At 74.4% G+C, this 57,671-nt stretch carries 46 protein-coding genes (1 of these 46 running past the window's edge); 14 read left to right on the top strand and 32 right to left on the bottom strand.

The window, feature by feature from the left end; genetic code table 11:
* From HOY81_RS13595 to HOY81_RS13585, 3 genes are all read left to right on the top strand, one after another.
* On the top strand, positions 1-461 hold the 3' portion of the coding sequence (locus tag HOY81_RS13595; protein WP_237320594.1) for a hypothetical protein. 406 nt of this gene lie to the left of the window's left edge; 461 of the gene's 867 nt are visible here — the last part of the coding sequence; its start codon lies off the left edge, out of view; it ends in the stop codon at positions 459-461.
* Positions 458-826: an Asp23/Gls24 family envelope stress response protein gene (locus HOY81_RS13590; protein WP_237320593.1), complete on the top strand. Its 369-nt coding sequence runs from the start codon at positions 458-460 to the stop codon at positions 824-826. Before HOY81_RS13595 ends, HOY81_RS13590 begins: the two co-directional genes overlap by 4 nt.
* A 215-nt stretch (positions 827-1,041) precedes the next feature.
* Positions 1,042-3,405 (top strand): cation-translocating P-type ATPase, encoded by a 2,364-nt coding sequence (locus HOY81_RS13585; RefSeq protein ID WP_237320592.1) that lies wholly within the window; start codon positions 1,042-1,044, stop codon positions 3,403-3,405.
* 172 nt (positions 3,406-3,577) lie between these two features.
* Here HOY81_RS13585 and HOY81_RS13580 read toward each other — a convergent pair whose 3' ends face one another.
* The 3 genes from HOY81_RS13580 to HOY81_RS13570 form a co-directional block, all read right to left on the bottom strand.
* Entirely contained in the window at positions 3,578-3,814 is a 237-nt protein-coding gene (locus tag HOY81_RS13580) for an EF-hand domain-containing protein (RefSeq protein ID WP_308341010.1), read from the bottom strand.
* 222 nt (positions 3,815-4,036) lie between these two features.
* A complete protein-coding gene (locus tag HOY81_RS13575; protein ID WP_237320591.1) occupies positions 4,037-6,103 on the bottom strand; it encodes a PhoX family phosphatase in 2,067 nt (688 codons plus the stop codon).
* Positions 6,104-6,264: 161 nt separating this feature from the next.
* Positions 6,265-6,633, bottom strand: a complete 369-nt coding sequence (locus HOY81_RS13570) for a hypothetical protein (RefSeq protein WP_237320590.1) — start codon at positions 6,631-6,633, stop codon at positions 6,265-6,267.
* A gap of 1,307 nt (positions 6,634-7,940) precedes the next feature.
* Between HOY81_RS13570 and metG the strand changes: the two genes are divergently transcribed.
* Positions 7,941-9,548, top strand: coding sequence for a methionine--tRNA ligase (gene metG / locus HOY81_RS13565; RefSeq protein ID WP_237320589.1), 1,608 nt, complete (start codon positions 7,941-7,943; stop codon positions 9,546-9,548).
* A gap of 250 nt (positions 9,549-9,798) precedes the next feature.
* Here the strand turns inward: metG and aspS are convergent, their stop codons facing one another.
* The 3 genes from aspS to HOY81_RS13550 all read right to left on the bottom strand — a co-directional run bounded on the left by aspS (position 9,799) and on the right by HOY81_RS13550 (position 13,558).
* Positions 9,799-11,601, bottom strand: coding sequence for an aspartate--tRNA ligase (gene aspS, locus HOY81_RS13560; protein WP_237320602.1), 1,803 nt, complete (start codon positions 11,599-11,601; stop codon positions 9,799-9,801).
* A gap of 302 nt (positions 11,602-11,903) precedes the next feature.
* Positions 11,904-12,863: a pirin family protein gene (locus tag HOY81_RS13555; protein ID WP_237320588.1), complete on the bottom strand. Its 960-nt coding sequence runs from the start codon at positions 12,861-12,863 to the stop codon at positions 11,904-11,906.
* A gap of 131 nt (positions 12,864-12,994) precedes the next feature.
* Positions 12,995-13,558 (bottom strand): SseB family protein, encoded by a 564-nt coding sequence (locus HOY81_RS13550; protein ID WP_237320587.1) that lies wholly within the window; start codon positions 13,556-13,558, stop codon positions 12,995-12,997.
* A 116-nt stretch (positions 13,559-13,674) separates the two neighbouring features.
* Between HOY81_RS13550 and HOY81_RS13545 the strand changes: the two genes are divergently transcribed.
* From HOY81_RS13545 to HOY81_RS13525, 5 genes are all read left to right on the top strand, one after another.
* A complete protein-coding gene (locus HOY81_RS13545; protein ID WP_237320586.1) occupies positions 13,675-15,501 on the top strand; it encodes an acyl-CoA dehydrogenase in 1,827 nt (608 codons plus the stop codon).
* Between the two features lie 165 nt (positions 15,502-15,666).
* Complete coding sequence (locus HOY81_RS13540) at positions 15,667-17,721, top strand: response regulator transcription factor (RefSeq protein ID WP_237320585.1); 2,055 nt, start codon at positions 15,667-15,669, stop codon at positions 17,719-17,721.
* A 277-nt stretch (positions 17,722-17,998) separates the two neighbouring features.
* The gene (locus HOY81_RS13535; protein ID WP_237320584.1) at positions 17,999-19,384 is read left to right on the top strand and encodes an FAD-binding oxidoreductase; all 1,386 of its coding nucleotides are present in this window, start codon (positions 17,999-18,001) and stop codon (positions 19,382-19,384) included.
* A gap of 37 nt (positions 19,385-19,421) precedes the next feature.
* Positions 19,422-20,717: a M18 family aminopeptidase gene (locus HOY81_RS13530; RefSeq protein ID WP_237320583.1), complete on the top strand. Its 1,296-nt coding sequence runs from the start codon at positions 19,422-19,424 to the stop codon at positions 20,715-20,717.
* A gap of 285 nt (positions 20,718-21,002) precedes the next feature.
* On the top strand, positions 21,003-21,230 hold the full coding sequence (locus tag HOY81_RS13525) for a hypothetical protein (RefSeq protein WP_237320582.1): 228 nt from the start codon (positions 21,003-21,005) through the stop codon (positions 21,228-21,230).
* Between the two features lie 77 nt (positions 21,231-21,307).
* Here the strand turns inward: HOY81_RS13525 and HOY81_RS13520 are convergent, their stop codons facing one another.
* Together HOY81_RS13520 and HOY81_RS13515 are read right to left on the bottom strand one after the other, a co-directional pair.
* Positions 21,308-23,203 (bottom strand): NHL domain-containing thioredoxin family protein, encoded by a 1,896-nt coding sequence (locus HOY81_RS13520; RefSeq protein WP_237320581.1) that lies wholly within the window; start codon positions 23,201-23,203, stop codon positions 21,308-21,310.
* A 62-nt stretch (positions 23,204-23,265) separates the two neighbouring features.
* The gene (locus HOY81_RS13515; RefSeq protein ID WP_237320580.1) at positions 23,266-23,511 is read right to left on the bottom strand and encodes a GntR family transcriptional regulator; all 246 of its coding nucleotides are present in this window, start codon (positions 23,509-23,511) and stop codon (positions 23,266-23,268) included.
* Positions 23,512-23,855: 344 nt separating this feature from the next.
* Here HOY81_RS13515 and HOY81_RS13510 point away from each other — a divergent pair, with 344 nt between their 5' ends.
* Entirely contained in the window at positions 23,856-24,236 is a 381-nt protein-coding gene (locus tag HOY81_RS13510; protein WP_237320579.1) for a hypothetical protein, read from the top strand.
* Positions 24,237-24,632: 396 nt separating this feature from the next.
* Here HOY81_RS13510 and HOY81_RS13505 read toward each other — a convergent pair whose 3' ends face one another.
* From HOY81_RS13505 to HOY81_RS13485, 5 genes are all read right to left on the bottom strand, one after another.
* The gene (locus HOY81_RS13505) at positions 24,633-24,878 is read right to left on the bottom strand and encodes a hypothetical protein (RefSeq protein WP_237320578.1); all 246 of its coding nucleotides are present in this window, start codon (positions 24,876-24,878) and stop codon (positions 24,633-24,635) included.
* An 18-nt stretch (positions 24,879-24,896) separates the two neighbouring features.
* On the bottom strand, positions 24,897-25,181 hold the full coding sequence (locus HOY81_RS13500) for a hypothetical protein (protein WP_237320577.1): 285 nt from the start codon (positions 25,179-25,181) through the stop codon (positions 24,897-24,899).
* Positions 25,182-25,452: 271 nt separating this feature from the next.
* Positions 25,453-25,869 (bottom strand): hypothetical protein, encoded by a 417-nt coding sequence (locus tag HOY81_RS13495; RefSeq protein ID WP_237320576.1) that lies wholly within the window; start codon positions 25,867-25,869, stop codon positions 25,453-25,455.
* A gap of 255 nt (positions 25,870-26,124) precedes the next feature.
* A complete protein-coding gene (locus HOY81_RS13490; RefSeq protein WP_237320575.1) occupies positions 26,125-26,697 on the bottom strand; it encodes a hypothetical protein in 573 nt (190 codons plus the stop codon).
* 128 nt (positions 26,698-26,825) lie between these two features.
* Positions 26,826-27,659 carry an alpha/beta fold hydrolase gene (locus tag HOY81_RS13485; protein ID WP_237320574.1) on the bottom strand — a complete coding sequence of 278 codons (834 nt, stop codon included), beginning with the start codon at positions 27,657-27,659 and terminating at the stop codon, positions 26,826-26,828.
* A 199-nt stretch (positions 27,660-27,858) separates the two neighbouring features.
* Between HOY81_RS13485 and HOY81_RS13480 the strand changes: the two genes are divergently transcribed.
* On the top strand, positions 27,859-28,353 hold the full coding sequence (locus HOY81_RS13480; RefSeq protein WP_237320573.1) for a hypothetical protein: 495 nt from the start codon (positions 27,859-27,861) through the stop codon (positions 28,351-28,353).
* Positions 28,354-28,388: 35 nt separating this feature from the next.
* On the opposite strand, the gene HOY81_RS13475 is transcribed toward HOY81_RS13480, so the two are convergent.
* Entirely contained in the window at positions 28,389-29,246 is an 858-nt protein-coding gene (locus HOY81_RS13475; protein ID WP_237320572.1) for a RimK family alpha-L-glutamate ligase, read from the bottom strand.
* Positions 29,247-29,450: 204 nt separating this feature from the next.
* On the opposite strand from HOY81_RS13475, the gene HOY81_RS13470 reads away from it, so the two are divergent.
* The gene (locus HOY81_RS13470; protein ID WP_237320571.1) at positions 29,451-29,933 is read left to right on the top strand and encodes an LURP-one-related/scramblase family protein; all 483 of its coding nucleotides are present in this window, start codon (positions 29,451-29,453) and stop codon (positions 29,931-29,933) included.
* A 25-nt stretch (positions 29,934-29,958) separates the two neighbouring features.
* Here HOY81_RS13470 and HOY81_RS13465 read toward each other — a convergent pair whose 3' ends face one another.
* Positions 29,959-32,559, bottom strand: coding sequence for a PQQ-binding-like beta-propeller repeat protein (locus tag HOY81_RS13465; protein ID WP_237320570.1), 2,601 nt, complete (start codon positions 32,557-32,559; stop codon positions 29,959-29,961).
* 164 nt (positions 32,560-32,723) lie between these two features.
* A complete protein-coding gene (locus tag HOY81_RS13460) occupies positions 32,724-33,503 on the bottom strand; it encodes a carbon-nitrogen family hydrolase (RefSeq protein WP_237320601.1) in 780 nt (259 codons plus the stop codon).
* A 146-nt stretch (positions 33,504-33,649) separates the two neighbouring features.
* Between HOY81_RS13460 and HOY81_RS13455 the strand changes: the two genes are divergently transcribed.
* Positions 33,650-34,480, top strand: a complete 831-nt coding sequence (locus HOY81_RS13455) for a maleylpyruvate isomerase family mycothiol-dependent enzyme (protein WP_237320569.1) — start codon at positions 33,650-33,652, stop codon at positions 34,478-34,480.
* A gap of 136 nt (positions 34,481-34,616) precedes the next feature.
* On the opposite strand, the gene HOY81_RS13450 is transcribed toward HOY81_RS13455, so the two are convergent.
* The 11 genes from HOY81_RS13450 to HOY81_RS13400 all read right to left on the bottom strand — a co-directional run bounded on the left by HOY81_RS13450 (position 34,617) and on the right by HOY81_RS13400 (position 49,278).
* On the bottom strand, positions 34,617-35,879 hold the full coding sequence (locus tag HOY81_RS13450) for a CU044_5270 family protein (protein WP_237320568.1): 1,263 nt from the start codon (positions 35,877-35,879) through the stop codon (positions 34,617-34,619).
* Positions 35,876-36,418: an RNA polymerase sigma factor gene (locus HOY81_RS13445; RefSeq protein WP_237320567.1), complete on the bottom strand. Its 543-nt coding sequence runs from the start codon at positions 36,416-36,418 to the stop codon at positions 35,876-35,878. The genes HOY81_RS13450 and HOY81_RS13445 overlap by 4 nt, the downstream gene beginning before the upstream one ends.
* Before the next feature lie 123 nt (positions 36,419-36,541).
* On the bottom strand, positions 36,542-37,783 hold the full coding sequence (locus HOY81_RS13440; RefSeq protein ID WP_237320600.1) for a nitrate/nitrite transporter: 1,242 nt from the start codon (positions 37,781-37,783) through the stop codon (positions 36,542-36,544).
* A gap of 149 nt (positions 37,784-37,932) precedes the next feature.
* Positions 37,933-38,604 (bottom strand): GntR family transcriptional regulator, encoded by a 672-nt coding sequence (locus tag HOY81_RS13435; RefSeq protein WP_237320566.1) that lies wholly within the window; start codon positions 38,602-38,604, stop codon positions 37,933-37,935.
* Positions 38,605-38,794: 190 nt separating this feature from the next.
* The gene (locus tag HOY81_RS27680; protein ID WP_237320565.1) at positions 38,795-40,315 is read right to left on the bottom strand and encodes a M1 family metallopeptidase; all 1,521 of its coding nucleotides are present in this window, start codon (positions 40,313-40,315) and stop codon (positions 38,795-38,797) included.
* A 1,072-nt stretch (positions 40,316-41,387) separates the two neighbouring features.
* The gene (locus HOY81_RS13425) at positions 41,388-41,657 is read right to left on the bottom strand and encodes a DUF1876 domain-containing protein (RefSeq protein ID WP_237320564.1); all 270 of its coding nucleotides are present in this window, start codon (positions 41,655-41,657) and stop codon (positions 41,388-41,390) included.
* Between the two features lie 297 nt (positions 41,658-41,954).
* Positions 41,955-43,523 (bottom strand): dihydrolipoamide acetyltransferase family protein, encoded by a 1,569-nt coding sequence (locus HOY81_RS13420; RefSeq protein WP_237320563.1) that lies wholly within the window; start codon positions 43,521-43,523, stop codon positions 41,955-41,957.
* A 21-nt stretch (positions 43,524-43,544) separates the two neighbouring features.
* Positions 43,545-44,534: an alpha-ketoacid dehydrogenase subunit beta gene (locus HOY81_RS13415; protein WP_237320562.1), complete on the bottom strand. Its 990-nt coding sequence runs from the start codon at positions 44,532-44,534 to the stop codon at positions 43,545-43,547.
* Between the two features lies 1 nt (position 44,535).
* Entirely contained in the window at positions 44,536-45,708 is a 1,173-nt protein-coding gene (gene pdhA, locus HOY81_RS13410) for a pyruvate dehydrogenase (acetyl-transferring) E1 component subunit alpha (protein ID WP_237320561.1), read from the bottom strand.
* Positions 45,709-46,133: 425 nt separating this feature from the next.
* Complete coding sequence (locus HOY81_RS13405; RefSeq protein ID WP_237320560.1) at positions 46,134-47,471, bottom strand: phosphotransferase; 1,338 nt, start codon at positions 47,469-47,471, stop codon at positions 46,134-46,136.
* Between the two features lie 148 nt (positions 47,472-47,619).
* Positions 47,620-49,278 (bottom strand): protein kinase, encoded by a 1,659-nt coding sequence (locus HOY81_RS13400; protein WP_237320559.1) that lies wholly within the window; start codon positions 49,276-49,278, stop codon positions 47,620-47,622.
* 601 nt (positions 49,279-49,879) lie between these two features.
* On the opposite strand from HOY81_RS13400, the gene HOY81_RS13395 reads away from it, so the two are divergent.
* Entirely contained in the window at positions 49,880-51,562 is a 1,683-nt protein-coding gene (locus HOY81_RS13395) for a protein kinase (protein WP_237320558.1), read from the top strand.
* A 110-nt stretch (positions 51,563-51,672) separates the two neighbouring features.
* Here the strand turns inward: HOY81_RS13395 and HOY81_RS13390 are convergent, their stop codons facing one another.
* From HOY81_RS13390 to HOY81_RS13370, 5 genes are all read right to left on the bottom strand, one after another.
* Positions 51,673-52,242, bottom strand: coding sequence for a bacterial proteasome activator family protein (locus HOY81_RS13390; protein ID WP_237320557.1), 570 nt, complete (start codon positions 52,240-52,242; stop codon positions 51,673-51,675).
* Between the two features lie 157 nt (positions 52,243-52,399).
* Complete coding sequence (locus HOY81_RS13385; protein ID WP_237320556.1) at positions 52,400-53,317, bottom strand: hypothetical protein; 918 nt, start codon at positions 53,315-53,317, stop codon at positions 52,400-52,402.
* A gap of 198 nt (positions 53,318-53,515) precedes the next feature.
* A complete protein-coding gene (locus HOY81_RS13380; protein ID WP_237320555.1) occupies positions 53,516-54,493 on the bottom strand; it encodes an NAD(P)H-quinone oxidoreductase in 978 nt (325 codons plus the stop codon).
* 10 nt (positions 54,494-54,503) lie between these two features.
* Positions 54,504-55,571: a TrkA family potassium uptake protein gene (locus HOY81_RS13375; protein ID WP_237320554.1), complete on the bottom strand. Its 1,068-nt coding sequence runs from the start codon at positions 55,569-55,571 to the stop codon at positions 54,504-54,506.
* On the bottom strand, positions 55,568-57,460 hold the full coding sequence (locus tag HOY81_RS13370) for a molybdopterin molybdotransferase MoeA (protein WP_237320553.1): 1,893 nt from the start codon (positions 57,458-57,460) through the stop codon (positions 55,568-55,570). The genes HOY81_RS13375 and HOY81_RS13370 overlap by 4 nt, the downstream gene beginning before the upstream one ends.
* Between the last annotated feature and the right edge of the window lie 211 nt (positions 57,461-57,671).

The raw sequence follows: 57,671 nt of genomic DNA, 5'->3' as shown, positions 1-57,671 counted from the left end.
CGGAGACCCTCCCCGGGGTGCGGGCGGGAAGCTGCCGCGTCCGGCCGCTGGAGGCGCCCGTGCCGGGCAGCCACGGGACGGCGGCCGCGCGGGGGCCGCTGCGGGTCCGGGTGGAGGTGGCCACGGACCTGCGCCGCAGCGTTCCGGACGTGGCCGAGGAGGTGCGGGGCCGGGTGCTGGCGGCGGCACAGGAGACCGTGGGGCTGGACGTGCGGGCCGTGGACGTGGCCGTCGTCGACGTGCTCGACACCCCCGCCGACGCGGGCACGGGCGGCTCCGGCAGCGCGGGCGGCTCCGGCAGCGCGGGCGGCTCCGGCAGCGCGGGCGGCTCCGGCAGTCCCGGCAGCGCGGGCGGCCGCCGCGGCACGGGGCCCCGGGACGACTCCGGCACCGGCGGCACCACGAACGGCCCCGGCGGCCCGAGCGCCCCGGGCCGGCAGGGTGAGGGGGCCGGACGATGACGGGGCAGGAGACGCGGGCGCTGCGGGACCGGCTGGCCGAGGCGGCGGCGGAGGCCGCCGCCGGCGCCACCGGCGTGGCCTTCCTCCGCGCGGGTCTGGCGGACGTGGTCCGGGGCACCGGGCTCCCCGCCCGGCGCCGCCCCGCGGGGGACGCGGGATCCGCACCGCGCTCCGCGGGTGTACGGGTGCGCCCGGGGCTCGGCGGCGGCTGGCAGGTGGAGGTGCAGCTCGCGGTGCGCCGCGGCCACCGGGCGCTGGACGTGACCCGGGCGGTGCGCGAGGCGGTCACCGCGGCCGTGCGCCGGGAGGCGGGCCCGGACACCGGCCCCGTGGCGGTCACCCTCACCGTCACCGACCTCGCCTGACCCCGGCCACCCGCGCCGGCGCCCGCCACGCGCCCCGCCCGTGGCGCGCCACCCCTGAACGTGCCACCCGCACCTGCCGGGAAGCCCCGGCACTCCTTGCCTGTATACCCCCGGCGGGTATACAGTCGCCCCTGCGACCGTGCGGTATACCCCCCAGTGGTATAAAGGGCGGGACGGTGGGAAGGTCGCCCCACCGGCCCCGGCAAGGAGCAGTGATGACCACCACGACGACGGCCGACGGCAGCCGTGTCGAGCTCAGCATCGGCGGCATGACCTGCGCCTCCTGCGCCGCCCGTGTCGAGAAGAAGCTCAACCGCATGGACGGCGTCACGGCGAGCGTCAACTACGCGACCGAGAAGGCCCGGGTCTCCTTCGAGGGACAGGTGACCGTCGAGGACCTGATCGCGACCGTCGAGGCGACCGGCTACACCGCCACGCCGCCCCCGCCGCCCGCCCCCCGCGCCGACGGGAACGGCCACCCTGCGGAACGGGCCGCCGGCGCGACCGCCGGTGCGACCGCCGGCCCCGGACCCGAGGTCGGCGCGCACCCGCCCGGCGCCCGCGAGGCCGCCGGCCGTACCACCCCCGAGCGGGACGAGCTGACGCCGCTGCGGCAGCGGCTGACCACCGCCGTCGTGCTCTCCGTCCCGGTGATCGCGCTGGCCATGGTCCCTGCGCTCCAGTTCACCTACTGGCAGTGGCTCTCGCTCACCCTCGCCGCGCCCGTCGTGGTCTACGCCGGCTGGCCCTTCCACCGGGCCGCCTGGACCAATCTCCGGCACGGCGCCGCCACCATGGACACCCTGATCTCCCTCGGCACCTCCGCGGCCTTCCTCTGGTCCTGCTGGGCGCTCTTCTTCGGCACCGCCGGCATGCCCGGGATGACCCACGGCTTCGAGCTGACCGTGGAGCGCACCGACGGGGCCGGGAACATCTACCTGGAGGCGGCCGCGGGCGTCACCGCGTTCCTGCTGGCCGGCCGCTGGTTCGAGGCCCGCTCCAAGCGCCGGGCCGGCGCCGCCCTGCGGGCGCTGCTGGACCTGGGCGCCAAGGAGGCGACCGTGCGCCGCGACGGGCGGGAGGTGCGCGTCCCCGTGGACGCGCTGGCCGTCGGCGACGTCTTCGTGGTCCGGCCCGGCGAGACGATCCCCACCGACGGCCGCGTCCTGGAGGGCTCCTCGGCCGTGGACGCCTCGATGCTCACCGGCGAGTCCGTCCCGCTCGAGGTCGCGGCCGGCGACACCGTCACCGGCGCCACCCTCAACGCGGGCGGCCGGCTGGTCGTGGAGGCCACCCGGGTCGGTGCCGACACCCGGCTGGCCCGGATGGCGCGGCTGGTGGAGGAGGCGCAGCACGGCAAGGCAGCGGCGCAGCGCCTCGCCGACCGCGTCTCCGCGGTGTTCGTGCCGCTGGTGCTGCTGCTCGCGCTGGGCACCGCGGCCGGCTGGCTGGCCGCGGGCGGCGGCGCCACCGCCGCCTTCACGGCGGCCGTCGCCGTGCTGATCATCGCCTGCCCGTGCGCGCTGGGCCTGGCCACACCGACCGCGCTGATGGTCGGCACCGGGCGCGGCGCCCAGCTCGGCATCCTCATCAAGGGCCCCGAGGTGCTGGAGAACACCCGGCGGGCCAAGACGGTCGTGCTGGACAAGACCGGCACCGTCACCACCGGCACCATGACCCTGGTCGCCGTGCACCCCGCCCCGGGCGAGGACGAGTCCGAGGTGCTGCGGCTGGCCGGCGCCGTGGAGCACGCCTCCGAGCACCCGGTCGCCCGGGCGATCGCGGCCGGCGCGGCGGAGCGTACGGGGGCGGAGCCGGCCGCGCCCGCCGAGTTCGCCAACGTGCCCGGGCTGGGTGTACGGGGCGTCGTCGAGGGCCGCACGGTGCTGGCCGGCCGGGAGCGGCTGCTGACCGAGCGGGACGTCGAGATCCCGGCCGCACTCGCCGCCGCCCGGGCGGAGGCGGAGGCGGAGGGCCGCACCGCCGTGCTGGTGGCCTGGGACGGCCGGGCGCGGGGGGTCCTGGTGGTCTCCGACGCGGTCAAGCCGGCGAGCGCCGAGGCCGTACGCCGGCTGCGCGCGCTCGGCCTGCGGCCGGTGCTGCTGACCGGTGACAACCGGGCGGTGGCCGCGTCGGTGGCCGCCGAGGTGGGCATCGACCCGGCGGACGTGATCGCCGAGGTGCTGCCGGAGGAGAAGGTGGCCGTGGTCGAGCGGCTCCAGGCGGAGGGCCGCACCGTCGCCATGGTCGGCGACGGCGTCAACGACGCCGCCGCGCTGGCCCGCGCGGACCTGGGGCTGGCCATGGGCACCGGCACCGACGCGGCCATCGAGGCGGGGGACCTGACCCTGGTCCGCGGCGACCTGCGGGTGGCGGCCGACGCCATCCGGCTCTCCCGCCGGACGCTCGCCACCATCAAGACCAACCTCTTCTGGGCCTTCGCCTACAACGTCGCCGCGCTGCCGCTGGCCGCCGCCGGCCTGCTGAACCCGATGATCGCGGGAGCCGCGATGGCGTTCTCCTCGGTCTTCGTGGTCGGCAACAGCCTGCGGCTGCGCCGCTTCCGCGCCGCGGCCTGACGCGGCCGCGGCGGGCGGCACGCCCGCCGGCGAACGGGCCGGGCTCCCTGCGCGGAGCCCGGCCCGTCCCGCCCGTCACCCTCGCCCGCCAGCGGACCACGGGCCACGGGCCGCGATCCGCGATCCGCGATCCGCCACGGCAGCGGACCAGGGACAGCGACGTCCGGGCTGCTCAGCGAGCGGCCCGGTGTGCCTCCAGGAACTCCTCGAAGGAGAGCTTCCCGTCCGCGTTGCGGTCCTTGGTGTTCAGCACGGCCTGGGCCATCGACTCCGTGTAGTGCACGTCGCCGAGCTCCGCCATGGCCTTGTGGAACTCCGCGGCCGTGACGAAGCCGTCCCCGTCCCGGTCGAACATCGCGAACGCCTTGCGCGCCGCCTCGGTCTCGTCCCTCTCGGCTGCTTCGGCCACGGAACTGCCCCCTCTGTCGCATGATCTGACGGTCGTACACGCTCAGCCTAGCCAGCCGCCGGACCGCCCCCACCGGCCGCTCCGGTCATCCGTCGGCCGGCGCTGTCCGGGGTCCGGTGCCGGCAGGCAGGGTCCGGGGCTCCGGCACCGCGCGCCGCCGTCCGGCGGCGCCCCCTCCGCCGGACCGGCGCGGCGGCACCCGCCGCCACCCCGGTCGGCTGCTCAGCAGCCGATGTCGCCGCCGTCCTTCGCCCGCACCGCGACCACGGCCGGCCGCACCGCGCGTCCCGGACCGTCGGGCCAGGTGGACGCGGGGTGGTCCGCGCTGGCGCCGTCCACCTCACCGGGGTGCTGGACGGACACCAGCACCCGGTTCTCGCCCACGACCGGCCCGCAGACCTCGGCGCCCTTCGGCACCGTCAGGAACTGCCGCACCTCGCCCTCGTTCCGGCCGCGCACGGCGACGCCGAACAGCCCGTCGTTGCTGCCCAGCGCGTTGCCGTCGGTGGCCAGCCAGAGGTTCCCGTACGGGTCGAAGGCGATGTTGTCCGGGCAGGAGATCGGGCTGACCTTCTCCTTCGGGAAGCCCGCGAAGTACGTCGAAGGGTCCTCCGGGTCGCCGCACACCAGGAACAGCCGCCAGGCGAAGCGGGTGGCGGCCGCGTCGTGACGGAACTCGGTCAGCTCCAGCACCTGGCCGTGCTTGTTGGCGTTCCGCGGGTTCGCCTCGTCGGCCGCCGGGTGGCCCTCCCGGCCGCGGTTCTTGTTGTTGGTCAGCGCCACGTACACCTTGCCGGTGCGCGGGCTGGGCTCCACGTCCTCCGGCCGGTCCATCGTGGTGGCGCCCACCCTGTCGGCGGCCAGGCGCGTGAAGACGTACACCTCCTCGGCGGTCATGCCGTCGACGAAGCTGCGGTCGCCCTCGGCCAGCCTGATCCACTCGCCCCTGCCGTCGAACGCGCCGTCCTCCGGCAGTGCGCCGTCACCGTCGATCTCCTCCGCCGGGCTGTCGCCGGTGAACTTCGCGACGTAGAGGGTGCCCTCGTCCAGCAGCCGCAGGTTGTGCTCGCGCGCCCAGCGGCTGTCCCCGCGCCGCATCCGCTCCGTGGAGACGAACTTGTAGAAGTAGTCGAAGCGCTCGTCGTCGCCCATGTAGAGCACCGCGCGCCCGTCCCGGGTCAGCCGCGCCGTGGCGGCCTCGTGTTTGAACCGGCCGAGCGCGGTCCGCTTCCGGGGCGTGGAGTCCGGGTCGAGCGGGTCGATCTCGACGACCCAGCCGAAGCGGTTCGCCTCGTTGGGCTCCCGGGTCAGGTCGAAGCGGTCGTCGAACCGCTCCCACCTCCGTCCCGAGGCCCCGCCGGACATGCCGTAACGGGCCAGGCGCTCCCGCGTGGCCGGGTCGGTGACGCGGTCGGCGTGGGCGAAGTACTGGTTGAAGTTCTCCTCGCCGGAGAGCACCGTGCCCCAGGGGGTGACGCCGCCGCCGCAGTTGTTCAGGGTGCCGAGCACCCGGGTGCCCTCGGGGTCCGCGGTGGTACGCAGCAGTTCGCTGCCGGCCGCGGGGCCGGTGATCTCGAACGGGGTGGTGGCGGTGACGCGCCGGTTCAGCGGGTGCCGCGGCACCGCGGCCAGCCGACCGCCCCGGTGCTCCTCGGTGACCAGCACCGACATGCCGTGCGCGGCCCAGGCGATCTCCACCTGCTCCCGGGTCGGGTTCTCCGGGTCGTACCCGGGGAACATCATCTCCTCGCTGGTGTACTCGTGGTTCGCCACGAGCACCTGCCGGTTCCGCTCCCGCGGCAGGTCGAGCACGGCCAGGTAGTCGTTGTTGTAACCGAACTGCCGGGCCTGCGCCGCCGCGGTCTGGTTCTCCGGGTCGAAGGCGGGCGCGCCCGCGAGCACCGGGTCGCCCCAGCGGATCAGCACGTCCTGCTCGTACCCCGCGGGCACCACCACGGCGTCCTCGGTGTTCGGGGCGACGGGCGCGAAGCGCAGACCGCGCGCCGGGCGGCCGTGCCGGTGGCCGCGGCCGGCGGGCACCGCGGGCGCCGCGGCGGCCGGCGGGGCCTGGCCGACGACGGTGACGCCGGTCGCGGCGGCGACGGTCGCCACAGCACCGGCGGCCAGCATCGAACGGCGCGACAGCGCACCGGAGATGACGTCGCCGACATACTCGTTGCCGCTCCGGTTCGGGACCTCGTGGAAGCAGGCGTCCCCGCAGCGGTAGCGGCAGGTGAGGGCGGACCGTCCGCCCGGGTGTGAGCCGACGAACGGCAGCAGCTTGGGCATGTTCCCTCCGAATGTGCGTTCTCTCCGGAGCGGGACGCTAAGCGCGCACCCCCGCCGCGGGGCGTCGGACAGATGACGTGGCGGTGAACCCCGCCCCAAGCCCTGCGGGAGGCGGGGAGGGCGCCACGGGGTGCCCGGGTGCGGGGGCCCCGGCACGACCGTCACCGCGGGTACTCCGGGCAGCGTTCCCCCGGCCGGGGGCACACCAGCAGCGCGCGGACGAGGAATCCCCCGGCCGCCGTGTAGTACGCGACATACGCGTCCTCCTCGCGCTCCAGCGCACCCCGCGCCGCCCGCAGGTGTGCCTCCGCGGGCACCCCGGTCGGCAGCGGCGGCGTCTCCGCCAGCTCCCGGGCCAGCCACTCCAGAGCGGCACCGGGCTCCGTGAACGTCCCCGCCCGCAGCCGTGCGGGCTTGCGGAACCACATGTCGACCTGGATCGGCGGCACTGCCGCCTCCGGGTCCCGCGCCTCCCGGTCCGGCGGCCATGCCGGACCGGTCCACGCGAACGCATGCCAGTGCACGGCCATGCTGCACGCGTTCCTCGGCGGACGGTTCGCGTGCGGGCCCGGGGGACGGGTTCACCCCGCTGGGGTAGGGCGCCCTCGCGGGGCGGAAGCCGAGCAGGTGTGGCCAGTGCGGGCTGCCCTGGGTTGGGGTCACTGATTGGCTGGCTACGGGGGGGGGGAGGGGTGGTGGGTGGCGGGTTCGTTCTGGTTGCTGGTGGCGGGTGGCGTGGTGGGCCGGGGTTCACCCGCCTGTGACGGGGCCGGTCGGCGGGGCGGTCGGTAGCCGGTGACGGGGTTGCCCTGGCGGGCTGCTGCCGCGCTGTGCCTGAGCTTTCGTCTTCTCGCTCCGCTCGTGCCACGCCGGTGGCACTGCGCGGTCTGTCTGCGGGCCGTTCCGGAGCGGGGGTGCGCCTGCCCACACCCTGTGGACGGAGTCGTCGCCCGGCGGGTGCCCCATGCTCACCCTGCGGTCTCGCGGCGGCCGGGCGTCCGGCGCACAGTCTGTGCAGGCCGTCCGCGGTCTCGCGGATCCCGGGCCCGGCGCGCGGCCTGCGGGTCGTCCGTCGGTGCGCGGCCTGCGGGTCGTCCGCCCACCGTCCGGCGGCGGTCGGCGGCCTGCGCCCGGCCTGCCACGGCCTGGCGGGGCGGGCCGGGGCCAGGAAGGCGACTCGCAGCCAAGAGGTAAGGGCCGCCAATGGGCACCACCCCTGACAATTTCCAGACGATCATGTACTGGTCCACGCTTTTGACAAAAATCGGCCCAGATTTGTCCAAAGCGCGGACCAGTACATGATCACGACGCGGGATGGGGCTCCGGCGGCCCCACATCGGCCGCGCGGGCACGCGGATGCGCCCCGCCCGGCAGCCGCCCGGACCCCCGCCGGGCTCGACCCGCCCCACCGAGCCTCCAGCGCGGCCCGGCCACGCGCACCCCCACTCCGGAACGGCCCGCAGACAGACCGAGCAGTGCCACGCACGTGACACGAGCGGAGCGAGAAGACGAAAGCTCAGGCACAGCGCGGCAGCAGCCCGCCAGGGCACCCCCGTCACCGGCTACCGACCGCCCCGCCGCCCGGCCCCGTCACAGGCGGGTGAACCCCAGCCCACCACGCCACCCGTGCCCGCAACGTGAACGCGCCCCGGCGAGGCACCCCTCCCCCCGTAGCCAGCCAATCAGTGACCGGACCACGGGACGGCCCGCACCCGGCGGTCAGGCCGCCACCACCCCGGCCGCGAAGCCGTCACAGCGCCCCGCACACCCGACCGCATCCCCTCACCGTCCGTAATCGGGGCGAGACCGGGCCGCCCCGGCCGTTAGGATTTCGGGCATGGCGGCCACTGGAACAGAGCAGCAGGGAGCGAAGGCGTACTACGTCTCGACCCCCATCTACTACGTGAACGACGCTCCGCACCTGGGCCACGCCTATACGACCGTCGCAGGCGACGTGCTCACGCGCTGGCACCGTCAGCGTGGCGAGAAGGTGTGGTACCTCACCGGCACGGACGAGCACGGTCAGAAGATCATGCGCACCGCCGAGGCCAACGGTGTCGGCCCGCAGGAGTGGTGCGACCGGCTGGTGGAGGAGGCGTGGAAGCCCCTCTGGAAGCACCTGGAGATCGCGAACGACGACTTCATCCGCACCACCGAGACGCGGCACACCGCCCGCGTCCAGGAGTTCGTGCAGGACCTGTACGACAAGGGCGAGATCTACCAGGGCGGCTACGAGGGCCCGTACTGCGTCGGCTGCGAGGAGTACAAGACGTACGGCGAGCTCCTCGAGGGCGAGGGCGAGTACGCCGGGCAGAAGCTGTGCCCGATCCACAAGAAGCCGGTGGAGATGCTCCAGGAGGAGAACTACTTCTTCCGGCTCTCCGACTACGGCCCGAAGCTGATGGAGCACTACGAGCGGAACCCGGGCTTCATCCAGCCCGAGTCGGCGCGGAACGAGGTCGTGAACTTCGTCCGGCAGGGTCTGGAGGACCTGTCGATCTCCCGGTCGACGTTCGACTGGGGCGTCAAGGTCCCCTGGGACGACAAGCACGTGATCTACGTGTGGATCGACGCCCTGCTGAACTACGCCACGGCCGTGGGCTACGGCTCCGACCAGGAGAAGTTCGACGCGACCTTCCCGGCCAACGTCCACCTGGTGGGCAAGGACATCCTCCGCTTCCACGCGGTGATCTGGCCGGCGATGCTGATGGCGAACGGCCTGCCCCTGCCGCACAAGATCGCCGCGAACGGCTGGCTGATGGTCGGCGGCGAGAAGATGTCCAAGTCCAACCTGACGGGCATCTCCCCGCAGCAGCTCACCGAGCACTTCGGCGTGGACGCGTACCGCTGGTACTTCCTCCGGGCCATCGCCTTCGGCCACGACGGCTCCTTCTCCTGGGAGGACTTCACCGCCCGCTACACCAGCGAGCTGGCGAACGACTACGGCAACCTGGCCTCCCGGGTGGCGGCCATGGTCGGCAAGTACTTCGGCGGACAGCTCCCGGAGGCGAGCGCGCACGGCACGGCCGAGCAGGCGATCGTGGACGGGCTGGAGAGCACCGTCACGGAGGCGGACCGCCGCGTCGGGGAGGACCTGGACTTCTCCGGCGGCCTGACGGCGATCTTCGACTTCATCAAGCAGGTCAACGGCTATCTGACCGAGCAGGAGCCGTGGAAGGTCGCCAAGGACACCTCCCCGGAGGCGCAGGCGCGGCTCGCCACCATCCTCTACACCGCCGCCGAGTCGCTGCGGGCCTGCGCAGTGCTGCTGAACCCGGTGATGCCGGAGACCTCGCAGAAGCTGTGGGACTCGCTCGGCGCGGAGGCGTCGCTGGGCGCGCTGGCCGACCAGCGGGTGCAGGACGCGGGCCGCTGGGGGCTGCTCCCGGCCGGCTCCACGATCACCAAGGGCGCGGCGCTCTTCCCGCGGCTCGAGGAGCGCTGAGGGAACGCGGCCGGCGCCGGGCCTTCCGGCACGGCGCCGGGCGACCGCCACCGCGACCGCGACGGCCGATGGTGACCGCCACCGCGACGGGCGGCGGCCCCGGCCACCGGCGACAGACAACCACGCATGCGACGGCCCCGGGAGCGGTCCGCTCCCGGGGCCGTGGCATGCGTACGGCCGGGCCGTGCCCGGGCGAGCGCCGGGGCGTACGGGCCGGCTCCCGTACGCCCGCCCGCGCGGCGCGCGCCGGCTACATCTCGCTGGGCGACTCCGCCTTGCGGGCCTGCTGGACCTGCGGCGGCTTGCGCACGGAGAGGTGCAGCTCGCGCAGCCGGGCCTCGTCGACCTCGGTGGGCGCGCCCATCAGCAGGTCCTGCGCGTTGCCGTTGAGCGGGAAGGCGATGGTCTCCCGGATGTTCGGCTCGTCGGCGAGGAGCATCACGATGCGGTCCACGCCCGGGGCGATGCCGCCGTGCGGCGGGGCGCCGAAGCGGAAGGCGCGCAGCATGCCGCCGAACTCCCGCTCCACCTCGTCCTCGGAGTAGCCCGCGATGCCGAAGGCCTTGAACATGATCTCCGGCTCGTGGTTCCGGATGGCGCCGGAGGAGAGCTCGACGCCGTTGCAGACGATGTCGTACTGCCAGGCCAGGACGTCCAGCGGGTCCCGGGTCTCCAGCGCCTCCAGGCCGCCCTGCGGCATGGAGAAGGGGTTGTGCGAGAACTCGATCTCGCCGGTGTCCTCGTTCCGCTCGAACATGGGGAAGTCCACGATCCAGCAGAAGCGGAAGACGTTCTCGGCGAAGTGGCCGGTGCGGCGCGCGACCTCCACGCGCACCGCGGACATGATCTTCGAGACCTCGTCGAACTCGCCGGCGCCGAAGAAGACCGCCGTGCCCGGCTTGGCGTCCAGCGCGCCCAGCAGCGCGGCGACGTTCTCCTCGGTGAGGAACTTGGCGATCGGGCCGGTGAGCTGCCCGCCGTCGCCGACCCGCACCCAGGCCAGGCCCTTGGCGCCCTGCTCTTGGGCGAACTCGCCCATCTGGTCGAAGAACTTCCGCGGCTGGTCGGCGGTGTCCGGCACCGCGAGGGCCCGTACGTGCTTCCCGGCGAAGGCCTTGAACTCGCTGCCGGCGAAGACCTGCGAGACGTCGACGAGCTCCAGCTCGGCACGCAGGTCCGGCTTGTCCGTGCCGTACTTGAGCATCGCCTCGCGGAAGGGGATGCGGGGGAAGGGAGAGGTGACGTGCCGGCCGTTGCCGAACTCCTCGAAGACGTCCGTCATCACCTTCTCGATGACCCCGAAGACGTCCTCCTGCTCGACGAAGCTCATCTCGACGTCGAGCTGGTAGAACTCGCCGGGCGAACGGTCGGCGCGGGCGTCCTCGTCGCGGAAGCAGGGCGCGATCTGGAAGTAGCGGTCGAAGCCCGCGATCATCAGGAGCTGCTTGAACTGCTGCGGGGCCTGCGGCAGCGCGTAGAACGTGCCGGGGTGCAGGCGGGAGGGGACCAGGAAGTCGCGGGCGCCCTCCGGGGAGGTGGCGGAGAGGATCGGGGTCGCCATCTCGTTGAAGCCCAGGTCGGTCATCCGGCGGCGGAGCGAGGAGATGACGGCGGAGCGCAGCATGATGTTGCGGTGCATGCGCTCGCGGCGGAGGTCGAGGAAGCGGTACTCGAGGCGCTTCTCCTCGTTCACCCCGTCCTCGGCGTTGATCGTGAAGGGGATCTGCTCGGCGCTGCCGAGCACCTCCACCTCGGCCACCTCGACCTCGATCTCGCCGGTGGCCAGCTCGGGGTTGACGTTCTCCGCACCGCGCGCGGTGACGGTGCCGTCGACCCGGACGACGCTCTCCTTCGCCAGGCCGCTCAGCAGCTCGGCCACCTCGGTGCGCTCGGGCCGCACGACGAGCTGGACGATGCCGTGGTGGTCGCGCAGATCGAGGAAGAGGATGCCGCCCAGGTTCCGCCGATTGTGCAGCCAGCCGCTCAGCCGGACGTCACTGCCGACGTCGGAGGCGCGGAGCTCGCCGCAGGTGTGGGACCGGTACCGATGCATCATTCATCCAAGTCGTCGGCGCGGAGTTCTCTGTCGGTGACGTCACCCGAGCGGCTCGGCAGAAGTCGCCCGAGAAGCGCATATCAGGGTACCGCCCCGGCTGCTCCTCCCTCGCCCTGTCATCCACAACCTGCAGGAAGGGGGGCAATGCGTACAGCGGGCGCCGGCGCCGTGGGCGCCGGCCTCTGGTCCTGGCGCGGAGGTTCCCTGCCCGGTCGGCAGCGCTCGCCGGCGGCGCCCGTACGCCCCGCGGGGCCTGCGGGCACCCGCGGGGCCCGCAGGCCCCGCGGGTCAGGTGCGGGTCAGGCGCGGGAGGCGGGGATGCGGCCGAGGCGCCCGGCCTGGAAGTCCTCGAAGGCCTGGGCCAGCTCGGCGTGGCTGTTCATCACGAACGGCCCGTAGTGCGCCACCGGCTCGCGCAGCGGCCGCCCGCCGAGCAGCACGATCTCCAGGTCGGGGGTGTGCGCGTCCTGCCGGGTGTCCGCCCGTACGGTCAGCGCGTCGCCCGGGCCGAAGACGGCGGCCTGGCCCAGCTCGACCGGGCGGCCCTCCCGGCCGGCCGTGCCGCGTCCGGCGAGGACGTAGGCCAGGGCGTTGAAGTCGGCCCGCCAGGGCAGGGTGATCTCGGCGCCCGGGGAGACGGTGGCGTGGATCATGGTGATCGGGGTGTGGGTGATGCCCGGGCCCTGGTGCCCGTCGAGCTCGCCGGCGATGAGGCGGAGCAGGGCGCCGCCGTCGGGGGTGGTGAGCAGCTTGACGTTGCCGCCGCCGATGTCCTGGTAGCGGGGGGCGGTCATCTTGTCCCGGGCCGGGAGGTTGACCCAGAGCTGGAGGCCGTGGAAGAGGCCGCCGGAGACGACGAGCTCCTCGGGCGGCGCCTCGATGTGCAGCAGCCCGGAGCCGGCGGTCATCCACTGGGTGTCGCCGTTCTTGATGGTGCCGCCGCCGCCCTCGGAGTCCTGGTGCACGAAGGTGCCGTCGATGAGGTAGGTGACGGTCTCGAAGCCGCGGTGGGGGTGCCAGGGCGTGCCCTTGGGCTCGCCGGGCGCGTACTCCACCTCGCCCATCTGGTCCATCATGATGAACGGGTCGAGGTGCCGGTGGTCGATGCCCGCGAAGGCGCGGCGGACGGGGAAGCCCTCGCCCTCGAATCCGGTCGGTGCGGTGCTCACGGCGAGTGCCGGGCGGTGCACGGTGTCCTCGCCGGCGGGGTGGGCGACGCGGGGGAGCGCGAGCGGGTTCTCCACGGTGATCGCGGGCATGGGGGGACCTCCTCAATCCGGAGACCCAGAATAGTTCAATATTGAACGGCATGCCACGCCGCCACGCCGCGCCCGGGTGGCGGATGTGCGCCCCCGCGGTCCGCTGCGCACCCCGGCACCCCGGCACCCCGTCAGCCGTACATGCTCCGCATCGCGAAGTCGACCATCTCCTCCACCGCCTTGGCGTCGAAGACCACCCGGTGATCACCCTCCATGTCCAGCACGAAGCCGTAGCCCGAGGGAAGCAGGTCCAGCACCTCGGCGCCGGTGATCACGAAGTACTTGGACTCCTTGCCGGCGTACCTCCGCAGCTCCTTGAGGGTGGTGAACATGGGGATCACCGGCTGCTGGGTGTTGTGCAGGGCGAGGAAGCCGGGGGTGTCGCCGCGCGGGCAGTAGACCTTGCTGGTGGAGAAGATCGCCTGGAAGTCCTCGGGCCCCATGGAGCCGGTGGTGAAGGCACGCACCGCCTCCGTGAGCGAGGGCGGCGAGGGCTCGGGGTAGAGCGGCTGCTGGCCGTAGGGAGGGGGCGCCTCCTGGTGTGCGGCGTACTGCTGATGCCCCTGATGCCCCTGGTGGTAGCCCTGGTGGGTCTGCTGGTGCCCGTGTCCCGGGTGGGGTCCCTGGTGCACGTGCTGCTGCCCGCCGTGCGGATGGCCGTGCCCGGTCGAGGCCGTCTGCTCGTAGCCGTACATGCGGAAAAGAGTAACGAGTCACAGATCCGGACGAGGGGTTGCAATAAATTACCGACGGGTAGCATCATCGGTAGCGACTACTGACTGGTACGAACGAGCCTTACGGAGCCGTCGCCATGGGGCACTACAAGTCGAATCTCCGCGACATCGAGTTCAACCTGTTCGAGGTGCTCGGCCGCGACTCGGTGTACGGCACCGGACCGTTCGCCGAGATGGACGTCGAGACCTCCAAGAGCGTGCTCTCCGAGATCGCCCGGCTCGCCGAGAACGAGCTGGCCGCCTCCTTCGAGGACGCCGACCGCAACCCGCCGGTCTTCGACCCCGAGACGAACACCGCCCCCGTCCCCGCCTCCTTCAAGAAGAGCTACCAGGCCTACATGGACGCCGAGTGGTGGCGGCTGGGCATCCCGGAGGAGATCGGCGGCACCACCGCCCCGCGCTCCCTCCTCTGGGGCTTCGCCGAGACCATCCTCGGCTCCAACCCCGCCGTGTGGATGTACGCCTCCGGCCCCGCCTTCGCGGGCGTCCTCCACGAGGAGGGCACCGAGGAGCAGCACAAGATCGCCAAGCTGATGGCGGAGAAGCAGTGGGGCTCCACCATGGTGCTCACCGAGCCGGACGCCGGCTCGGACGTCGGCGCCGGCCGCGCCAAGGCCGTGCAGCAGGACGACGGCACCTGGCACATCGAGGGCGTGAAGCGCTTCATCACCTCCGGTGAGCACGACATGTCCGAGAACATCGTGCACTTCGTGCTCGCCCGCCCCGAGGGCCACGGCCCCGGCACCAAGGGCCTGAGCCTCTTCGTCGTGCCCAAGTACGACTTCGACTGGGAGACCGGCGAGCTCGGCGAGCGCAACGGCGTCTACGCCACCAACGTCGAGCACAAGATGGGCCTGCGGGTCTCCAACACCTGCGAGATGACCTTCGGCGCCGACCACCCGGCCAAGGGCTGGCTGCTCGGCGAGAAGCACGACGGCATCCGCCAGATGTTCAAGATCATCGAGTTCGCGCGGATGATGGTCGGCACCAAGGCCATCGCCACCCTCTCCACCGGCTACCTCAACGCCCTGGAGTACGCCAAGGAGCGGGTGCAGGGCGCCGACCTGTCGCAGTTCACCGACAAGACCGCCCCGCGCGTCACCATCACCCACCACCCCGACGTCCGCCGCTCGCTGATGACGCAGAAGGCGTACGCCGAGGGCATGCGCGCCCTCGTCCTCTACACCGCCTCGGTGCAGGACGACATCCTGCTCAAGGAGCACAACGGCGAGGACGCCTCCGCCGAGCACCGCCTGAACGACCTGCTGCTGCCGATCGTCAAGGGCTACGGCTCGGAGAAGTCCTACGAGCAGCTCGCCCAGTCGCTGCAGACCCTCGGCGGCTCCGGGTACCTCCAGGAGTACCCGATCGAGCAGTACATCCGGGACGCCAAGATCGACACCCTCTACGAGGGCACCACCGCCATCCAGGGCCAGGACTTCTTCTTCCGCAAGGTGGTGCGCGACCAGGGCCAGGCCCTCACCGCGCTCTCCGAGGAGATCAAGAAGTTCCTGGCCGAGGCCGAGGGCGGCGAGGAGCTCGCGGACGCCCGCGACCAGCTCGCCAAGGCCGCCGTCGACCTGGAGGCGATCGTCGGCACCATGCTGACCGACCTGGCGGCCACCGAGAAGGACGTCAAGGAGATCTACAAGGTCGGCCTCAACACGACCCGCTTCCTGATGGCCTCCGGCGACGTCGTCATCGCCTACCTGCTGCTGCGCGGCGCCGCCGTCGCCCAGTCCCAGCTGGGCGGCGCCTCCGCCAAGGACCAGCCCTTCTACCAGGGCAAGATCGCCGCGGCGAAGTTCTTCGCGACGAACATCCTGCCGGGCGTGGGCGTGCAGCGGCAGCTCGCCGAGAACACCGACCTCTCGGTGATGGAGCTGGACGAGGCCGCCTTCTGACGGCCTGACGGCCTCCGGTTCCTGAGCCGGGCCGGTCGCCCGCCCCCGGGGCGGGCGACCGGGCGGCGGCGACGGGACGGGACACGGACACCGGGTCCGCTATGCGCCGTCCGCTCCCGTTGCCGGAAACGACTCCCTATCCTGAGGACAGGAAGGGAGCCGCACATGACCGTCCGGCCGCTTCCCGCACTCGCACGGGCACGGGACGCCGCGGCCCGGGAGGACTGGGCCGACGCCTACGCCCTGCTGCGCGCCCTCGACACGGCCGGCGGCCCGGACGGCACCGGCACACCCGCCCGCGGCCGCGGCCACGGCGCTCCGGGCACCGCCCGGAGCCTCGCCGCCGGCCCGCTCACCCCCGACGACCTCGTCGCCCTCGCCGACGCCGCCTGGTGGACCGGCCACACCGAGGAGTCCCTGGACGCCCGGCTGCGCGCGTACGCCGGCTACGCCGCCGCCGGCGACACCCGCCGGGCCGGCCACACCGCCTGGATGCTCTTCTACGACCACCGCGACCAGGGACACCTCGCCACCGCCACCGGCTGGCTGCACCGCGCCCAGCAGCACCTCGACGGCCAACCCGAGTGCCTCGAGCAGTGCTACCTCGCCTGGATCGAGGCCGAGGACGCCCAGGAACGCGGCGCACCGCAGGCCGCCCTCGCCGCCGCCCGCCGCATGACCCGCATCGCCCGCAACTGCGGCAGCCGCGACCTGCTGGCCATGAGCCACCAGGTGCACGGCAGCCTGCTGCTCGCCCAGGGCCGTACGGCCGACGGCCTCGCCCTGCTGGACGACGCCATGTGCGCCGTCACCGCCGGCGAACTCAGCTCCCTCTTCACCGGCTGGATCTACTGCCTGGCCCTCACCCACTGCATGGCCGCCGCCGACCTGCGCCGCGCCGCCGAGTGGACCCAGGCCGCCATGCGATGGTGCGCTAGCCGGCCCACGGCGAACCCCTTCCGCGGGCTGTGCCGGGTGCACCAGGTCGAGGTGCTGGAACTGCGCGGCGACTGGCCCCGGGCGGAGGCCGAGGCGGCCCGGGCCTGCGCCGAACTGACACCGGCCATGGAACCCGTCGCCGGGGAGGCCCACTACGTCGCCGGGGAGATCCACCGGCGGCGCGGCGACCTCGCGGCCGCGGAGGCGGCGTACACCCGCGCCCACGAGCTGGGGCGCTCCCCGCAGCCCGGGCTCGCCCTGCTGTGGCTCGCCCAGGGCCGCGCGGAACCCGCCGTGGCCGCCCTCCGCCTCGCCCTGGCCGGCCAGGAGACAGGGAGCCGCTCCCTGGAAGGGCGAGACGAGGGCGGCCCGGCACCGGGCCCCGGGGCCGGGGCACCGGGCGCCGCGCCAGCCGCCTCGCCGGGCCCCGGGGAGGAGACGGGGGAGGGCGCCGGGGACGACGCTGCGGAGGGCGCAGCCGCCGAGGCAGCCGCCGCGGAGGCGTTCGGCGGAGACCGGCTCGGACGGTCGCGGCTGCTGGCGGCACAGGTGGAGGTCGAACTGGCCCTCGGCAACGTCCCCGCCGCCCGCACGGCCGCCGCCGCACTGGACACGCTCGCCGCCACCGGCCCGCCGGACGGCGGAGCCGGCCTGCTGCACGCGACCGCGGCCACCGCACGCGGGGCGGTCGCCCTCGCCGCACTCACGGAGGCGGCGGAATCCGCGGGGGCCACGGGGTCCGCGGGGTCCACGGGGTCCGCCGCGCCCGCGGGCGGCATGGGCGGCACCACGCATGCCGGCGCCGGCGCTGGTGCGCACGCCCGCGCCGGTCCGGAGGCCGGGCCGGCCCTGCGGCACCTCCGCCGGGCGCTGACCTGCTGGCTGGAGCTGCGGATGCCGTACGAGGCGGCCCAGGTACGGATGATGCTCGCGGCGGCCGACCGCGTGGCCGGCGACACCGAGGGCGCCCGGCTGGAGCTCCAGGCGGCCCGGACGGTCTTCGCCCGGATGGGCGCCGAGCCCGACGCCCGGCGTGCCGCCGCCCTGCTCTCACGCGGGGACCGGGGGCTGCCCGGCGGGCTCTCCCCGCGCGAGGCACAGGTACTGCGACTGGTCGCCGCCGGACGCACCAACCGGGAGATCGCCCACGAGCTGACCCTCAGCGAACACACCGTCGCCCGCCACCTCAACAACATCTTCGCCAAGCTGGACGTCGGCTCCCGCGCGGCGGCGACGGCCTACGCCTTCACCCACGGCCTCACCGGCCCCGACCTCGCCTGAGCACCGGCTCCGCCCTGTGCATGGGCCGTTCTGCCCATGCGCCGCCCACGCCGGTTGGGCGGTTCCGGCGATGCCCGGGCCGGCCCCCGCGCCGTACAACGGCAGCACAGGCAGGAACCCGGACCGCCCCGGAACCCGCCCCACGGCACCGGAGAGACCGGGTCCCGGACTCCACCCGGCGGAACCCGCGCCCCGAGGCCCCAGCCCCGGGACCAGGGAACCCCGAGGCCGGGGACCCCGCCCGCCGGGGCGCACCCCACGAAAGCGTGATGCCGCCATGACCACCCTCCTCACACCCCCGCACGAGGTCCCCCTCGGCGCCCTGCACCGCACCGTGCACGGCGAGGTCACCGGCCCCGCCGACCCCGGCTACGACCTCGCCCGGCGGGTCTACAACGCCCAGCACGACAAGCGCCCGGCGGTCGTCGTCCGGGCGGCGGACGCCGCCGACGCCCTCGCCGCCGTCGGCTTCGCCCGCGACCACGGGCTGCCGCTGGCCGTCCGCGGCGGCGGCCACTCCGCCGCCGGCCACGGCACCTGCGACGACGGAGTCGTCCTCGACCTGGGCGGGATGCGCGGCATCCGCGTCGACCCCGAGCGGCGCACCGCCCGCGTCGAGGGCGGCTGCACCTGGGCCGACGTCAACCACGCCACCCACCCCTTCGGCCTCGCCACCACCGGCGGCGTCGTCTCCACCACCGGCGTCGGTGGGCTCACCCTCGGCGGCGGCATGGGACACCTGGCCCGGCGCTGCGGCCTGACCTGCGACAACCTGCTGTCGGCCGACGTGGTCACCGCCGACGGCTCGCTGCTCACCTGCGACGCGGACCACCACCCCGACCTCTTCTGGGCGCTCCGCGGAGGCGGCGGCAACTTCGGCGCCGTGGTCTCCTTCCTCTTCCGCCTGCACCCCGTGGCGGACATCCTCGGCGGCCCCGTCTTCTTCCCGCTCGACGGCGAGGTGCTCCGCCGCTGGCGGGAGCTGATCGCCGACGCACCGCCGGAGCTGAACGCGCTCTTCGCCGTGCTGCTCGGCCCGCCCCTGCCGTTCCTCCCCGAGCGGTGGCACGGCCGCCCCGTCTGCGGAGTGCTGACCTGCCACAGCGGCCCCGAGGAGGAGGACGACCGGGTGCGCGCCCGGATCGAGGCACTGGGCCCCGTCCTCGGCCGGCACCTGGTGCGGATGCCGTACCCGGTGATCAACACCCTCTTCGACGAGGACCTGCCACCCGGCCTCCACCACTACTGGAAGGGCGCCTTCGCCCGCGAGCTGACCGACGGAGCCATCGACGTCCACACCACCTACGGGCAGACCATCCCCTCCCCGCAGAGCGACACGATCATCTTCCCGATCGACGGCGCCTGCCACCGCGCCGGACCCGAGGACACCGCCTTCGCCTACCGCGACGCCACCTTCTCCACCGCGTTCGGCGCCAGCTTCACCGACCCCGCCGACACCGAGCGGAACACCGCCTGGACCCGCGCCTACGAGGCGGCGCTGCGCCCCCACTCCCAGGAGGGCGGCTACGTCAACTTCCTCAGCGCCGACGACCAGGGCCGGGACCGCACCGCCTACCGGCAGAACCACGACCGCCTGGTGGCGATCAAGCAGCGCTACGACCCCGGCAACCTCTTCCACCTCAACCTGAACATCCGGCCCTGAACCCGCCCCCTGCCCCGCCGTCCGTATGCTGGACGGCATGAGCAGCGCCCCCGCCCGCTTCGACCGCGGCCACACCGACGACCTGATGTCCTTCCTGACCCAGGCGCCGACGCCGTACCACGCCGTGCGCGCCGCCGCCGACCTGCTGGAGAAGGCCGGCTTCCGGCAGCTCGAGGAGACGGCGGAGTGGGACGGGGCCGCCGGCGGGCGGTACGTGCTGCGCGGCGGCGCGCTCATCGCCTGGTACGTCCCCGAGGGCGCGACGCCCGCGACCCCCTTCCGCATCGTCGGCGCCCACACCGACTCCCCGAACCTGCGGGTCAAGCCGCTGCCGGACACCGGAGCCCACGGCTGGCGCCAGGTCGCCGTCGAGGTCTACGGCGGCACCCTGCTCAACACCTGGCTCGACCGCGACCTCGGCCTCGCCGGCCGCCTGACCCTCAAGGACGGCTCCACCCGGCTGGTCAACGTCGACCGGCCGCTGCTGCGCGTCCCCCAGCTCGCCATCCACCTCGACCGGCAGGTCAACGACGGGCTCAAGCTGGACCGCCAGAAGCACATGACCCCCGTCTGGGGCCTCGGCACCCCGCGCGAGGGCGACCTGCTCGCCTTCCTCGCCGAGGAGCACGACCTGCCGGCCGACGGGATCGCCGGCTGGGACCTCATGGTGCACAGCGTCGAACCCCCCGCCTACCTCGGCCGCGACCGCGAGCTGCTCGCCGGCCCCCGCATGGACAACCTGCTCTCCGTGCACGCCGGTGCCGCCGCCCTCGCGGCCGCCGCCGCACGCGGCGGCGACCTCGGCGCCATCCCCGTGCTGGCCGCCTTCGACCACGAGGAGAACGGCAGCCAGTCCGACACCGGCGCCGAGGGACCGCTCCTCGGCAACGTGCTGGAACGGTCCGTCCTCGCCCGCGGCGGCGGCTACGAGGACCGCGCCCGGGCCTACGCGGGCACCCTCTGCCTCTCCTCCGACACCGGCCACGCGGTGCACCCCAACTACGCCGAGCGCCACGAGCCGGGCCACCTGCCGATGCCCAACGGCGGCCCGATCCTCAAGGTCAACGTCAACCAGCGGTACGCCACCGACGGCACCGGCCGCGCCGTCTTCGCCGCCGCCTGCGAACGGGCCGGCGTCCCCTGGCAGACGTTCGTGTCGAACAACGCCATGCCCTGCGGCACCACCATCGGCCCCATCACCGCCGCCCGGCACGGCATCACCACCGTCGACATCGGCGTCGCATGCCTCTCCATGCACTCGGCCCGCGAACTCTGCGGCTCCGACGACCCGTTCCTGCTGGCCAACGCGCTGACGGCGTTCCTGGCGGAGTAGCGCGGCACACGGAACGACCCGCGTCGCGGAGTGGCCCGCCCCGCGTCGTAGCCCGCCCCGCGCAGTGACGCGTGCCCCGGGCGGCGCATGGCCGCTTCCGTCCGCCCGTCCGCCCGGGCGCGCGCGGCCGTGCGGCCATCCGGCCGCCTGCGCCGGGCGCGTGCCCTGCGCACTCCGCGAGGCGGCCGAGTCCCCGGTACCGCCCGCCGGTTGATTGGCCGTCACGGCCCGGGGGTACCCGGGCGCCGTACGAGCCCGAAGAAACAGCCGAACGGAGGCGGATTCGTGGGCATCGTGGTCTGCATCGTGATGGTGGCGCTCGGGGCCATCCTGACCCTGGCGCTGGACTGGAACATCGAGGCGGTGAACCTCGACGTCGCCGGGCTGATCCTGATGGCCGTCGGCCTGCTGGGGCTCTCCACCTACGTCAGCATCTTCAAGCGGCGCAAGACACAGCCGCCGTCCCCGGCGGCCCCGGTCGTCGTGGAGGACAACCGGCACCACCTCGAGTGAGGGCACGGCACCGCCCGTACGGTGACTTCCCGTCAGACGCCGGGCGCCGTACGGCGGGTGCTCCCGTGCCCCGCTCCTCAGACGCCGGGGATGGCGCCGGTGACGTCGTCCGCACCGCCGTCATCCCCGGCGTCCGTGCCTTCGCCCGCCCCCTCGTCCATCCCGGCGAGCACCAGCGGCAGCCGGCCGGCGCCCTGCGCGCTGACCCGCACCGGCACGCCCCAGTCCTGCTGGTGCACATGGCACGCCGGATACGGGTTCGCCGGGTCGTCGTCGCAGGACGCCGCCATCGCGGAGACATGCAGCACGCCCTCGGCCACCCCGTCCGCCAGCATCAGCTCCCGGTGCAGGTCGGTGCCCGTTCCCGCGCCGTCCGCCAGCAGCTCCGGCGGGGTCGCGCTCACCAGCAGCCGGGTGGACGGCCCGTACCGGGTGTCCAGCTTCTGCCCCTCCGGCGCCCGGAACACCACGTCCAGCCGCAGCGTGCCCGGCGCCACCTCGGTCGCCGCCCGCTGTGTGCGGTGCGCGACCCCCTCGACCCGTACGGCCCGCTCGGGCAGGCGCAGCCGGGTCAGCCGGTGCCGGGCGGACTCCACGACCACGATCTCCTCGCCGTCCAGCACCGCGCCGGACGGCTCCCGCAGGTCCGTGGCGAGGGTGGAGACCTGGCCGGTGGCGGGATCGTAGCGGCGCAGGGCGTGGTTGTAGGTGTCGGAGACGGCGACCGAGCCGTCCGGCAGCGCCGTCACCCCCAGCGGGTGCTGGAGCAGCGCCTGCCCGGCGTCCCCGTCCCGGTGGCCGAAGTCGAAGAGGCCGGTGCCGACGGCCGTACGGACCACGCCGTCCGCGTCCACCCAGCGCAGCGCGGAGGTCTCGGAGTCCGCGACCCAGAGCCGGTCACCGGCCGCCGCCAGCCCGGAGGGCTGCGCGAACCACGCCTCGGCCGCCGGGCCGTCGACCAGGCCCTCGTTCGTCGTGCCCGCCGCGACGGCGACGGTGCCGACGGCCGGGTCGTACGTCCACAACTGGTGGACACCCGCCATCGCGATCCACACCCGGTCGCCGAACCACGCCACGTCCCACGGTGACGACAGCGCCACCTCGCGCGCCGGGCCGCTGGTGGCCGAGCCCTGCCACCACTGCTGCCCGGTGCCGGCGACGGTGGCGACCTCGCCGGTCGCCGGGTCGTACGTCCGCAGCGCGTGGTTCACCGTGTCCGCGACGATCACCGTGCCGCCGGGGAGCAGCGCCAGGCCCTGCGGTTCGCTGAACCGCGCCTCGCCGGCCGGACCGTCGGTCAGCCCGCGCTCGCCGGTGCCGACGCGGCGCAGCACCGTCTCGCCGTCCGCGTCCAGCTCCACGAGCTGGTGCCGGGTGGTGTCGCTGACCAGGAAGCGGGCCCCTTCGCCGCCTGCTCCCTCCCCCGGCAGCCGGATCGCCTTCCCCGGGAAGCGCAGGTCCGTCGCCTCCGGCTCCGGCGGCACATACGGACCGTCGCCCCGGTGCAGGGTGCCCTTCGCCTCGTGCTCCGCCTCCAGCTCCTCGACCAGCTTCGCGAGCGCGTGCGCGTGCCCCTCGCCGGCGTGCTGGGCGACGACGTACCCCTCCGGGTCGAGCACGACCAGGGTCGGCCAGGCCCGTACGGCGTACTGCTTCCACGTCGCCAGCTCCGGGTCGTCCAGCACGGGGTGGTGCACCTCGTACCGCTCGACCGCGTCCCGCACGGCCTGCGGTTCGGCCTCGTGCACGAACTTCGGCGAGTGCACGCCGACGATCACCAGCGTGTCCGCGTGCCGCCGCTCCAGCTCGCGCAGCTCGTCCAGCACGTGCAGGCAGTTGATGCAGCAGAACGTCCAGAAGTCGAGGACGACGATCCGCCCCCGCAACCCGGCGAGGCTCAGCTCCTCGCCACCGGTGTTCAGCCAGCCCCGCCCCTGCAGCTCAGGAGCCCGTACCCGCACACGCTTGGTCATGCCCACCAGCGTGCCATCCGGGGACGGCACGGCCGCCGGGGGCCTGCCTCCGCCCGCATGCGCTACTCGGCCTCCCTCTCATCCGGCCGGAGCACGAACGTACCCATGCCGACCTCGCTGCGGGTGAGCCCTTCAGCCCGCACTTTCTCCATGGCGCGCTGGGCCGTGCTGTTCACCACCCCGAACTCGGTGGCCACCTGGACCACGCTGGGGATCTTGGTGCCCGGTGGGTACGTCCCGTCCTTGATCCGCTCGATGATCACTGCGGCGATCTGCGGCCACATGGCACGGGTACGGTCGATCTCCATAGCACATATCGGAGTGCACCTCGGTATTCTTCGCATCTCAAGTGCACTTCGGTATACTTCAGTGTACCTAGTAACTGATGGACCCCCGCGGCCGCTGCCACGGCCCGGGGGCATGGCCACTCGCTACAAAGGAGCGAATGACGCATGAAGCGTATCCGCCGCGCTTTTGCACGCCTACGGGGCGTGCCTGCCGAGCCGCCGCCTGTTCCGCCGACCCCGCGCTCCACCGCCCACGCCCGACCGCGGCGCACCCTTTGCCCGTGGCCGGAGCCGTTCGACGGCGACGCCACCGCCCTCGTCCGGCCGTACGTCCTCCTGTCCGCCGTACGCAACGGGGAGGCGCTGTGAATCAACGGCTGCGCCGCCTGCCCTGGCCCTCGGAGACCGGCAAGCCGGCCTACCTCTCCACCGACGACCCCGACAGCCTGCTCTCCCGCATGGCCGACTCCGTCGAGACCACCATGCTCGAGTCCGCCGAAGATGTGGGGCGGCTCGCCCACACCCTCCTCCACGACGCCATCCCGCTCACCGAGGGCGAACTGCGCTCCACCGCCACCCGCCTCGTGGAGTCCGTCCGCGACGCCACCCACGTCGCCCGCCTCCGCGGCCAACGGCTCGGGATGGACGAGGGCGACGCGGAGCCGGAAGCTCCCGACCCTCCGAACACCCGCCCCCACCTCCAAGCCGTCCGCACAAGTCCACAGGACGACCCACCGCGCACGTAACCATGCCCCGCCGGGACGTCGGCACTGGCTTCCCCGCGGCGGGCGCTGCGGGGAAGCCACGAGGCCCCGCTACGGGAGCCACCCAGCCGAACAGGCCGCCACCCTGTCGGGCGTGGGACCACCCCCGCGTGCGCGGGGACCACAGCCAGGCGTGGAAGCGCGCCACCCGCACGGCGGGACCACCCCGCGTGCGCGGGGACCACAGGAGTCGACCTGCACGTTTGTCGGCGACACTCCGGTTTTCCTTCACTTGCGCCGACCGCGACATAACAGACATAGAGCAGGCAGAGGCATGAAGGAGCCCAAGTCGACCGAACCCATAAGACATCAGGGCCTGTGCCTACCTCATACGCGCACCCACCGCTGAGTGGCGGCGATGAAGTCTCACCGCACGCTTCAACCGAGGTAACTGATGTGGAGAATGCGTACGCGCTGGATCGGGGGCTGGATGGCGACGAGAACGCACATGGTGTACCGAAGGGTGAGGATGCGCTTGACGTCGCCGTCCTCGCCGGCTGGTTCTGTGGTGCCGTAAGGGTCTTCACAGACAGCGATGAGCGCGCGGTCGAGCTCGGTGCGCGCATCGTCTGGCAAAGAGTCCCATACGACCTCTGCTGCCTTCTCGTAGCGGAGCTTGTACACCCGGTACAGGGTGCCAGGTCAGGCGGCTCCTTGTGCACGGATTCTGTCGGCTGCCTCCTGGATGCGCCGAGTGCCGTCAACCCATTCACCAGGAGGCTCTTCGCCCCGGGCGTCGTACTCGATGACTTCATCGGCACGGTCGAGTGCGGCCTGGGTGTCCCTGGCGATGCGCTCCCACTTGGCGAAGGTGGTGAGCAACTCGTGAGCCGGCGCCTTGTTGATCTCGGCGAGGAACCGCTGAGCCAGGGCGGGAGCAGCGAGGGCATCGTGGATCCGCTCGATCGTCCACGGTGAGTCGCTCATCTCAGCTCCCTGGGGATTCTCCTACGCGGGGACACCGGGTACGAGGGTAATCCCAAGCGGGGCTTCTTATCGCCCAGCTCACTCATCTCTCCCCTGTTGTCACACTGATCGGATCACGACGTAGCACTCGGGGTCACCCGCGGTAGGCGGAAGCACAGGGCCGCGGCAGCAGCCCGGCGTGGCCCAGAGGCCCCCTCACCCGCGGGAAGCACCCGGCGCGCGATGACTCCCACCCATCGGAGACGGAGCCGTTGACGCGGCAGCCCGGGGGCTATGGCGCGAGGGCTGTGGCGAGGCGGGTGGCGGTGTGCTCGCCGGCGCGTTGCTTGATCAGGCCTTCGAGGGCGGCCGCCCGGACGAGGGTGTGGGTTTCCGTGTCTCCGCCGGGTGTCAGAGCGATGGTGACGACTGCGGAGTTGAGGCCGCCCTTGCCCGCGTCCACCACTGCACGGAGCACCGTCGAGCCTGGCGGGGCGTGCTCAGGGGCGCCGTCGAGCACCCGGCCCTCGTCGTGGAGGATTGCGGCGACGTGGCGGTGCGCCTCGTCGGCGGCCAGCGGGAGCACGATGGCGACCTCGTGGACGTTCGTCCGCATCGCCTTGGCCATCAGCCGCGTGAGGCCGGCGCCCGAGGCCCGCGCCACTTCGCCGAGTTCGTGGACCAGGATGTCCTTCTCCCTGCGGTGCATGGGCTCTCTCCTTCACGGGCCGGCCGAGCGGCGCGCGTCGGCGTACGGCTGCGGGCGGCCGTCCGCGAACCGGTCCCGGTGTCGTCCCGGCGTGGTGCCGGGCTCTGGTGGAATGCGTGCGGGAGCGCGTACGGGCTGCCGTAGCTCACCCCGGCGGTGCGGGAAGGCCAGGGGTGCGCGTCCGGGAGTCGACCGGCGTCCGGTACGTATCGGGTTGGGCACCGAGGCCTCTCCGGGAAGAGGGCCGCGGGTGCCTCACCGGCCGGGGAGGCGGCCCCGGAAACGTCTTCTGTGGCCGAGGAGACGGGACTGTTCGGCCTTGAGGCGGGTGAAGCGGTCGGTGAGGTAGGTACGGAGTTCCCGGCCGGGGAACCGGAGGATCGACAGGTGCTCGTCGTAGTTGCCCTCCGACCAGCGGGCCGCGGTGATCTCGTAGCCGTGCACGTGGGCGCAGAACTCCAGCAGGACCTCCGGCATCTCCTCTTCGAGCAGCAGGTCGGCCTTGGTGACGATCACGTCGCGCATGGCCTGGATGTTGGGGATGAAGACGGTGGTCGCCCAGGCCCGCCACTCGGCCAGTTCCCGGTCCGTGGGCGGGGTCTCGCGGCGGAACGGGTTGGAGCCGTCGTGGCTGGCGTACTTCTCGGCGTAGTAGTCGTAGGTCCTGCTGTTGGCCTCCATGAGGGCGAAGAGCGGGCCGTAGAGGTCGCTGAGCTGCTCGTTCACCCGGGTCAGGCGGGCCTGGCGCTGGGAGAGCCGGATCCCGTTGAGGTAGGTCGCCAGGTAGCCGGCGAACGCCAGCCCGACGGTGACGATCACGGTGGCCATGTCGGCTGATGGTAAGGGGAGTCGGGCGGAGCCCGGGCCTCCGGTCGACGCGGTTCGCCGGTGACCGGAGGCCCGAGCGGACCGTCGGCCGGCGTACGACGGGCCCCGCCCACGGGCCCCGAAGCGGCTCAGGGCGTACGCAGGACCTCGCGGAGGCGGGGGAGGAAGGTGTCCGGGGCGTCGGCGAAGCCGGTGTGGCCGCCGGGGAAGAGGACCGGTTCGGTGCCGAGGGCGGTGGCGAGGGCGCGCGAGGCGCGGTCGCAGAGCTGGCCGGCCGAGTCGGCGCCGATGCCGACCACCAGGCGGTCGGCCACGGCGCGCAGGGCCGTCAGGTCGGGCTCCCAGCGGGTGGTGGGGATGATCTCGTGCGCGAAGAAGCGGCGCTCGTCGGCGAGTTGCCGCGGGTCGCGGTCGCCGCCGAACATCTTCTCCAGCACACCTTCGGGCAGGGTGATCTCCGCCTTCTCCATGAACGTCCGCCAGGCGCCGACGACGTCGCCGGCCAGGTAGGTGGCGATGATGTCGTCGGTGCGGGCGGCGAGGGCGTCGCGGTCGTCGAGGAGCGCCTCCAGCGGGGGTTCGTGGGCGATGACCGTACGGATCTGCTCGGGGTGCGCCTGGGCGTGGGCCAGGGCGGTGACGGCGCCGCCGCTGGAGCCGAGGACCACGGCCGGGCCGGCGTCGAGGTGGGCGAGGAGGCGGTGCAGGTCGTCGGCGCGGAGGGCGGGCGTGGAGTCCTGCTCCGGGTCGTCGAGGGGGCTGCGGCCGATGCCGCGCGGGTCGGTGGTGAGGACGGTGTGGTCGGTGGCGAGGCGGTCGGCCAGGGGCGCGAAGGCGTCGGCGCCCATCGGTGCGCCGACGAGGGCCACGACGGGGCCCTGCCCGCGCACCTCGTAGTGGAGGCGGGCGCCGGGGACGTCGAGGGTGCGGACGGTGGCGGGGGCGGACGGGGTGGCGGTCATGGTTCTCCTCCGGGAGGGACGGGTCGGGATCGTCACATCGGGCTCGGAAAGGTGGACTCCCGGCGCGGTGCGGATTCATCGGCCGGGCGAGCATTTTCCTGCGGGGACTCCTGCTATGGCGCGGATTGACCGGTCCGTGCGGGTCGGGTCCTTCCGGGGGCGCCGGTACGACGGTCGGCTGGTGTGATCGGGTGGGGGCGTGGAGGCGATCTGGGCGAGTGCGGTGGCGGTCGTCGGTACGTTGCTGGGTGCGGTGACCACGCAGGTCTTCCAGCGGCTGGCGGCGCGGCGTACGGAGGCGTTCGCGCGGGCGGAGGCGCTGCGGCAGGAGCGGATGGCGACGTACAGCGCGTTCGCGGCGGCGGTGGAGGAGTACCGGCACGGGCAGGCGACGCGGTGGTACGGGCGGCGGGAGGGCCCGGAGGGGGAGGGGTTCCGCGCGGCACGGGACGAGGCGCACCGGCTGCGCACGGCGGCCCGGCAGGCGCTGTACCGGGTGGAGTTGCTCACCGATGACCGGGAGGTCGTGGGGGCGGCGCGGGAAGCGTACCGGGCGGCGTGGGAGGTGTCGACGGCGCGGGAGCAGGTGGAGCACGACGCCCGGGACACCCGGGCGCGGGAGGCCGTCGAGACGTTCGTGACGCGGGCCGCGCCGCTGGTGCGGGGCGCCGCGGACGGCGCTGCGGCGCCCTGATCCCCGCGTGGGCGGCCACAGCAGGGCGCCGGCGGTTACAGCAGGGCGGCGAGGTGGCGGGCGTAGCGCTCGGGGGCCTGGGGGTGCTGGAAGAGGAAGAGTTCGGGCTCGATCAGCTCCAGTTCCATCACGGCGGGGCCCTCGGGGAGGGCGACGAGGTCGACGCGGGCGTAGACCGGGGCGGTGGGGGCCGCCTTGAGGGCGGTCTCGGCGGCGGCGAGTTCGGCCGGTGAGGGGGTGTGCGGTGCGACGGTGCCGCCGTAGCGCTCGTGGACGCGGAACTCGCCCTCGGCGGGGATCTTCCGTACGGCGTGGCTGAAGCGGTCGCCGAAGAAGACCAGCGAGGTCTCGCCGGTGGTCACGGCGGGGGCGAAGGGCTGGACCAGGGCGTCGCCGGTGCGGACGAGGGAGGCGAGGTGCTCGGCGGCCTCGGGGGCGGCTGCCGGGGCGCGGAGGGCGCCGATGCCGCCGACGGAGACGGCGGGCTTGATCACCACGTCGCCGCCGTCGTGTGCGGCGAGGGCGGTGGTGCGGGCGGCGTCCGGGGCGTCGTACGGGACGAGTGCGGTGGGGACGACGGGCACCCCGGCGCCGGCGAGGCGGGGGAGGTAGCCCTTGTGGCTGTTCCACTCCAGCAGGGGGGCGGGGTTGCGCAGCAGGGTGCGGCGTTCGGTGTCGCGTGCCCAGGCGAGGAACTGTTCGCGGCGGGTGCTGTAGTCCCAGGTGCTGCGCACCAGGATCATGCCGGGTGCGGTGGCGGCCGGGTCCAGGGGCTCGTCCCAGGGGCGTATCTCGGCGTGCAGGCCCTGCTCGGCGAGGGCGGTGACGAGGGCGTCGTTCTCGGGGACGGGCCGGGGCATGGTGCGGCCGGTGGCCAGGACGATGTCCGGCATGGCGGTGCGGCTCCTTTGCTGCGGTGCGGACCGGCCCGGGCGGCCGCCGGTCCGCACCGCAGAGTACTGGGCGGCGGTCGGCGGGCCGCCACCGGATTTCCGGTCGCGTGGGCGGGGCCGGGCCGGGGACCGCAGTGCGGGCGGACGGGTGAGCCGGGCGGGGGGGTGGGGCGTCGGGGAGGCGGGAGCGGGAAGGCGTCGGGTATGAGGTATCTCGTACGGGAACGCATGTTCGGCATCGGTGAGGACTTCTGGGTCGAGAACGAACACGGCGAACGGGCCTTCCTGGTGGACGGGAAGGCGCTGCGGCTGCGCCAGACCTTCGAGCTCAAGGACTCCGAAGGCCGGGTGGCCGTCACCGTCAAGGCGAAGGCCTTCTCGCTGCGTGGGGCCATGCGGATCGAGCGGGACGGCGAGGTGCTGGCGACCGTACGGGAGAAACCGTTCACCCCGATGCGCGAGGTGTTCCACGCCGAGCTGCCGGGCGGCGAGGAGCTGGAGATCCGCGGCGACCTGGTCGGCAAGGAGTACGACATCGAGTACGGCGGACGGCGGCTGGCCCGGATCTCCCGGCGCTGGTTCCGGGTGCGGGAGGCGTACGCCGTGCAGGTGGAGGCGGAGGACGCCGACCCGGCGATGCTCATCGCGGTGGCGGTGTGTGTGGACCAGCTCGCGCAGCGGGAGTGAGGCGGGGGGGCGGTGACGGCCTCGCTCACCGGGGGCGCAGGGCGAAGAGCGTGCCCACCTCGTTGCGCACCAGGACGGCGCCCTCCGGCAGGTGCAGCGGGTCGGTCTGGGACTCGCCGGGCACCTCGCTGCTCCAGAGCCCTGTCCCGGTGGCCGGGTCGACGGCGTGCAGCCGGGTGGTCGGCTTCCGGAGGAAGCCACCCCCGTGGTGGGAGTGCACATAGGCGGTCGGGCCTCCGTCGGCTTCCCGGAGGGTGACCCCGGCGGCGGAGTGCACCTCGTGCCCGGTGTCGTGTGCGCGGCGCAGCGTGCCGGTCCGCGCGTCCAGGACGGCCACCCCCTGCACGGTGGCGAAGACGAACACCTCTCCGGCAGCGGCGCCGGTGCCCGCGATTCTCCGCGCGCCCTCGCCGCGGGCTACCCTCCACCGGTTCTTCCCGGTCGCGAGGTCGACGCCGCGCACCGCGGCGCCGTCCCGCCAGCAGACCGTCTCGTCCGTCACCGGGGGCGCGGAGGTCAGGAACTCGGACCGGGTCCAGCGCGTCCGTCCCGTACGCCGGTCCAGGCAGGTCACATCGCCCAGGGCGCACACCAGGGCATCCCCGGCCGCGACGGTGTCGCGTTCCGCGCGGAAAGTCGGGAGGGGGCAGGGGACGCGCCAGAGCTCGTCCCCCTCCTCCGGGTCGAGCGCGACGAGCACGCTGGAGGCGGCGTCGGAGTCGCCCACGGCCAGCACCACGTCCTCACGGAACGCCGGGCTGTAGACCCAGCCGTCGCCCGGGATCCGCCGCCGCCACCGCCGTCGCCCGGACGCGGCCTCGACCGCCTCGACGTGGTGGTCCCGGGCGACCCAGACCAGACCGTGCGCCTCGGAGTACGCCGCCGGCTCCGCGTGGACCCCGGAGAGCCGCCACGCCACCTCGCCCGAGTCCGGGTCGAGCGCGGTCATCTGCTTCTCGTCCATGCCGCCGCCCGTGCACACCAGCAGCCCGGCGACCATGCCGGGCAGCGGCACGGGCTCGGACCAGATCTCGGTACGCCAGCGGCGCTCCCCGGTGCGGAAGTCCACCGCGTGCACGGTGCCGTCGTCGCTCACCGCATGGGCGGCCCGCTCGGAGACGACCGGGGGGCGCGCCACGTCGCGGGCCGTCCCGGCGGCGTAGCGCCACACCTCGTGGTCGGCCGAGGTCTTCCGCAACTCGCCGGCCGCCACGGCGAGGCCGGCCCCGCCGGTGATCGCGACACCCGCCGTGCCGAGCAGCAGCCGACGGCGTGTCAGGGCCCGGCGGGGGGCCGTGGGCCGGGCCGCCACCGGGTCCGCAGGGCGCGGGGTGTCCGGGGCCGTCGGCCGTGCGGGCGGGCGGGCGGTGCCGGCAGCGGGTGTCGCGCCGGCCGTACGGGCCGCAGGAAGCCGGTGCGCCGCCGGCACGACGCGACGGCGGGCGTGGTGGACCGCCGCCTCCGTGAGGGGGCGCTCCCATGCGGTCCGCGGCCGGCCGTGGTGTGCGGTGAGCAGCCGGTGCGCGGCTGCGGCGAAGCGCCGCCGGGCCGCGTGGAGTGCTTCCGCACCGGGGGCGGGTCCGGTGGCGGGCCATGTCGTGGCGCGGGGGCCGGCCGCCGGGCCGGGGCGTGGAGACGTGGCGGAGTGCGGGGACGTGGCGGGGCCGGCCGACGCACCGGGGTGCGCCGTCGTGTCCCGGCCGGCCGGTAAGGCCGCCGTGGGGGGCGTCCGCCGTCCCCCGGCGGGCACAGCCCGCGGGTCCGCGGCCGGTCCGTCGGCTCGCGGCCCGTCCTGCTCCGGCAGCAACGCCCGTACCTCCGCTGCGGTCTGCGGCCGGGCGGCGGGGTCCTTCTCCAGCAGGGCGAGGATGAGCGCATCCCAGGCCGACGGCAGCCCCGGGCGTCGGCGGCCGGGCGGCACCGGCTGCTCCGTGAAGTGCGCCGCCACAAAGCCCCAGGCGTCCGCCGCCTCGAACGGCCGGCGGCCGGTGACCATCTCGTAGAGCACGCACCCCAGTGCGTACAGGTCGCTGCGCGGGTCGGGGGCGACCGTACGGGCGTACTCGGGCGCCATGTACGCGGGTGTGCCCGGCACCTGGCCGGTCCGGGTCAGCCGGGTGTGGCGCTCGGTGCCCGCGGTGCGGAGGAAGCCGGCGATGCCGAAGTCGAGGACCTTGAGGTCGCCGTCCTGCTGGAGCCAGAGGTTGGCCGGTTTCAGGTCCCGGTGCACCACGCGGTCGTGCGCCGCGGACAGCGCCGCGCAGGCGTGCCCGGCCCAGCGGGCCACGTCCGGCAGCGGCAGCGGACCGGCCGACCGCAGCAGGTCCGCCAGCGAGCGGCCGCGGAGGAGTTCCATGACGAGGTACGGCACCCGTACGCCGTCCCGTACCGCCTCGCCCAGGGCGTGGACGACGACGATGTGCCGGTGGTGCAGGGCGGCGCACACCCGGGCCTCGCGCCGGAAGCGGGCGACCGCCGCGCCGTCGCCGCCGACCAGCTCCGGGGCGATGAGCTTGACCGCGACGTCCCGGCCCAGCGACTCGTCGTGGGCGCGCCACACCTCCCCCATGCCGCCCCGGCCCAGCAGTTCCACCAGCCGGTACTGGCCGTCCAGCACCCCGCCCATCGCGGCCCCCGTCCGTCGTCCCGGTCAGCTCAGACGCAGGCCCGGGGTCCGCCGGTTCGCAGCCGGTCCGGAGCCGGTCCCGGGCCCGTTCAGGGCCTGCCCGTGGGGAGTCTCCCCCTGCGGAGCCTGCCCGTTCGGGGCCTGCCCGTTCGGGGCCTGCCCGTTCAGAGGACGCGATCCTTGAGGGCCGGGAAGGTCTCGCGGACCTCGCTGACGAGGGTGAGGTCGAGTTCGGCGGTGAGCACCCGCTCCTCGGCGTCGGGTGCCTCGGCGAGGATCTCGCCCCAGGGGTCGGCGATCAGGCTGCGCCCGGCCTGCGGGACGCCCGCGTGGGTCCCGGCGGTGCCGCAGGCCAGGACGTAGCACTGGTTCTCCACGGCGCGGGCGCGGGCGAGCAGCGTCCAGTGGGCGGCGCGCTTCTCGGGCCAGCCCGCGGGCACCACCAGCAGGTGCGCGCCGGCGTCGGTCAGGGCGCGGAAGAGTTCCGGGAAGCGCAGGTCGTAGCAGGTGGCGAGGCCGAGCGGGGCCGCCGGGTGCGGCACGGTGACGGGCGTGGTGCCGGCGGACATGAGGGTGGCCTCGCCGCGGTCGAACCCGAAGCGGTGAATCTTGCGGTAGGTGGCGGCGAGTGCGCCGTCCGGGGCGAAGACCAGGGAGGTGTTGAACAGGGCGCCGTCGGGGGCGCGTTCGACGACCGAACCGGCGTGCAGCCAGACCCCCGCATCGCGTGCCGCGGCGGACATCGCGCGGGCGGTGGGCCCGTCCTCGGCGGGCTCCGCGGCGGTCTCGAACTCCTGGAAGGCGAAGGCCCCGACCGGCCACAGCTCGGGCAGAACCACCAGGTCGGCGCCCTGCTGGGCCCGTACGAGTGAACTCGCGCGCTCCCGGCGGGAGGTGGCCGGCTCCTCCGGGTCGACCCGGAGCTGGACCAGTGCCGTGCTCAGCGAGTCGCGCACCGTATCACCGTCCCTGCGTACGAGGGTGTCAAAGGGAATAGCATCGTCACCCGAAAGCACTGCCGGGGTGCTCGTGCGCAGACTAACTTGAGAGCACCCATACCGCGAACATTCCGTACCGCCCGAGGGGTCTCGTGACCGACCACCCAAGCCTTCAGCCTTACGCAGACGCCTGGACGCAGTCCATCGAAGCGATATCCGAGCTGGTGAAGCCGCTTGCCGAGGGCGAGTGGAACCGCGCGACGGACTGCCCCGGGTGGTCCGTCCGCGACATCGTCTCGCACGTGATCGGCGTGGAGTGCGAGCTGCTCGGTGATCCGCGCCCGATCCACACGCTGCCGCGCGATCTCTACCACGTGGTCGACGAGACCAGCCGCTATGTCGAGGTGCAGGTCGACGTGCGGCGGCACCACACCGGCCCGGAGATGACCGGCGAACTCGAGTACACGGTCATCCGGCGGTCGCGGCAGCTGCGGAACGAGAAGCGGCAGCCGGACGACGAGGTGCGGCACGTGCTGCCGGGCCGGGACCCCATCACCCTGGAGCAGCAGCTCATGCTGCGGGCGTTCGACGTGTGGGTGCACGAGCAGGACCTCCGCCGGGCACTGCGCAAGCCCGGCAACCTGGACTCCCCGGGCGCGCTGGTGACCCGGGACGTGCTGGTCGCGGGGCTGCCGAAGGTGGTGGCGAAGAGGGCCGGCGCGCCGAAGAACTCCGCGGTGGTGTTCGACGTGAGCGGGCCGGTGGAGTTCATGCGGACGGTCCGGGTGGACGCCGAGGGCAAGGGCACGGTGAACGGTTCGCCGTCGCTGGGCCCGGCGGTGACGCTGTCCCTGGACTGGGAGACGTACATGCGGCTCGCCTGCGGGCGGGTGCGGCCGGACGCCGTCGCCGGGCAGGTGAAGGTGGAGGGCGACGCGGAGCTGGCCACGGCCATCCTGCACAACTTCGCGGTCACGCCGTAGGGCGCCGGGCACGCGCCTGGCACCCACCCCGGCCCGGCGCCGCGGGTGCGGCGCCGGGCCGGGGTGGGTCGTACGGCACGAGTACGGGAGTACGGCGCGGGCCGCCCGGGGAGCCCGGGCCCCGGGTCGGCGGCCCTCAGCCCTCCCGGCTTCCGGCGCGGGGCTGGATGGTCTTGACCTCGCCCTCACCGGCCGGCGCGTCCGGGCCGCCGTCCGCGTCGTCGGCCGGATCGTCGTCGCGGTGGTCCTCCTCGTGGGGCGGAGGCGTGTCCGTCCAGCGCATCTGCGTGACGACGGTCCAGCCGATCAGCTCGCCCTTCTGGTACTCCGCACCGTCGCGCAGTGCGACGATCTCCTCGCCGAGCAGCAGCCCGGTCTCCCGGTCGAAGACCAGGTGGCGTTCCCTGTCGCCGTGCCGGGAGGGCACTGCCACGCCGTATCCGGGTCGCCCGGAGTGGTCGGTGACCTCGCCGAGGTCCCGTACGCCCGGCTGCCCGGCGAGTATCCGGTAGGCGGCGGCGCGCTGGCCCGGGGTGGCGGGCAGGTCGAGAGCGAGGTGCTCGGCGGCGGTGTGGACGAGGCTGCGGAGGTCCTGCCCCGGCTTCTCGAACTCCTCGTCGGCAAGGGTGTGCAGCCGGTCCTCCAGGGCCTCGGTCTCCTCCGGCAGGTTCCGCAGCTCGGCCGGGGAGATCGTCACCGGGGACCGGCTGCCCGAGCGACCGCCGGGGGCGTCGTCGAAGTACCGGTCGCTGCCTACCCAGGGCCGTCCGTCGTCGAGCGTCCACGTCCGCGGGGAGCCGTCGGCCCGCCAGCGCTCCCGGTCCCGTTCGGTGGCCGGGCGGGCGCCGAAGTCGCCCAGGCTTTCCCAGCGGTCGGTGCCGGCGGTCCATGTCTCGTGCCTGAGGCGCACGCTGAGCCGGTAGTCGCGGCCTGGGGCGTCCGTCAGCCAGCCGCGCCGCACCTCCCGGTACCAGTAGCGGCCGTCCTCCCCGGTCGCCTCTCCGGCGTCCTCCTCGATCGCCTCGGCGGCGGCGAGCAGCACCCGGGAGAGGGAGTTCTCCCCGCGGGCGGCGGAGCGGCCCGCGGCGCCGTCACGGCCGTCGCCGGTCAGCAGGACGCCGGCGAGGGTGACCCCGGCGACCGCCGCCGCGGTCGCGCCGACGACCGCCAGCCGGCCCCATCCGGCCCACCGGGCACGGCGGGTGCCGGTCCGCCGGGGGGACGGGCTGTGGTCGCCCGGCGCGGGCGCGACGGTCGCGTCGCCGGTTCCGGGGGCCGTGTGCTCCAGGATCGCCGCGAGCTCCGTCGCCCGGGTCTCCCGGTCGACGGGCCGGTCCGGGTCGAGACTGTGCGGGCGGGCCGCGGCCAGTTCCCGCAGCACCTCGTCGTGGGTCCTCACGCTTCCCTCCCTGCGATGTGCACCCGGGGCCGGTCCGTGCTCGTGGGCGCCGCGGTGCGGTCCTGCGCGCGCAGCAGCCGCCGCCGGGCGCGGTGCAGCCGTACCCGGAACGCGGCGGCCGAGCAGCCCAGGACCTGTGCGGCCTCGCGCGGCCCGAGGCCCTGCCAGGCGCTGAGCAGCAGCACCTCGCGGTCGTCCTCGGAGAGCGCGCCGAGCGCCCTGAGCAGCGCGATGCGGTCGGTGACCTGCTCCGCCACGTCCTGGGCGGTCGCGTCCCCGGTCCAGTGGCGCAGCTCGGCGTGGAACGCGGCGCGCCGGTACTCGGCGCGGGTGGTGTCGCGCAGGACGTTGCGCGCCACGCCGAGCAGCCACGGCAGCGGCGGCTCGGGCAGGTCCCCGATGCGGCGCCACGCCACGGTGAAGGTCTCGCTCACCACCTCGTCGGCGGCCTGCCGGCCCGCGCGCGAGGCGGCGTAGGCCCAGACCCGCTGGCGGCAGGCGTCGTACGCCGCGGTGAAGCGTGCCGCGTCGTCGGACACTCCCCGCACCTCCGTCCCCTCCTGGTGTCGGTCGTCACCGGGTAGTGGTGCGGGGACGGGCATCGTTACAGGGGCCTTCCGGACGGCGGCCGGGGACGGCCGGGACGGCGCGGGGGCGGGGGTTCAGACGGGGACGTGGACGGCCTCGACGCGGCTGGTGACGATCCGTTCCCGCTCCCGGCGCCGGGCACGGCCGTGCAGGCGCAGGATCTGGCTGACGCCGAGGGCCTGCAGCACGAAGACCGAGGCGAGTGCGGTGCGGAAGTCGTCACCGGTGAGGTCCAGCAGGACGCCGACGGCGAGCAGGGTGGTCATGGAGGCGGTGAAGCCGCCCATGTTGACGATGCCGGAGGCGGTGCCCTGCCGCTCGGGCGGGTTCGCCGGGCGGGCGAAGTCGAAGCCGATCATGGAGGCGGGTCCGCAGGCGCCGAGCACGGTGCAGAGGGTGATCAGCAGCGGCAGCGGAGCCTGGCCGCCGGGCCAGAGCAGGACGGTCGCCCACACCGTGGCGGTGGCGGCGACGGTGCCGAGCGCGAGCGGCGCCCGGGCGGCGTGGTGGCGGGCGATGACCTGCCCGTAGACCAGGCCGACCACCATGTTGGCGACGACGACGAGGGTGAGCAGTTCGCCCGCGTGCCCACGGGAGAGCCCCTGCGCCTGCACCAGGAACGGCATGCCCCACAGCAGCAGGAACACCATCGCCGGGAACTGGGTGGTGAAGTGCACCCACATGCCCAGCCGGGTGCCGGGTTCCCGCCAGGCCGCGGCGATCTGGCGGCGCACGTAGGCCGCGCCCACGTGCGGCACGGGCTCCGGCGCGTACCCCTCCGGGTGGTCGCGGAGCAGCAGCAGGACGAGCAGCAGCACCAGCACGCCGCCGGCCGCGCTGCCGGCGAAGGTGGGGGTCCAGCCGAGGGTGCTGAGCACCCGGGCCAGCACCAGGGTGGTGACGAGGTTGCCCGCCATGCCGACCAGGCCGGCGAGCTGGGCGACCAGCGGCCCGCGCTTCGCCGGGAACCAGCGGGTGCCCAGCCGCAGCACGCTGATGAAGGTCATGGCGTCGCCCAGGCCCAGCAGCGCGCGGCAGGCCAGGGCGGCGGCGTACGACTCGGAGAGCGCGAAGCCGAACTGGCCGGTGGTGAAGAGCACGATGCCGAGGGTGAGCACCCTCTTGGTGCCCCAGCGGTCCACCAGCAGGCCGACGGGGATCTGCATGCCCGCGTAGACCAGGAGCTGGAGGAGCGAGAACGTGGAGAGCGCGGAGGCGTTGACCTCGAAGCGCTCGGCGGCGTCGAGGCCGGCGACGCCGAGGCTGGTGCGGAAGGTGATGGCGACGAAGTAGACGGCGACGCCGATGCTCCACATGGCGACGGCTCGGCGGCCGCCCGGCGGCTCGCCCGGGGAGCGGCGGCCGGAGCCGCCGGACCGGCCGGGGGCTCCCGGGCCGTCCGGGGTGCCGGGGGAGCCTATGTCGCCGGGACCGCCGTGCTCCGTGCCTCCGCGGGATGCCCCGCTCACCGCACATCACCGTGCACCAGGTGCCGTACCCGGCCGACATGACGGGTCACGGCGGCGGCCGCCGCCTCGGCGTCGCCGGTGCGGACGGCCTCCAGGATCTCGGTGTGCTCGGTGATGTTCTTCGCGATTCTGTCGGGATGGGCGTGCATCACGGCGACGCCCATCCGGAGCTGCCGGTCGCGGAGCTGGTCGTAGAGGCGTACGAGGATGGCGTTCCCGGTGGCGCGCACGATCTCGGCGTGGAAGGCCCGGTCGCTCTCGGCGACGTCGGCCAGGTCGCCGGCCTCGGCCTGCCGCTGCTGCTGCGCCAGCAGCTCCTCCAGCCGCTCCACCAGCCCGGCCGGCGTGGCCACGGCGGCCTTGCGGACGGCGTGCTCCTCCACCAGCAGCCGCGTCTCCACGACGTCGGCGATCTCCTGCGCGGAGACGGGGAGCACCAGGGCGCCCTTCTTCGGGTAGAGCTTGAGCAGCCCCTCGACCTCCAGCCGCAGCAGGGCCTCGCGCACGGGGGTGCGGGAGACGCCGACGGCCTCGGCCAGCTCGCCCTCGGTGAGCAGCATGCCGCCCTCGTAGCGCCGCTCCAGGACGGCCTGCTTGACGTGGGAGTAGACCCGCTCGGCGGCGGGACGGGGCTTGGCCGGCGCGGGGGAGGAGAGCGAGGACGGCATGTGCACACCTTAGATACAAGATGCACGCGGCGGCAGGCCGCGTCCAGCATCCGGACGTGCCCCCGGCCTGCCGGGGCCGTGCGCGGCGGTGCACCGGGCGCCGGCGGGCGCCGACACTGGGACCCGCGGTGCGGCCAGCGGTGCGCCCGCGGGCGCCGAGCCCCCCGGCAGGCCGCGGGCCCGCCGGCCGCTATCCCGCCGCGGGCTTGCCCTGCTGGTAGAGCCAGACGTCGAACACCTTCTCCAGGTCCTTTCCGGAGACCCGCTCGGCGAGCGCGACGAAGTCGTCGATCGACGACGGCTTCCCCGCCCGTTCGGCGGCCCACTTCTTCAGCAGCGTGAAGAAGTCCTCGTCGCCCACGGCCTGCCGCACCTCGTGCAGCGCCATCGCGCCCCGGAAGTAGACCGGCTTGCCGAACAGCCGGCCGGGCTTCCCCGGCTTGCCGGGCGGGAACGCCCACACGGGGTCCTCCGCCGGGGAGGCGAGGACGGAGTCGAACCACTCCTGCGTCGTGTGACCGCCGTTCTCCTCGTCCCACATCCACATGGCGTAGGTGGCGAGGCCCTCGTTCAGCCAGATCTCCGACCAGTCGGCGAGGGTCACGGAGTTGCCGACCCACTGGTGGGCGTACTCGTGCGCCATCACGATCCCGTCGGGCGCCTGCCCGTAGACCGGGCGGCCGAGCGTCTCCAGGGCGACGTGGTTCTCCGGCTGGTGGTCGACGATCGCACCGGCCGAGTCGAAGGGGTACGGCCCGAAGAGCTCCTCGCCCCAGGCGAGGAACTCGGGGATGTCCGCGAGGACGGACCGGGCCTGCTCCGCCTGCCGGGGGTCGACGGCGTTGACGATCTGGACGCCGTCCCTGGTCTTGGAGGTGTCCAGGGTGAACTTCCCGACGGCGACGGTCATCAGGTACGGGACGGTCTGCGCCGTGTTCCGCCAGCGGTAGGTGGTGCGACCGTCACCGGCCGGCTCCTTCCCCTCATAGCGGCCGACGGAGACGCCGGCGAGGCCGCGCGGGACGGTGAGATCGACGTCGTACGTGGCGGGGTCGCGCAACGTGTTGTTCACCGGGTACCAGGTCATGGCCCCGACCGGCTCGCCCATCACGACGGCGCCGTCGTCGGTGGGCAACCAGCCGTCGTCGCTGCCGGACGCGGCGCCGGGCACCGACTCCGGGTCGCCGCCGTAGCGGACGACGACCTCGAACTCGCGGTCCTTCGCGAGGGCCCGGCCCGGGGTCACGGTGAGCTCCGTGCCACGGTGCCGGTGCCCGGCCTTACGGCCGTCCACGGTCACCCGGGAGACGGTGAGGCCGGAGAGGTCGAGGTTGAAGCGGGAGAGATCCTGGGTGGCCCGGGCGCGCAGGGTGGCGGTCCCGGTGAGCGGTTTCGCGGCGTCCGGGTCGACGGTGAGGTCGAGCGTGTAGTGCAGGGCGTCGTAGCCGCCGTTGCCGGCGTCGGGGAGAAGGGAGTCCGTACTGCCGGGCGCGCCGGGCTTCCCTTCGATGCGCCGGGTCTCCTGGGGGGAGGGGCCGCCCTGCGGGGAGGTTTCCGCGGCATCCGGCTCGGTGGTGGCCGCTGAGCAGCCGGTCAGACCGGCGAGGCCGGCCAGCAGGCCGCCGACGAGCGCGACGGCGCCCGGGGTGTGGGACGGGCGGGTTCTTCGGTTGCCGGGGTGGAGCGGGAGGGTACGTCGTTGCCTGATCACCCCGGCATCCCACACCGGACGCGGCGCTTCCGGGACTCGGAACGGCGGTGACGTGCACCACAGCGGGGTTGCGCAAGGTGGGGTGGCGTGGGTCGCGGCTTCGCGGCCGGGGTGGTGACGGCGACCTGCCGAGTGCGGGCTGGTCGGTCGTTGCGGTCACTGCTTGGCGGGCTACGAGGGGAGGGGTGCCTCGCTGGGGCACGCTCATGCTGCGGGCGCGGGTGGCCTGGTCGGCCGGGGTTCACCCGCCTGTGACGGGGTTGGGCGGTCGGGCGGTCGGTAGCCGGTGAGGGGCTTGCCCTGGCGGGCTGCTGCCGCGCTGTGCCTGAGCTTTCGTCTTCTCGCTCCGCTCGTGTCACGTGCGTGGCACTGCGCGGTCTGTCTGCGGGCCGTTCCGGAGTGGGGGTGCGCGTGGGCGGTCGCGCCGGGGACCCGAGGGGCCGCACCGAGCCCGGCGGGGGTGCAGGCGGCTCTCGGGCGGAATCACCCCCTTGCCCACGCGGCCGATCGGGGACCGCCGGAGGCCGCCGACCGCCGCCGGACGGTGGGCGGACGACCCGCAGGCCGCGCGCCGGGCCCGGGATCCGCGAGACCGCGGACGGCCTGCACAGACTGTGCGCCGGACGCCCGGGACCGAGAGACCGCAGGGCGAGGCCTGGGCCACCCGCCGGGCGACGATTCTGTCCACAGGGTGTGGGCAGGCGCACCCCCACTCCGGAACGGCCCGCAGCCGGACCCCGCAGTGCCACCGGCGCGCAACGAGCGGAGCGAGAAGACGAAACCGGAACCACAGCGCGGCAGCAGCCCGCCACGGCAACCCCGTCACCGGCTACCGACCGCCCCGCCGCCCGGCCCCGTCACAGGCGGGTGAACCCCAGCCCACCACGCCACCCGCCACCAGCAACATGAACGAGCCCGCCACCCACCACCCCTCCCCCCGTAGCCCGCCAAGCAGTGACCGCAACGACCGACCAGCCCACTCCCGGCAACGCACCCGCCACCACCCCGGCCGCGAAGCCGCCCCCGCACCCCAACCCCGCGGGCGCTCGGCCCCCGTTGATCGCGCCCGGCCTCAGACGGCCAGGCGCGTGACGGGCTGGTGGGTGTGCGCCTCGATGTCCATCGCGGCGGTGTTCAGGAGTTGGTGGCTCAGGTCGGACAGGGCCCGGGCCACGGCGAGTTCGTCGCCGATGTAGGGGACGTTCTCGTCGGCCGGGTTGGCGCGCGCCGTCCCCTCCCCGACGAGTACCGCGCTCTCCTTGCCGGTGAGTCGTGCCTCGCAGCGCGTCACCCGCTCCCGCTCGGTGATGTCCAGCTCCACGTGCCACGTCGTCGTCGGCATGACACACCTCCTTCGGTGCCGCGGGCCTTCGGGGCCTCCTCGTGCCTCCCCTCCATCGTCACGCGGACGGCCCCGGCACGCATCCCCCGCCGCACCTGCTCCGGCACCGTCGCTCTGGGCCCCGCACCCGTGCCCGCACGCCCGCATCGCGGACGCACGGCCGCGCGTCCTCCTCCCCTGCACCGCGTGCGCGGGGCCGCGCACACGCGGACGCGCCGCCGTCGCGGAGTCTTCCGCGTCGGCGGCGCGTCCGTCGCGCGCAGCCCGTCCGTGCCCGGGCCGGCGGCCCGGTGCCGGTCAGGCCCAGGTGATCAGGCGCTTGGGCCGCTCCAGCACGGCCGCGATGTCGGCCAGCACCTTGGAGCCCAGCTCGCCGTCGACCAGCCGGTGGTCGAAGGAGAGCGCCAGCGTGGTGACCTTGCGCGGCTTCACCTCGCCCTTGTGCACCCAGGGGATGTCCCGGACCTGGCCGAAGGCCAGGATGGCGGACTCGCCCGGGTTCAGGATCGGCGTGCCGGTGTCGACGCCGAAGACGCCGACGTTGGTGATGGTCACCGTGCCGCCCTGCATGTCCGCGGGGGAGGTCTTCCCCTCACGGGCGGTGGAGACCAGGTCGCCCAGGGAGGCGGCCAGCTCCGGCAGGGTCTTGGCGTGCGCGTCCTTGATGTTCGGGACGACGAGGCCGCGCGGGGTGGCGGCGGCGATGCCCAGGTTCACGTAGTGCTTCTGGACGATCTCCTGGTTCTCCTCGTCCCAGGCCGCGTTGACCTCCGGGTTGCGCCGGATGGCCAGCAGGAACGCCCGGGCGACCATGAGCAGCGGGTTCACCCGCAGCCCGGCCATGTCCGGGTCCTCCTTCAGGTCCCGCACCAGCTTCATCGTGCGGGTGACGTCCACCTGCACGAACTCGGTGACGTGCGGAGCCGTGAAGGCGCTGTTCACCATCGCGGCGGCGGTGGCCTTCCGTACGCCCTTGACCGGGATGCGGGTCTCCCGCGCCCCCGGCTCGGCGGCGGGCGCGGCGGCCTCCGCGGCCGCGGGCGCGGCCGGCTGCGTCTCGGCGACGGTCGCCGGGGCCTCCGCGGCGCGTGCCGCGGCGTCCGCGGCGGCGTGCACGTCCTCCCGGGTCACGATGCCGCCCTCGCCGGTCGGGGGGACCGTGGTCAGGTCGACGCCCAGGTCCTTGGCCAGCTTCCGGACCGGGGGCTTGGCCAGCGGCCGGGCGCCGGGGGCGCCGGCCGGCGGTGCCGGGGCGACCTCCGTACGGCCGGCCGCGGTGTCGCCGCCGTTCAGCGCGGTGTCCGGGGCGGGTGCCGGAGCGACCCCGGCGGCGGGCGGCTGCCCGTTGAACTCACCCTGGACTGCGCCCTGCGCGGCGGCCGCGCCGGGCTGCTCGGGCCGCGGCTTGCGCGGGCGGCGCTTGGTGGAGCTGGCCGACACGCCGTAGCCGACGAGGACGGCCTGGCGCTTCTCGCCCTCCGCGGCGTCGGCAGCCTCCGTGGGTTCCGCGGGCTCCGGGACCGGCGTCTCCGCCGGGGCGGCCTGCCCGGCCGCCGCCTCGCCGCCGCTCTCGGCCGGCGGACCGGCGGACGGGTCGGTGTCCACGGTGATGATCGGGGTGCCCACGTCGACCGTGGTGCCCTCGTCGAAGCGCAGCTCGTGCACCGCGCCGTCGAAGGGGATGGGCAGCTCCACGGCCGCCTTGGCCGTCTCCACCTCGCACACGACCTGCCCGTCGGTGACGGTGTCACCGGGCTTGACGTACCAGGTGAGGATCTCGGCCTCCGTGAGCCCCTCGCCCACGTCGGGCATCCTGAACTCGCGGATGCGGGACTGTGCTGACTGGGTTGGCTGGGTACTCGCCATCGTCACGACTCTCCTCGGTCCTCAGTACGCCAGCGCGCGGTCGACGGCGTCGAGCACCCGGTCCAGGCCGGGGAGGTACTCCTCCTCCAGCCGGGCCGGGGGGTACGGCGCGTGGAACCCGCCGACGCGCAGCACCGGTGCCTCCAGGTGGTAGAAGCACCGCTCGGTGATGCGGGCGGCGACCTCCGAGCCGGTCCCGAGGAAGACGGGCGCCTCGTGCACCACGACGAGCCGGCGGGTCCGCTCCACGGACTGCTGCAGCGTGTCGAAGTCGATGGGCGACATGGAGCGCATGTCGACCACCTCGAGGGAGTTGCCCTCCTCCTCGGCGGCCGCGGCGGCCTCCAGGCAGGTCTTCACCATCGGCCCGTAGGCGGCGAGGGTGAGGTCCGTGCCCTGCCGGGCGACGCGGGCGGCGTGCAGCGGGGCCGGGATGGCGGAGGTGTCGACCTCGCCCTTGTCCCAGTAGCGCCGCTTGGGCTCGAAGAAGACGACCGGGTCGTCGCTCTCGATGGCCTGCTGCATCATCCAGTAGGCGTCCGCGGCGTTCGAGGGGGAGACGCACTTGAGGCCCGCGACGTGCGCGAAGAGCGCCTCCGGCGACTCGCTGTGGTGCTCGACCGCGCCGATGCCGCCCGCGTACGGGATGCGGATGACGACCGGCAGCTTGACCTTGCCCAGGGCCCGCGCGTGCATCTTCGCGAGCTGGGTGACGATCTGGTCGTACGCCGGGAAGACGAAGCCGTCGAACTGGATCTCGACCACGGGCCGGTAGCCGCGCAGGGCCAGGCCGATGGCGGTGCCGACGATGCCGGACTCGGCCAGCGGGGTGTCGATCACCCGGTCCTCGCCGAAGTCCTTCTGCAGGCCGTCGGTGATGCGGAAGACGCCGCCGAGCTTGCCGACGTCCTCGCCCATGACCAGGACCTTCGGGTTGTCCTCCATCGCCTTGCGCAGCGACTCGTTGAGCGCCTTGGCGATGGGCATCTTGGTGGTGCTGGTGGCCGCCATGTCAGTGAGCCTCCCCGTCGGCGAAGGACGCCAGGTATTCCGCGTACTGTGCGCGCTCCTCGTCGACCAGGGCGTGGCCGTCCGCGTAGACGTGTTCGAAGATCGCCATGGAGTCCGGGTTCGGCATGGCGCGTACGGCCTCGCGGACCCGGCGGGCGAGTGCGTCGGCCTCCTCGTCGACGGAGGTCAGGAAGTCCTTGTCGGCGAGGTTCTCCTTCTCCAGGAGGGTGCGCAGCCGCAGGATCGGGTCCTTGGCCTCCCAGGCCGCCCGCTCGTCGTCGTGCCGGTAGCGGGTCGGGTCGTCGGAGGTGGTGTGGGCGCCCATGCGGTAGGTGAAGGCCTCGATCAGCATCGGGCCCTCGCCGGTGCGGGCGCGCTCCACGGCGGCCTTGGTGACGGCCATGCAGGCCAGCACGTCGTTGCCGTCCACCCGTACGCCCGGGAAGCCGAAGCCCTGGGCGCGCTGGTAGATCGGCACCCGGGACTGCCGCTCGGCGGGCTCGGAGATGGCCCACTGGTTGTTCTGGCAGAAGAACACCACCGGGGCGTTGTAGACGGCGGAGAAGGTGAAGGCCTCCGCCACGTCGCCCTGGCTGGAGGCGCCGTCGCCGAAGTAGGCGATCACGGCGGAGTCGGCGCCGTCCTTGGCCACACCCATCGCGTAGCCCGTGGCGTGCAGCGCCTGGGAGCCGATCACGATGGTGTAGAGGTGGAAGTTGTTGGTGTTCGGGTCCCAGCCGCCGTTGTTCACGCCGCGGAACATGCCGAGCAGGTTGGTCGGGTCCACCCCGCGGCACCAGGCCACGCCGTGCTCCCGGTAGGTGGGGAAGACGTAGTCGTCCGGGCGCAGGGCGCGGGCGGAGCCGATCTGGGCGGCCTCCTGGCCGAGCAGGGAGGCCCACAGGCCCAGCTCGCCCTGCCGCTGGAGCGCCGTGGCCTCCGCGTCGAACCGCCGGGTGAGCATCATGTCGCGGTAGAAGCCGCGCAGCTCGTCGGGGGTGGGGTCGAAGGCGTAGTCCGGGTGCTCGACCCGCTCGCCCTCGGGGGTCAGAAGCTGGACGAGCTGCGGCTCGCCCGGCTGCGTGGCGGCCGTCTTCTTCTTACGGGACGTGCTCGCCCGCTTGCCGCCGCTGCGGCGCGACGTACTGCGCGCGGCAGTGCCTTCCACGGTCACGTGTGCTCCTCCGTCTGTCCGGCCCCCGGGGTCCGCCGGGCAGCCAGTGCGGCTCGCCCGGTACCGATACGGCGCACGGGGTTGGGTGCGGCGCGGACGGAACCGAGCGGTGACAGTGTCCCCGTCGATGGCCCGCCAAGAACACGTTACCCAGCCCTCCACAACCACGCGAAGGGGCCCTGACCTGCGATTTTGCTTGGATATCCAAGTAATACCGAGGTCGGCTGGAACACCACTGGTCACAGTCTTGCAAGCCCATGGGACACGCGCACGGTAACCCGTGCCCCCGCGACACGGGAAGAGCAAGTCCAGACCGTTATGTGAGACCGTACGGGGGGTCGGGAGGGGATGTATCACCGTATGACCGGTGCCGTACGGGGCCGTGCCGGTCCGCCGTACGGGGGCCGGGGGGCGCGGGAGCGGGGTCAGTCGCAGAAGGCGTCGCGGACCGCGGCGTACCGGTGCGACCACCACACCACCAGCGCCGCCGCGGCCGGGAACTGCGGGTCCGCGCGGCCGTCCCGGAGCTGGTAACGCCAGCGCAGCATCCAGAAGTCGTTCAGCCGCTCCCACCAGACCCGGTGCACGGCCGCGCCCAGCTCCCCCGCGGAGGCGCGGGCGCAGCGGCGGTACGCCCGCGCGTACGCCCGCACCTTGCGCAGGTCGAGGGAGCCGTCCGGGCGGAGGAAGAAGATCGCCGCCCCGCGCACCGCCTCCTCCGCGCGCGGCTGCACGGCCAGCCGGTCCCAGTCCACGATGGCCACCGGCTCCCCCGAACCGTCGTGCGGGCCCGTGTCCCGGTAGAGGAGGTTCAGCGGGTGGAAGTCGCCGTGCACCCAGCCGGCCGCCGGTGCCGCCCCGCGCGGCGGGCGGGCGTCCGCGTACCGGTGCAGCAGACGGCGGCGCTCCAGCAGCCGGTGCTCGGCGAGCAGGTCGAAGGCGTCGCGGCGGCGGCCCCGTGCCCGTACCCGGGCCAGCAGCTCGCCGATCAGCTCCTCGGTCTCCTCCGGGTCGGCGCTCTCGGCGGGCGCCGCGGCCAGGGGGGAGAGCGGTGCGGCGGCCGGGGCGGGGGCGACCGCCAGGGCGGGCGCGGCGGCTCCCGGGAGGGGCGCACCGGCGCGGGCCGCTGCGGCGGCCCCGGCGGCCACTGCCGCGGGGAGTCCGGCGGGGAGCCCGGTGGGCTCGGCGGTGGGGAGGCGCGGAGGGACCGGGGACCACCGGTCGCGGGGGCCGGGCAGCGGGCCCGGCCCGTCGTCACGGCCCGTGTGCCGCTCCGGGCCGCCCGGGCGGTCCGGGGGGTGGCCCGGTGTGCCGTCCGGCAGCGGGCCCTGCGCGGGGAGGAGCTGCTGGAGCCGGGTGTGGACCTGGCCGAGCAGCCCGCCCAGCCGCCGGCACTGTGCCGCGGACAGCTCCTCGCCGTGCCGGTGCCGCCCCTCGATCCAGGGGTGCAGAGCGAAACACCGGTCGTCCACCACGGCGACCGTGCGCCCCTCCCGGTCGGCGACCGGGGGCACCACGGGCAGCCCGAGTTCCTCCAGGCCGGCGATGGCCCGGTGCCGGCGTTCGAGCGGTGCCGGGTCGGCGGGGTCGGCGTCGAGGTGGTGCTTGAGGAAGTAGCTCCCGCGGGTGGTCTCCAGCCGGTAGCCGCGGTTCAGCAGCCCGCGGGTGAGCGGCTCGCAGGACAGCGGCTCCCCTGCGACGGCATAGCGCCTGAGCAGGGCGGATACGGTCGCCGCCGGCAGGTGGGTGGGTGACTGCTGCACGAGCCGCATCGTAGGTCACCCGGAGCGACCACCGGTGTGCGCTGTGCACTCGGCGCCGGTTTGTGATAGGGGCCGGCACGCCCCGCGACGGTACGCCGGGGCTTCCCGCGGGGACGCCCCGGTGTGGGCGGTCCTCGGTTCACCGGGCTCAGTCGGCGATACCGCCGACCGTGGTGTCGGTGCCGCCCCCGCCGGTGTCGGTGTCGCCGCCCCCGCCACCGGGGTCGCCGCCCTCGGTGGTGCCGGTGTCGCCCTCGGTGGTGCCGCCCTCGTCGCCGCCCGGGTCGCCGGTGCTGGTGCCGCCCGTCGGGTCGTCACCGCCGCCGCCCGGGGTGCCGGAGGTGCTCTCGCTCTCCTCGCCGCTCGGAGTGGGCTCGCTGGGCTCGCCGGTCGGGGAGGGCGTGCCCTCGCTGGGCGTGGTGTCGGGCGTCTCCGGCGACGGCTGCCAGTCGTCACCGCCGGTGGTGGTGCCCGGGTCCTCCTCCTCGGCGGTGGGCGTCTCCTCCGAGGTCTGCTTGTCGGTCTCCTGGTCCTTCGGCGTGGAGGAGGTGGTGTCCGGCCCCGCGGGCTTCTTCCCTCCGTCGTCGCCCGCCTGGAGGGCGAAGAAGATGCCCGCGGCGACGGCGATCACCGCGAGAAAGCCGATCAGCGCGTACTTCACGCCGCCGCCCCCGCGGCCGCCGTCCCGGGGGCCGCCGTCGAAGCCGCCGTCGTCCCGGTCCGGCGGGCCCATGATCATCGGCGGGCCGAGCTGGGTCGGGGTGTCGTCGCCGGGGTGCCGGCGGGCGTCGGCGCCCGGCACGCCCATCGCCGGGGTGGCGCCCCCGCCGTGCGCCGCGACCGCCCCGGTGTTCCACAGCCCGCCGGTGTGCGCGCCCTGCTCGGCCAGCATGCGCAGCGCGTACTGCACGAGGCCGCGCATCTCCTCGGCGGTCTGGAAGCGGTCGTCCGGGTCCTTGGCCAGCGAGCGCATCACCAGTCCGTCCAGCTCCGGCGGCGGACCGTCGGCGACCTGGGAGGGCGGCACCGGGTCGTCCTGGACGTGCTGGTACACCACGGAGAGCGGGGTCTCGCCGGTGAAGGGCGGACGGAGCGCCAGCAGCTCGTAGAGCAGGCAGCCCGTGGCGTAGAGGTCGGAGCGGGTGTCGACGGTCTTGCCGAGCGCCTGCTCCGGGGAGAGGTACTGCGGCGTGCCCATGACCATGCCGGTCTGGGTCATGGTGTTGGACGCGCCGTGCAGGGCGCGGGCGATGCCGAAGTCCATCACCTTGACCGCGCCGGCGTCCGTGATGATCACGTTGGCCGGTTTGATGTCGCGGTGCACGATGCCGTGCTGGTGGCTGTAGGCCAAGGCCTCCAGGACCCCGGAGACGATGATCAGCGCCTGGTCGGCCGGGGGTGCCTCGGCGCTCTGCAGCAGGTCGCGGATGGTCCGGCCCTCGACCAGCTCCATCACGATGTACGGCGTGACGTTGCCGTTGATCAGTTCCTCGCCGGAGTCGTAGACGGCGACCACCGCATGGTGGTTGAGCCCGGCGACGGACTGTGCCTCGCGGGTGAAGCGGGCCTTGGAGACCGGGTCCTCGGCGAGGTCGGAACGGAGCAGCTTGACGGCGACCGTCCGGCCGAGACGGACGTCCTCGGCGGCGAACACCTCCGCCATGCCGCCGCGCCCGAGCCTGCGGGTGAGGCGGTAGCGGCCCTCGCCGACCAGACCGTTGTTGCCCCACAACTCCGGCGCATCGGGCACGGAGCCACCCGTCGCGTCGGGCTCCTGAGGGCCCCCAGCGGCTTGCGTCTGTGCCATCAGTCCTCGCCGTCGATTCGGTCCGCGGGTGCGCGGGCGGGTGAGCTCACCGTCCGCTTGGAGGCTACAGCCTTGCGGAAGGTCCCGGGATTGGGGCGGAAACGCCATACAAGCGGCTGCGCCGCCCGGGCCGCAAGTCGATCGGGCGGGCGACGACCGGGGTGCGGGCGCCGGAGGGCGCCCTCCCGGCCGTCCGTACGGAACACCCGGTGCGGTCGGTGCGGGTGGTGCGGGAGCGGGCTCCGGGGCGGTAGAGCCGGAGGGTGCGGATGGGGCGAGAGGGACGCAGGCGCGTGGCTGAGAATCGACGGGTCGGCCACCGGGATCCGCCCCGACGCCCGGCCGGGGGAGCTCCGGACGGTGTCTCAGCTCTGTGGGCACACCATGCGCATCCGGTTACGGAACGGGCAACGAGCTTGACGTGCCGGGGCCCTGGGGCAGACTTGAGCGCGGGGCGGGCCGCCGGTGCACGCGCCGGCGACGACGCCGGAGCGGGGCCCCGGCCGTGAGAACCGCCGACGGCACAGGGATAATTGGCCACCCAGACGTAGTCGGACGTGGACGCACCGGTTCAGCGCGCCGCCAAGGGGGATGCAGTCAGATGAGCGACGACGGCGCAGCCGCGCAGTACCTCGGCCGCACGATCGGTGGCCGGTTCCAGCTCCAGAGCCTGCTGGGTGCGGGCGGCATGGCCTCGGTCTATCTCGCGTACGACGCGGTGCTCGACCGCCAGGTCGCGGTCAAGACGCTCCACACCGAGCTGGGCCGGGAGCAGTCCTTCCGGGAACGCTTCCGCCGCGAGGCGCAGTCGGTCGCCAAGCTCACGCACACCAACATCGTCTCCGTCTTCGACTCCGGCGAGGACGAGATCGACGGCGCGATGGTGCCGTACATCGTGATGGAGTACGTCGAGGGCAAGCCGCTGCGCTCGGTGCTCGACGAGGACGTCCGGCAGTTCGGCGCGATGCCCGCGGAGAAGGCCCTCAAGATCACCGGCGATGTGCTGGCGGCGCTCGAGGTGAGCCACGAAATGGGCCTGGTGCACCGGGACATCAAGCCGGGCAACGTGATGGTCACCAAGCGCGGTGTGGTCAAGGTCATGGACTTCGGCATCGCCCGTGCCATGCAGTCCGGGGTGACCTCGATGACCCAGACCGGCATGGTCGTCGGCACCCCGCAGTACCTCTCCCCCGAGCAGGCGCTGGGCCGCGGCGTGGACGCCCGCTCCGACCTGTACTCCGTCGGCATCATGCTCTTCGAGCTGCTGACCGGGCGGCTCCCCTTCGACGCCGACTCGCCGCTGGCCATCGCGTACGCGCACGTCCAGGAGGAGCCGGTCGCACCGTCGACCATCAACCAGTCGGTGCCGCAGCCGGTGGACGCCCTGGTCGCCCGCGCGCTGCGGAAGAACCCGAACGAGCGCTTCCCGACGGCCGAGAGCATGCACGACGAGTGCGAGCGCGTCCGCGGCTCGGGCGCCGCGGGCGGCGCCGCCCCGATGATCGTCGGCGGCGGCCCGGCGCAGAGCGGCGCGGGCGTCGGCCAGGCGGTCTTCCCGCCGCTCGGCGACACCGGCACCCCGCCGCCCCAGGGCACCGCCCAGCAGCCCTACCAGCCCGCGCAGTACGGCTTCGGGCCCAGCACCCCGCCGCCGGCGCCCCAGGCGGGCGCCCCCGGCTACCCGGCGCCGGCACCGTACGGGCAGGGCCCGCAGGGCGGCCCGCAGACGCCGCCGCCCTACACCATGAGCCCGGGACAGACCGGCGGTGCGCCCGGCGGGGGAGGCCGCGGCAAGAACACCGCGGTGCTGATCGGCTCCGCGGCCGCGGCGATCGTCGCGGTCACCGCGGTGATCGTCGCGGTGGCGCTGAACGGCGGCGACGGCGGGGGCGCGGACCCGCAGGCCGACGACAAGCCGAGCGCCGGCGCCAGCGCCTCGCAGTCCCAGCAGGGCGGCTCCGGCGGGCAGCAGTCGTCCGAGCCGAAGGAGTCCTTCAAGCCGGAGGACAAGAGCCTCACGATCGACGCGAGCGAGTGCGTCGATGCGAGCGACAGCTACCTCGACAAGGGCAAGAAGAGCATGCCCGAGCTGACGCAGTACAACATGGCCTCGGTCAAGGAGTGCATCCGCCGGGCCGGCTGGAAGCTCGGCGAGGTCACCTACGAGGACGAGAACGTCTGGGGCAAGAACATGGTCCTGGACCAGGAGCCGGACTCCCACGAGTCCTTCGACCCGAAGAAGGACAAGGTCGACCTGACCGTCTCCACCGGCCAGCCCGGCTGACGCCGGCGGGCCCGCCGACCGGGGCCCCGCACCGCCGCTCCGCTCACGGCTCCGGCCCGGCACACACGCGGTGTGCCGGGCCGGAGGCAGGAGCGGGGCGGGCCGGGGGCTCAGAGGTACGGGCCGCCGGTGCGGCTGCGGCCGGGCTCCTCGGGGCCACCCATGCCCTCCGGGACGGCCCCGGGGGGCAGCGCCCGGCGCATCTGCTCCAGCTGAGCGCGCGCCGCCATCTGCTGGGCGAAGAGCGCCGTCTGGATGCCGTGGAAGAGCCCCTCCAGCCAGCCGACGAGCTGGGCCTGCGCGATACGCAGCTCGGCCTCCGTCGGCACCGTCTCGTCGGTGAAGGGCAGCGACAGCCGCTCCAGCTCCTGGATCAGCTCGGGGGCGAGGCCGTCCTCCAGCTCCTTGACCGAGCTGGAGTGGATCTCCTTGAGGCGCGCCCGGCTCGCCTCGTCCAGCGGAGCCGCCTTCACCTCCTCCAGGAGCTGCTTGATCATGCTGCCGATGCGCATGACCTTGGCCGGCTGCTCGACCATCTCCGTGACGGGCACCTCGGCGTGCTCGTCGGCCTCGCCGTCCTCGCCCTTGGGACCGCCGGCACTGCCGAGAGCCATCCCGTCCGGGCCGACCACCAGGACATGCGGGCTCTCCTGCGACCGTTCGTTGCTCGGCTCTGTCATACCCCCCATTCTGCACGGCGGCTCAGGAGGGATGCGGGGGCGTCCGGGAGCGTGACGGCCCGCCCCTGCCGGGGCGGCCGGTTTCCCGTGGCAGGGGGCGACGCGGCGGTCGTACGGGCTCCGCAGGCCGGCCGCGGCGGTCGTAGGGTTCCGCAGGTCAGCCGCGGCGGAGGCGGAGCGCCAGAAAGGCCATGCCCAGGCCGAGCGAGGTCAGCCCGGCACCGAGGGAGAACAGCGGGAGCACGGGCGGCGCGGGGGAGGTGCCGGTGCCCACGGTCGTCACCGCCCCGGTGCCGTCCTCGGCGAGCACGTCCTCGCGGCCGGCCCCGGGGACGGTCCCGTCCCGGGAACCGGGGCGGGGTCCCGGGCCCTCCCCGGCGGCGGGGCCGGGTTCCGAGGTCTCCGGGGCCTGAGCGGTCTGAGGGTCCTGAGGGGTCTGAGGGTCCTGAGGGGTCTGAGGGTCCTGAGGGGTCTGAGGAGCTCCCGGGTGCTGAGGGGGCTCAGCGGTCTGGGGGGCTTCCGGGGCGAGCGACGCCGGGCTCCGCGGGGCGGTGCCCTCCTCCGGCACCTCCGCGGGTGCCCCGGACCGCGGCGAGCCCCCGGCCTCGGGAGCGGCGTCCCCGGCCGTTCCGGGCGGCTGCTCCGGCACCCCGCGCGGCGCGGACTCCCCGGCCGTGCCGTCGGGCGCCTCCGCTCCCGGGGAGCGGGGGGCGGCGGGTGCGGCACCCCGGGCGGGCGGTTCCGCTCCGGGGCCCGGAGCGCCGGTGCGGTGGTCGCCGGGCGCCTGCGGCCGGAACTGCTCCTCCAGCAGTGCGGCCAGGCGTGCGCCGAGCTGCTCGGTGAGCCAGGAGCTCAGCGCCCCCTCCGCACCGTTCTCGGCGTCCTCGGAGCCGGCGGGGGCTCCGGCGAGCGGACCGCTGCCGCGGGCCTGCGGGGAGACCGCACGCGTCGGCGGCCCGTCCTGGGGCGCGCCCTCGGCCGGCTGGGCGGCGAGCGCGTAGGGCACCGGGAGGAGCACGGTGAGTGTGCAGGTCAGCAGAGGGATTCCGAAACACCGGCGAAGCGCGTTCCCCACGGTCCCCTCCTTACCGCCGCGGACTCTCCTGCGCGACTCCCAGCGTCACACAGGCGGATGATTCCGGCATCTCGGGAGCAGTTGGGGAGGATGGTCCCGCCGCCGGCGAGTCGCCGGCCGGGCGCGGTGCCGGTGACCGCCCGGCGCCGGACGCCGGAGCCGGGCGGTTACCGGAGCGAACCGGAGCGGAGGCGCGGATCAGGTGGTGAGGACGACCTTGCCGACGTGGGTGCTGTCCTCCAGCACCCGGTGCGCCTGCGCCGCCTCGCGCATCGGCAGCGTACGGTCCACCACGGCCCCCACCCGGCCGTCCGCCAGCAGCGGCCACACGTGCTCCCGCACCGCCGCCACGATCGCCGCCTTCTCGTCCAGCGGCCGCCCGCGCAGCGAGGTCGCGGTCACCGCCCCGCGCTTGGCCAGCAGCGCGCCCAGGTTCAGCTCGCCCTTGACGCCGCCCTGCAACCCGATGATCGCCAGCCGGCCGTTCACCGCGAGGGCGTCGACGTTCCGGCCCAGGTACTTGGCCCCGACGATGTCCAGGATCACGTCGGCGCCGCGCCCGTCCGTCGCCGCACGCAGCTCCTCGACGAAGTCCTGCTCCCGGTAGTTGATGAGGATGTCGGCGCCCAGCTCGGCGCACCGCTCCAGCTTCTCCTTGCTGCCGGCCGTCACCGCGACACGGGCGCCGACCGCCTTGGCGAGCTGCACCGCCATGGTGCCGATGCCGCTGCCGCCGCCGTGCACCAGCAGCGTCTCGCCGGGCCGCAGATGCGCCACCATGAAGACGTTCGACCAGACGGTGCAGGTCACCTCGGGCAGTGCGGCCGCCGTGGCGAGCTCCAGGCCCTCCGGCACCGGGAGGAGCTGCCCGGCGGGCACGGCGACCCGCTCGGCGTAGCCGCCGCCGGAGAGCAGGGCGCACACCTCGTCACCGACCGCCCAGCCGGACACCCCCGGCCCCAGCGCGGTGATCCGCCCGGCGCACTCCAGGCCGGGGTAGGGGGAGGCGCCCGGCGGCGGGTCGTAGAAGCCGCGGCGCTGCAGCAGATCCGCCCGGTTGGCGGCGCTCGCCGCCACCTCGACCAGCACTTCGCCTTCGCCCGGTTCCGGGTCGGGGACCTCGGCCCACACCAGGGCCTCGGGCCCGCCCGGCTCGGGGATCGTGATCGCATGCATGGCGCCGACGCTACCGCTTGGCGCCGTTCCTGCCGCCTCCGCCACCCGGGCTCTCCGGGGCCGGCTGCGCCCGCTGGATCACCACCACCCGGTCGGTCAGCTCCAGGCGCGCCGCCTCCGGGTCGTCGTAGCCCAGCAGCCGGTGCCCGCGGACCACGGTCACCACCAGATCCGGCAGCTCCCGCGGAGAGCGGCCCGCCTCGGCCTTGGTGACGGGGCGTTCGGTCAGGCTCAGCCCGGTGCCCTGCTGGATCAGGTCCTCCATCACGGAACCGGCGTGCGGACTGACCATCGACAGGCCGAGCAGCCGCCCGGCGGCGCTGGCGCTGGTGATGACCGTGTCGGCGCCGGACTGCCGCAGCAGCGGCGCGTTCTCCTCCTCACGGACCGCGGCCACGATGTTCAGCCGGCGGTTGAGCTGACGGGCGGTCAGGGTGACCAGCACGGCGGTGTCGTCGCGCTGCGGCGCCACCACGATCTGCCGGGCGCGCCCGACCTGGGCACGTTGCAGCACCTCGCTGCGGGTGGCGTCGCCGACCACCCCGGCGTATCCCTCCTCCGCCGCCGCCTCGATGACCCGGTGGTTGGTGTCGATCAGCACGAGCCGGTCCCGGCCCACTCCGGTCGACAACAGCGTCTGAGCCGCGGACCGGCCCTTGGTGCCGAAGCCGACGATGACGGTGTGATCGCGCAAGGCGGACCTCCAGCGGGTCTGGCGCCACTGCTCGCGGGTGCGCTGGGTGAGGACCTCGAGCGTGGTGCCGACCAGGATGATGAGGAAGGTGACCCGGAGCGGGGTGACCAGCAGGACGTTGATGAGCCGGGCCGAGTCGGAGACCGGGGCGATGTCGCCGTAGCCGGTGGTGGAGAGGGTGACCGTGGTGTAGTAGACGGCGTCCAGGAAGGAGACCCGCCCGTCGGTGCTGTCGGTGTACTCGTCCCGGTCCAGGAAGACGAGGAGCACCGTCAGCCACAGCACCGCCAGCGCCGCCAGCACCCGGCGCAGCACCTGACGCAGCGGGCCGACGGTGGGCCGCGGCAGCAGGACATGGCCCTCGGTCGTGTCGGGCGTTCTCACCACGGCAGGTCCAGCAGTCGTACGGACGAACCGGCCGGCGCACCGCCCGGCGGGACGGCGGCGAGCGCGTCCGCGCCCGCGATCCCGCGCAGCATCGCCGGTCCGGTGTAGTGCAGCGGCACCGCGGCGGTGCCGTCGTGGGAGCCTCCGCGAGGGCCGCCGCGGGACAGCGTGACCGGCACCAGCCGGGTGTCCCGGGGGTGCCCCGGCACCTCGGCGGCCAGCGTGGCCCGTACGGCGGTCGGCTCGGCCCGTCCCGCGCGGGCCCGGACCAGGGGCGCGGCGAGAGTGAGCAGCCCGGAGACCGCCGCCAGCGGGTTGCCGGGCAGCGCCACCAGGTGGCGCTCCGGCCCGGTGGCGGAGGCGGCGGGGAGCGCGGCCAGCAGCATGGGGTGGCCGGGGCGCACCTCGGCGCCCTCCACCAGCAGGCGGGCGCCGAGCCGGCGCAGGGTGGGGCGCACGTGGTCCACCGGCCCGGCAGCCGTGCCGCCGGTGGTGACCAGCACCTCCGCGGTGCTGGTGGCCAGCGCCTCGTGCACCGCCTCCGCGTCGTCGCCGAGCCGGCGGGTACCCCGTACGTCGGCACCGAGCGCGGTCAGCCAGGGCGCGACCATGGGGCCGAGCGCGTCCCGGATGCGCCCGTCCTGCGGGAGGCCCGCGGGCAGCAGCTCGTCACCGAGGACCAGCACCTCGGCACCCGGACGGGGGACGACGGTCAGCGCGTCGTAGCCGGCGGCGGCCGCCAGGCCCAGCACGGGCGGGGTGACCGGCGTCCCGGCGGGCAGCAGCCGGTCCCCGGTGCGGCACTCCTGGCCGCGCGGCCGGATGTCGGTGCCCTGCCCGACGGCGTCCGGCGGCACGCCGGGCGCCAGGTGCAGCCGGCCGCCCCGTTCCCGGGCCCGCTCGGAGCGCAGCACGGCCGTCGCCCCGGGCGGGACCCGGGCACCTGTGGCGATGCGTACGGCCTCACCGTCGGCGAGCGGCGCGGGGGCGTGCTGCCCGGCCAGAATGCCGCCGGCCGCGGCGACCGACCACGGCCCGGGGCCCGCGACCACCCAGCCGTCCATCGCCGAGGTGTCGAACGACGGCAGGTCCGCGAGCGCCTCCACGGGCGCCGCCAGCACGGTGTCCAGCGCCCGCGCCAGCGGCACGGTCACCGGCTCCGCGGGGGCCGCGGCGCGGGCGGCGATCCGCAGGGCCTCGTCCCACGGGACGCCGTGCGCGTGCCCGCGTGCATGCGGGGTGCGTGCGCCGGGGGACGCCTCCCCGGCGGGGGGTGTGGCACCGGGGGGCGCTGCTGCGGAGTGCGCGGGGCCCGGTGCACGGTCGCCCCCCGGGTTCGTCGGGCGCCGGGCGTCCGCACCGGACGGCGGGGACGCCGGACCGGACCGGCGGGCGGCGGCGCCCGGCCCGCCGGTCCCCGGTTCCGTGGCGGAGGACGGCGCGTCGCCGCCGGCGGAAGGGCCGGGGCGGGCGGGCGACCGCTCCGGGGCGGCGCGTTCCTCCCCGTCGCGCCGCCCGGAGCCCCCGCTCAGCCAGGCGGGCGGGGCCAGGTCGTCGTCGGGCGCCTCGGGTGCCGGGCGGCGGGCCTGGGCCTGGTCGCGGCCCGCGGGCCGCCCCGGCCCCGGGGTGCCCGCCGTGGCGCGTGACGCGCTGCCGGGGTCGGTGCCCCGCTCCGGAGCGCCGAGCCACTCCGGCGGGGACACGTCGTCGGGGGCGGTGTCCCCCGTGGCCGGGGAGGCGTCCGAAAAGCCGGTGAGCCAGGACGGCAGGGCGGGGCCCTCGGCGGACGGCGGCGGGGAGCGGCGCGGCCCCGGGGAGGGCCCGGCGGACCTCCCGGCCTCGTTCGCCAGGGCGACCGCCTCGTCGAGTTCGTCGCCGTCGCTCACGGTCCTACTCCGTCCACCTCGCCGGCCACGCGGCGCAGCAGCACACCCCGCACCACCGTCGCTGCTCCGCCGTCGCTCACAGCGCCACCCCGTTCGCTTCTCCGGCTCCGCCGCGCAGCAGCACACCCCGGCACCACACCCCGCACCACCGTCGCCGCTCCGCCGTCGCTCACAGCGCCACCCCGTTCGCTTCTCCGGCTCCGCCGCGCAG

The organism is Streptomyces sp. JJ36 (assembly GCF_021696945.1).
In the GTDB taxonomy this organism is placed as follows: domain Bacteria; phylum Actinomycetota; class Actinomycetes; order Streptomycetales; family Streptomycetaceae; genus Streptomyces.
The sequence above is the reverse complement of the archived record's forward strand: the minus strand, read 5'-3'. Positions and strand labels throughout refer to the sequence as shown.

What these genes read in the sequence shown, in the direction of transcription:
- HOY81_RS13490 (WP_237320575.1), bottom strand. Translation starts at nt 26,697, where the DNA reads ATGGCCACCGTGATCGTCACCGTCGGGCTGGCGTTCGCCGGCTACCTG.
- HOY81_RS13550 (WP_237320587.1), bottom strand. Translation starts at nt 13,558, where the DNA reads ATGTACGGCTACGAGCAGACGGCCTCGACCGGGCACGGCCATCCGCAC.
- HOY81_RS13420 (WP_237320563.1), bottom strand. Translation starts at nt 43,523, where the DNA reads ATGGCGAGTACCCAGCCAACCCAGTCAGCACAGTCCCGCATCCGCGAG.
- HOY81_RS13575 (WP_237320591.1), bottom strand. Translation starts at nt 6,103, where the DNA reads ATGCCCAAGCTGCTGCCGTTCGTCGGCTCACACCCGGGCGGACGGTCC.
- metG (WP_237320589.1), top strand. Translation starts at nt 7,941, where the DNA reads ATGGCGGCCACTGGAACAGAGCAGCAGGGAGCGAAGGCGTACTACGTC.
- HOY81_RS13440 (WP_237320600.1), bottom strand. Translation starts at nt 37,783, where the DNA reads ATGTGGAGCATCGGCGTCGCCGTCTACTTCGTCGCCATCACCTTCCGC.
- HOY81_RS13500 (WP_237320577.1), bottom strand. Translation starts at nt 25,181, where the DNA reads ATGAGCGACTCACCGTGGACGATCGAGCGGATCCACGATGCCCTCGCT.
- HOY81_RS13395 (WP_237320558.1), top strand. Translation starts at nt 49,880, where the DNA reads ATGAGCGACGACGGCGCAGCCGCGCAGTACCTCGGCCGCACGATCGGT.
- HOY81_RS13470 (WP_237320571.1), top strand. Translation starts at nt 29,451, where the DNA reads ATGAGGTATCTCGTACGGGAACGCATGTTCGGCATCGGTGAGGACTTC.
- HOY81_RS13485 (WP_237320574.1), bottom strand. Translation starts at nt 27,659, where the DNA reads ATGACCGCCACCCCGTCCGCCCCCGCCACCGTCCGCACCCTCGACGTC.
- HOY81_RS13435 (WP_237320566.1), bottom strand. Translation starts at nt 38,604, where the DNA reads ATGCCGTCCTCGCTCTCCTCCCCCGCGCCGGCCAAGCCCCGTCCCGCC.
- HOY81_RS13520 (WP_237320581.1), bottom strand. Translation starts at nt 23,203, where the DNA reads ATGACCAAGCGTGTGCGGGTACGGGCTCCTGAGCTGCAGGGGCGGGGC.
- HOY81_RS13495 (WP_237320576.1), bottom strand. Translation starts at nt 25,869, where the DNA reads ATGCACCGCAGGGAGAAGGACATCCTGGTCCACGAACTCGGCGAAGTG.
- HOY81_RS13530 (WP_237320583.1), top strand. Translation starts at nt 19,422, where the DNA reads ATGAGCAGCGCCCCCGCCCGCTTCGACCGCGGCCACACCGACGACCTG.
- HOY81_RS13545 (WP_237320586.1), top strand. Translation starts at nt 13,675, where the DNA reads ATGGGGCACTACAAGTCGAATCTCCGCGACATCGAGTTCAACCTGTTC.
- HOY81_RS13585 (WP_237320592.1), top strand. Translation starts at nt 1,042, where the DNA reads ATGACCACCACGACGACGGCCGACGGCAGCCGTGTCGAGCTCAGCATC.
- HOY81_RS13590 (WP_237320593.1), top strand. Translation starts at nt 458, where the DNA reads ATGACGGGGCAGGAGACGCGGGCGCTGCGGGACCGGCTGGCCGAGGCG.
- HOY81_RS13400 (WP_237320559.1), bottom strand. Translation starts at nt 49,278, where the DNA reads ATGGCACAGACGCAAGCCGCTGGGGGCCCTCAGGAGCCCGACGCGACG.
- HOY81_RS13540 (WP_237320585.1), top strand. Translation starts at nt 15,667, where the DNA reads ATGACCGTCCGGCCGCTTCCCGCACTCGCACGGGCACGGGACGCCGCG.
- HOY81_RS13555 (WP_237320588.1), bottom strand. Translation starts at nt 12,863, where the DNA reads ATGCCCGCGATCACCGTGGAGAACCCGCTCGCGCTCCCCCGCGTCGCC.
- aspS (WP_237320602.1), bottom strand. Translation starts at nt 11,601, where the DNA reads ATGCATCGGTACCGGTCCCACACCTGCGGCGAGCTCCGCGCCTCCGAC.
- HOY81_RS13425 (WP_237320564.1), bottom strand. Translation starts at nt 41,657, where the DNA reads ATGCCGACGACGACGTGGCACGTGGAGCTGGACATCACCGAGCGGGAG.
- HOY81_RS13415 (WP_237320562.1), bottom strand. Translation starts at nt 44,534, where the DNA reads ATGGCGGCCACCAGCACCACCAAGATGCCCATCGCCAAGGCGCTCAAC.
- HOY81_RS13390 (WP_237320557.1), bottom strand. Translation starts at nt 52,242, where the DNA reads ATGACAGAGCCGAGCAACGAACGGTCGCAGGAGAGCCCGCATGTCCTG.
- HOY81_RS13515 (WP_237320580.1), bottom strand. Translation starts at nt 23,511, where the DNA reads ATGGAGATCGACCGTACCCGTGCCATGTGGCCGCAGATCGCCGCAGTG.
- HOY81_RS13570 (WP_237320590.1), bottom strand. Translation starts at nt 6,633, where the DNA reads ATGGCCGTGCACTGGCATGCGTTCGCGTGGACCGGTCCGGCATGGCCG.
- HOY81_RS13380 (WP_237320555.1), bottom strand. Translation starts at nt 54,493, where the DNA reads ATGCATGCGATCACGATCCCCGAGCCGGGCGGGCCCGAGGCCCTGGTG.
- HOY81_RS13535 (WP_237320584.1), top strand. Translation starts at nt 17,999, where the DNA reads ATGACCACCCTCCTCACACCCCCGCACGAGGTCCCCCTCGGCGCCCTG.
- HOY81_RS13465 (WP_237320570.1), bottom strand. Translation starts at nt 32,559, where the DNA reads ATGGGCGGGGTGCTGGACGGCCAGTACCGGCTGGTGGAACTGCTGGGC.
- HOY81_RS13475 (WP_237320572.1), bottom strand. Translation starts at nt 29,246, where the DNA reads ATGCCGGACATCGTCCTGGCCACCGGCCGCACCATGCCCCGGCCCGTC.